We start from the raw sequence: 57671 nt of genomic DNA, 5'->3' as shown, positions 1-57671 counted from the left end.
TGAAGAATTTATAATAAAGGGAAATCAAAACTATAAGAGCAGAGATTATAGAGTTGAAGGTGATTATTCTCAAGCAGCATTTTTCTTCAGTGCAGATGCACTTTCAAACAATGTAGTTCTTAATGATTTGAAATTAGATTCACTTCAAGGAGATAAAGAAGTAATTGATATTTTGGAGAGAATGGGATTAAACTTAAAGAATAAAAACAATGGATTAATAGGAGCGGTTAGTGGAGAATTAAAAGCAACAGTTATTGATGGTTCTCAATGTCCAGATATAATTCCAGTAGTATCTCTAGTTGCAGCCTTAAGCACTGGAACAACAGAAATAATAAATGCTGGAAGGCTTAGAATTAAAGAATGTGATAGGTTAGCAGCTGTAACCTCTGAGTTAAATAAATTAGGTGCTAAGATTACAGAAAAAGAAGACGGACTAATTATTGAAGGTGTTAAAGAACTTAAGGGCGGCATTGAAGTTTGGAGTCATAAAGATCATAGAATCGCCATGACTTTAGCTATAGCTTCTACTATGTGCACAGAACCTATAATACTTAAGGATTATGAATGTGTTTCAAAGTCTTATCCACAATTTTGGGATGATTTTAAGAATGTAGGAGGTGTATTTGATGAGTGGAATGTGGGGGAATAAATTAAAGGTTTCTATTTTTGGTGAATCTCATGGAGTAGGAATAGGTATTACAATAGATGGACTTCCATCTGGTTTTGAAATCAATATGGAAGAGGTTATGAAAGAAATGGCAAGAAGGGCTCCTGGTAAGAGCAATTTATCAACTGCAAGAAAAGAAGATGATGCACCAGAAATATTAAGTGGATTTTTTGAAGGTAAAACTACAGGAACACCACTTTGTGCAGTAATTAGAAATGCAGATATGCATTCTAAAGATTATGGAAAACTTAAGGATTTAGTTAGACCAGGCCATGCAGATTATCCAGGATTCATTAAGTATAATGGATTTAATGATTATAGGGGCGGTGGGCACTTCTCGGGAAGAATAACAGCACCATTAGTATTTGCAGGAGCTGTTTGTAAGCAAGTTTTAGAAGCAAAAGGAATTAATATAGGGGCTCATGTTAAGAGCATTGGAAATATTGAAGATAAGAGTTTTTATGATGTTGAACTAAGTAAAGAATTGTTAGAAGATTTAAGAAGCAAAGAATTACCTCTTTTAATTCCAGAAAAAGAAGAAGAAATGAGAAATGCAATTCTTAAAGCAAAAAAAGAACAAGATTCTATGGGTGGAACTATCGAATGTACTGTTCTTGGAATAAATGCTGGAATTGGAAATCCGTTTTTTGATTCAGTTGAATCTACTTTAGCGCATTTAATGTTTTCTGTTCCAGCAGTTAAAGGGATAGAATTTGGAAAAGGCTTTGAAATGACTGAGCTTAGAGGCTCTGAATGTAATGATGAATATTATTATGATGGAGATAAAGTTAAGACTTATACAAATAATAACGGTGGAATTACAGGCGGAATTACTAATGGAATGCCAATATTATTTAAAGTTGCAATGAAGCCAACACCATCAATAATAAAGAAACAAAGAACAATAGATATTGCAGAAAAGAAAGAAGCAGACATTGTAATTGAAGGAAGACATGATCCATGTATAGTACAAAGAGCTGTTCCAGTAATTGAAGCAGTAACTGCTATTGGAATACTTGACTTAATCAGTTAACAGTTAAAAAGTAACAGTTAACAATGTAGGAACAAGTTCCTACGGAACTTGAAAATTATATGCCTATAAAAAGGGTGGGAAACACAATTAGGAACGTAGCAAGCACAACCAAGAGCTTAATAAGAAAAACTGTACATTGCTAACTGTTAACTGAATTAAAGGGGGAGTATAAAATGGCTGGTATAGATGACTATAGAAGTAGAATTGATGAAATAGATAAAGAGATAACTAAACTTTTTGAAGAAAGAATGGATACGGTTATTAATATTGCAAATTATAAAAAAGATAGAAACTTACCTATTTTTAATAGAGATAGAGAAGATGAAGTTATTGAGAAAAATGTTGGATATCTAAAAAATGATGATTATTCAGAGGAAACAAGAAAGTTTTTTATATCTTTAATGGAAGTATCAAGAGAGCTTCAAAGTAGAAAAATGTTAGAAGCAGAAGAGGTTATAGAAAATAAAGCAGATTTATCAGAAATTAAAAATATAAAACAAGGTAAGATTGGGTACTATGGTGTTCCAGGATCATTTAGTGAAGAAGCAATGCTAAAGTATTTTGGACAACTAGAAGCTCCCAAGCCATATGGCGAATTTGAAGAAGTATTTTTAGCAGTAAAAAATGATGAAATTAAATATGGAGTTGTTCCTATAGAAAATTCTTCAACAGGTGCTATCGCCCAGGTTTATGATCTTATATATAAGTATGGTTTCTACATTGTTGGAGAAGAGTGTATTAAAATAAACCAAAACTTAATTGGTATTAAAGGTACGACTTTAGATTCAATTAAAGAAGTATATTCTCATCCTCAACCTATTGAACAAAGTAGTGAATTTTTGAAAAAGTATAGTGATTGGAAGGTTATACCTTTCCATAGTACATCTGTAAGTGCAAAACTGATTAGCGATTTAAAAGATACATCAAAGGTTGCTATTGCAAGTAATAGAGCTGCTGCTATATATGGATTAGATATTATTGAAGCAAATATAAATAATCAAAGCGATAATTCTACAAGATTTATAATAATATCAAAAAGTCTTGAAACAGACCCAAGCTGTAATAAAGTAAGTGTTGTATTTTCACTTGAACATAAGGCAGGTACTTTGTATAAATTATTAAGGCATTTTGCAGAAAATAATATAAATATGATGAAGATTGAATCAAGACCAATGGAAAAGGGTGCTTGGAAGTATTTTTTATATATTGATTTTGAAGGGAATATTGAAATAGAAAAGGTAGCAACAGCTTTAAAATTAATTGAACAAAGCAGTGCTTACTTTAAACTTATTGGTGGATACAGAAAATATACTATTTAAATGAATGATTAATGAGGAATGATGAAAAATGAAGGAGGAAATTCCTTAATTATTCATAATTCATTATTAATCAACTACAAGGGGGGATTAACTTGGACTTTTACGGATTGATAGGAGAAAAGTTGCCACATAGTCTTTCACCGAAGATTCATAATACACTTTTTAAAGCTTTAGATATTGAAGGGGCATATAAGCTTTTTGAAGTAGAGAAAGAAGATTTAGGAAAGGCTGTAGATTCATTAAAGATTCTTAAAATAAAGGGAGTTAATGTAACTATTCCTTATAAGCAAGATGTAATGAAATATTTAGATTTTATATCAGAGGAAGCAAAAAAAATAGGCGCAGTAAACACTATTTATTTAAATAATGGAAAGTTATATGGCTATAATACAGATTATTTTGGTTTTGGAACCATTATAAAAAATAATGATATTAAAGTTAAAGATAGTATAGCAATGGTACTTGGAAATGGTGGAGCTGCTAAGGCTGTAATTAATTATCTTTTAGATGAAGAAATAAAAAAGATTTATTTAGTTTCAAGAAAAGGTAAGGATAGTTCAGGTTATGATAATAATAGAATTGAATGTAAATCCTATGGTGAAATAACACATATAAAAGGGGATATTTTAATAAATTCAACGCCTCTTGGAATGTATCCACATATGGATGAAACTGCAGTTCATGAAGATATAATATCTAACTTCGATGCACTAATAGACTTAATTTATAATCCGAAGGAAACACAATTTTTAAAAATAGGAAAAACTTTAAATAAAAAAGTATGTGGTGGAATTGAAATGTTAGTTGGTCAAGCTATAAAAGCTGAGGAAATATGGCAAGGGGCTACCCTTGATAATAATGTGACACAAGAATTATATTCAATGTTTCAAGATGAATTCAAGTAGGTGGAGTATATGAAAAATAAAATAGTACTTATTGGTATGCCAGGATGCGGCAAAAGTACGATTGGTAAATTGATAAGTAAAGAATTAAATCTTAAATTTATTGATATGGATAATTATATTGAAAAGATGACAGCTAAGACAATCCCACAGCTTTTTGAACATGGAGAGGATTATTTTAGAGACTTTGAAACTCTAGCCTGCACAGAATTGTCAGAAAGGAGTAATGTATTAATTTCTTCTGGTGGAGGAGTAATAAAAAGAAAAGAGAATATTGGAATATTAAAAAAAGAATCCTATATTATTTTTATAGATAGACCACTTGAAGAACTTTTAAATGATGTAGATATTTCAAAAAGACCGTTGCTTAAAGAAGGAAGAGAAAAACTAATTAAGTTATATGAAGAACGTTATGAATTATATAAATCATCTGCAGATGATATAGTTAAAAATGATAAAGGACTTAGAAATACAATAGATATAATGGAAAAACTAATTAAATTTAATTTAATAATAGATTAGGCACAATCAAAAAAATAACAAGTCCATCTGCCAGCCTATTTTCCATTATCCTTCGTCAGCAAAATGCCATAATAGGCTCGCTATGATGGCACTTTACTTCCTTGCCTGATGAAAAATATCCATGGCAGTTTTGGACTTGTTATTTATTTTCATGTGACTTAAGTAAAAACTAGATTTACGCAAATACTTAAAAATGAATATTTGTTTTAATAATTTTAAATATTATATAAAATTTAGAAAGGAGGAGTAAACGTGAAGATTATGGTTATTAATGGACCCAACTTAAATATGGTTGGGGTTAGGGAAAAAGGTATTTATGGAACAAAATCTTTTGAAGATATATGTGAATATATCAAAGAAGAAGGCAAAAGGCGAGGTCATGAAATAACATTATTTCAAAGCAACTGTGAAGGTGAAATTATTGATGAGCTTCAAAAAGCATATTTTGAAAATTATGATGGAATAATAATAAATCCAGGAGCTTATACTCATTATAGTTATGCAATTCATGATGCAATAAAAGGGACTAATATAGATACAGTTGAAGTCCATTTATCAAATATACATGTAAGAGAGGAATTTAGAAAAATATCTGTTACTGCACCAGCTTGTATAGGACAAATGTGTGGTTTTGGAGAAAATGGATATTTATTAGCTATTAAGGCATTAGAATTGAAAAAAATGCCTAAATAGTTTATTATATAAATCAATGGATAATTGTCAATTGTACATTGTCAACTGTCAACTGAAAGGTAGTATAGAAGTATAGTAGAAGAAAAAAACTAAAATTAAAAGTAGAAGTACAGGAGGAGATTAAAAATGATAATTATTATGAACCCAAAAGCAAGCGATGAAGAAGTAGGAAAGGTAAAAGCATTAGTTGAATCAAAAGGCTTAGAAACTAATCTTTCTAAGGGAGACACATACTACATAATAGGAGCAGTAGGAGATACTTCTATATTAGATCCTAAGAAAATACAAGTGCTTAAAGGTGTAGATAGAGTTATGAAAGTTCAAGAACCTTTTAAGAAAGCTAATAGAATATTTAAGCCAGAAGATACTGTTGTTAATGTTGAAGGATCAATAGTTGGTGGCGGAAGACTTGGAATAATGGCTGGTCCATGTTCTGTTGAAAGCGAAGAACAAATTATTGAAATTGCAAAGAGAGTAAAGAAAGCTGGAGCTAACTTCTTAAGAGGAGGAGCATTTAAGCCAAGAACTTCGCCATATAGTTTCCAAGGTCTAGAACTTGAAGGATTAAAACTTTTAAAGATAGCAAAAAAAGAAACAGGACTTCCAATAGTAACTGAACTTATGTCTACAGATTACTTAGATGAGTTTGTTGAAAATGTTGATATGATTCAAATTGGTGCTAGAAATATGCAAAACTTTGATTTATTAAAGCAAATTGGTAAGACTAAGACACCTATTCTTTTAAAGAGAGGTTTATCTGCAACTATAGAAGAATGGCTTATGTCAGCTGAATACATTATGGCTGGTGGAAATGAAAATGTAATTCTTTGCGAGCGAGGAATAAGAACATTTGAAACTATTACAAGAAACACATTAGATTTACAAGCGATTCCAGTAATTAAGAGATTATCACATTTACCAATAATTGTTGATCCAAGTCATGCAGGAGGATACGCATACCTTGTAGAACCAATGGCTAAAGCAGCTATAATGGCTGGTGCTGATGGACTTATGATAGAAGTTCATAATGATCCTGAAAATGCATTAAGTGATGGACAACAATCACTTACTCCAGATCAATTTGATGTATTAATGAGTAAAGTTAAAGCTGTAGCTGCTATAGAAGATAAAGAAATTTAGGACTTGAAGGAGCTATAGATATGAAAATAGTAGTTGTAGGTCTTGGAGTAATTGGAGGCTCATTTACCATGGCGTTGAAAGAAGCAGGGTATGATGAGGTATATGGAATAGATATTAATGAGGAATCGCTCAAAAAGGCTAAGAACCTTGGATTAATAAAAGAGGGCTTTACAAATGGGCAAGAGATTGTTAAAAATGCAGATTTTATAATTATATCTTTATATCCTAGATTAGTTAAACAATTTATTATTGATAATAAAGATAACTTCAAAGATGGTGCAGTAATAACAGATGCAACTGGTATTAAAAAACTGTTTATTGAAGACATAGTAAAAATATTACCTGAAAATATTGACTTCGTTTTTGGACATCCAATGGCAGGAAGAGAAAAGAAGGGGATAGATTTTGCAAGCAGTACAGTTTTTAAAGGTGCAAATTATATTTTAACTCCAGTAGCTAGAAATAAAGAAGAAAATTTAAACATGATAGAAGAGTTAGTTTATAAAATTGGATTTAAAAGAGTTAAAAGAATAACTCCTGAATATCATGATGAAATGATTGGATTTACAAGCCAACTTCCACATTCATTAGCTGTGGCATTAGTTAACAGTGATGTAGAAGGAAGAGAAACTGGAAGCTTTATTGGAGACAGCTATAGAGATTTAACAAGAATAGCTAATATAAATGAAGATCTTTGGAGTGAACTTTTCCTGGGAAATAAGACGAATTTGCTCAAAAGTATAGAAAATTTCGAAACAGAGCTAGATAAAATAAAAGATGCAATAGAGAATGATGATAAAGAAGCACTTAAAGAAATATTTATAAAGTCAACTAAGAGACGCGAAAAATTATAAGATTCCAAGAAAATCCCCTGAAATAATAAGATTATTTCAGGGGATTTTTTTAAAAATAAAATATGATATTTAAATTTTATTAATATCATTAAAAAAAATAAATATTCAACTATAAAATAGTAAGAACTTAATTTATACATTGAATTAATAATTTATAATTCAATGTATAAAAAAATAGAATAAGATTATTATTCTACATGAAAAGATATGATTAATACAAAATAAAAGACATGGCATATATTGAGTACTTTTAAATAGCATAGTATAATTAACTTATGAATAATAACAAGAATACAACTTATAATAAAAAGTTATAAGTATAAAAGGAGGCAAAAAATGAGTTTACAATTTAAATTCCCAGAAAATTTTTGGTGGGGATCAGCAACATCAGGTCCACAAAGTGAAGGTAGATTTAACAAAAAACATGATAGTGTATTTGATCATTGGTTTGATATAGAGCCAGAAGCATTTTTTGATGGAGTTGGCCCTGATGTAGCATCAAATTTTTATAATAGTCATAAGGAAGATTTAGCATTAGTAAAGGAAACAGGATTAAATAGTTTCAGGACATCAATTCAATGGACTAGATTAATAAAAGATTTTGAAACTGGTGAAGTAGATGAAGATGGAGTAAGATTTTATAATGCAGTAATTGATGAATGTATTGAAAATAACATGATTCCAGTTATGAATTTACATCACTTTGATTTACCGGTTGAATTATATAACAAGTATGGTGGATGGGAATCTAAACATGTAGTAGATTTATTTGTACTATTTGCTAAGAAGTGTTTCGAATTATTTGGAGATAGAGTTAAGCACTGGACTACATTTAATGAACCTATGGTAGTTGTTGAAGGAGAGTATTTATATCAATTCCATTATCCTAAATTGGTTGATGGTAAGAAGGCTGTTCAAGTAATGTTCAACTTAAATCTAGCATCAGCAAAAGTAATCAAAGCTTATAGAGAAATGGGCTGTAATAAGGATGGTGGAAAAATAGGAATAGTACTTAATTTAACACCTGCATATCCAAGATCAAATAGTGAAGAAGATATGAAAGCCTCTGAAATAGCTGATAGTTATTTCAATACTTCGTTCTTAGATCCAGCAATTAAAGGACATTTCCCTGAAATACTTCTTGAAATATTAGAAAAAGACAATGTTATGTGGGAATCAACTGAAGAAGAATTAGAAATCATTAAAAATAATACAATAGATTTCTTAGGAGTAAATTACTATCAACCAAGAAGAGTGAAGGCAAAGGAATCTGAAATTGATAAGTCAAAGGGATGGATGCCAGATGAATACTTTGATAATTATGAAATGCCAGGAAGAAGAATGAATCCTTATAGAGGGTGGGAAATATATCCACAATGTATATATGACATTGGAATTAACATAAGAGATAATTACAACAACATCCCTTGGTATATTTCTGAAAATGGTATGGGTGTTGAAGGCGAAGAAAAATATATAAATGCTGAAGGTGTAATAGAAGATGATTATAGAATTGATTTTTATAAAGAACATTTAAAATATCTTCATAAGGGAATAAGTGAAGGTTCTAACTGTTTTGGATACCATACATGGACTCCTATTGATTGTTGGTCATGGTCTAATGCGTATAAAAACAGATATGGATTTATTGCTGTAGATTTAGCAACTCAAAAGAAAACTATTAAGAAATCAGGAAAATGGATTAAAGAAGTTGCACAAAATAATGGATTTTAGGCACAATCAAAAAAATAACAAATCTCTTTGCCTGATGAAAAATATTCATGGCAACTTTGGACTTGTTATTTATTTTCATGTGCCTTAATTAGTATAAAAAGCTGTTTCAAAAAATGAAAATTTTGAGACAGCTACTTGAATTGTGTAAATGTTTTAGTATAAACTAAATTATATGAGTTTTATTAATTATTAACAATTAAAATCTTTCTGCATGAATGGCTTAACATATTTGTATTGAGAAACTTAATTTAATTATATGCTTAAAACTTAACTAAAAGAATATTGTTAAAAAACAGGAGGATTGTAAATGCGAAATTTTATGGTTTTTGATATTGGTGGAAGTTCTACTAAATGGTCTATAATTGATGAAGCAGGAGAATTTAATGAAAGTGGTAAATTTGGTTGTCCAAGTACAGCAGAAGAATTTTTCGGTGAATTAATTAAAATAACAAGTGAAATGAAAGTAAAACATGATGTTAAAGGAATTGCCATAAGTGCACCAGGTGCAGTAGATAGTGAAACAGGAGTAATTGGAGGATTAAGTGCTATTCCATATATACATGGACCGAATTTTAAAGAAGTTTTAAAGAAAACTACCAATTTAGATGTAGAGATTGAAAATGATGCTAATTGTGCAGCACTTGGAGAATGTTGGCTTGGGGCTGGTAAAGAAAACAAAGATTTAGCATTTGTTGTATGTGGAACAGGAATAGGTGGAGCTATAGTTAAAGACAAAAAGATTCATGGTGGAATTCACAAGCATGGTGGAGAATTTGGTTATTGTTCAGTAATCTGTGAATTAGATGGAGAACCTAAGTTTACTAGTTGGAGTAAATCAGGATCGACTACAGCGTTAGCAAAAAAAGTAGCAAAATTAAAAGGCTTAGAAGAAGATAGGATTGATGGTGTTGAAGTCTTTGAATTATGTAATAAAGGTGATGAAATTGCAATTCAAGAAGTAAATAAGTATTATTTTACTATGGCAGTAGGTATATATAATATTCAATATACATTTGATCCAGAAGTTATCATATTAGGTGGTGCAATAAGTGAAAGAGAAGATTATGTTGAAGAAATAAATAAGAGATTAGATATAATGATGAATAGTGGACTGGAAGGAACGATAAAGCCAGTTTTAAAAACATGTAAATATGGAAATGATGCAAATAAATTAGGGGCATTATGTAACTATCTTCAAAGAGAAAAAATAATTTAGTTATAATATATCTTCTTTATAGTTCGAAAAATAGCTGGTATTTATTGCCGGTTATTTTTTTATGGTTAATAAATAGTACATTTAAGTAGGGGTTGCTTCAAATTTGCTTAAGTGTTTAGAATAGTATTATGTCTATAACCTCATCTGTTTCTTTACTTATTTGTCTTTGTGATTTTCCCTCTCTAATATATTTTAATATAACATCTTGCTTTTAATTCAAATCTATCCCCGTCCGCACTTCCTTTTATAAATAATAATATTACCCAAACATTATTTGTATAAAAGGTTTGGGTAATAATAATGGGCAGGTTTTTTATTACTACATTCATTACATTGACCACAGGGATGTTTAGCTTAAATCTGAAATTACTTTCAATTATATTTGGGTATTAGGTAACAATATTCAATAATAAATGAAAGTAGTTTCTAAATTGTATAACAATATTGAATATAAAAACCTTTATCTATATAATAGGGACATAACATATATGAAAGGGCGTGATAACTTGAATGATATAAAAAACAAACTAATAGTATCCTGTCAAGCTTTACAGGATGAGCCATTACATTCTTCATTTATAATGGGAAGGATGGCACTAGCAGCTAAAGAAGGTGGCGCTTCGGGAATTAGGGCTAATACAAAAGAAGACATACTAGAGATTAAACTAAATGTTGATTTACCTATTATTGGCATAGTAAAAAAGGATTATGTTGACAGTGAAGTATATATTACTACAACTATGGCTGAAGTTGAAGAGTTAGTAGAGGCAAATGTTGATATTATAGCGCTTGATGCTACAAGTTCTACAAGACCTAATAATGTGAATTTAGATGAATTTTTTTTAAAAATTAAGCAAAAGTATCCTAATGTATTGTTGATGGCTGATTGCTCAAATTATGAAGAAGCAGTACATGCTGATGAATTGGGTTTCGATTTTATTGGAACCACACTAGTAGGATATACAAAACAAAGTAAAGGTATACAAGTAGAGGAAAATGATTTTCAATTAATAAGAAAAATATTAGCTAATGTTACAAAACCTGTAATAGCTGAGGGAAACATAGACACGCCTGAAAAAGCACGTCGTGTTTTGGAATTAGGATGTTATAGTGTTGTAGTAGGTTCAATTATTACTAGGCCACAATTAATTACAAAAAAATTTACGAATGAAATAAATAAGATAGGGGTGTAGCTATATGATGGATAAAATAGAAAGAATATTTCTACCAATTGCAAATAAATTATCAGCAAATAAGTATTTGTCAGCTATTAGGGATGGGTTTATTGCTATTCTTTCAATTATGATTGCAGGTTCGTTTTTCACACTAATAAATAATGTTATAATTGGTCCAAATGGTATAACTAATAAATTATTTGGAAATCCTTTAACAGGGTTACTACAATTGGGTAATGCTATAGTTCCAGCAACTATGTCAATTATGGCTATTTTGCTTACTTTTACTACAGCAAAATCACTTTGTGAACACTATAAAGAAGATACATCAATTATACCAGCCATTGCAGTAGTGGTATTATTCATTTTAATGCCAATAAAATTTGATGATAGCCTAAAGATTGAATATATTAATACATTCTATACTGGTGCATCAGCTATGTTTATGGCATTTATGGCAGCAATCGTAACAGTTGAAATTATAAGAGCACTATCAAAAATTGATGCAATAACTATTAAAATGCCAGAGAGTGTTCCACCTGCAATAGCAAGGTCATTTAATAAGTTAATACCAATTATAATTACTTTAGTTATTTTTGGATCAATCAGAATGATAACAAACAGCTTTGAATTGCCAATGAATGATTTGATTATTAAATTAATTCAGACACCATTTACAAACATTGTTACATCAAAAGTTGGTTTATTAATAGTATACTTATTATATATGATAATATGGGGACTAGGTATTCATTCGGCATTTATTTTTGGACCACTTCTAGAACCTATTTATCTAACTTCTCTTACACAAAATATGGATGCCTTAAAAGCAGGGCATGCTATGCAAGCTATTATTACTAAACCTTTTATTGATTCTGTTGCATTTATGGGTGGAGCAGGAAATATGATAGCTTTAGTTATAGCAATATTTATTGTATCACGTAGAGAAGAATTTCGTGCTATAGCTAAGATTGGTTTTGCCCCTGCATTGTTTAATATATCTGAACCACTTATGTTTGGGTTACCAGTAGTTATGAATCCGATTTTAATTATTCCTATGGTTTTATCTACCTTTGCGGGCTTAATTATTGGGTACGTAGCTACGGTTATTGGCTTTATGCAACATACATATATTCTAATCCCATGGACAACTCCACCAATTTTAGGTGCATTCTTTTCAACCGGTGGAGATTTTAAAGCAGCTTTTGTATCACTTATAATAATCGGGGTTTCTGTAATGATTTATATTCCATTTGTTGTAGTTACAAATAAGCAAAAGGTAGAAATAAATGAATAAAGTATTATGTTTTGATTTAGATGGAACCTTGATTAATGATAAAAATGAAATTATAGGTGGAGAAGGAACAATACATGCTCTTAAAAAGTTGCAAAATATAGGATATAAATTAGTAGTTAGTACAGGTAGATTAGAACACGATATTTATTATATTAATAACAGATATGATTTAAAGCTTAATTATGCTATTTCTCAAAATGGAGCAGTGATTAATAAAAATAAGGAATTAAATGCTAAACTTTTGGATAAGGATGAAGCACTAAATATTTATGAATATTTAAAAACTACAGATTTAAGAGTAGAATTAAATACTGTAAGTAATAGATATTGGCATACAGATCGTGATCCGGATTTCCCAAAAGAATATTATGATTCATCAAATATAGTACATGATTTCAGAAATGTTATTGAATATCAGCCCGCTGTTTTATTTTTAGTAATAGGTGAAAGTGATAAAATAAAAGTTGTACAAGAACACATTAATTCAAATTATAATAAAGTAAAAGCTATAAGGACTTCAGATTCTTCGCTAGAGATTCTCTCCGAAGGAATTTCTAAAGGGAATACAGTAGTTGAGCTGTTTCCAAATTCAGAAATCATCTCTATTGGAGATTCAGAAAATGATTTTTCTATGTTTGAGTTATCAAAGAAATCTTATTACGTAGGAAAAGGTTCTTGTAACAAAGCCACTTATAATTTTAGTTCAATCTACGAAGCATTAAAACAAATTATCAAGGGGGAAGAAAATGGACAGTAATGAACAAATTGCCTTTAATATAATAGCCAATAGTGGATCAGCAAAATCTCTATATATGGAGGTTTTAAACAAATGTGAAGTAGAAGAATTTGATTCTATTGATGATATGTTTAAAGAAGCCGAAGAGTATTTGATAGTAGCACATAAAACTCATACCGAGTTAATCCAAAAGGAAGCTAGGGGAGAGGAAACAAAATTTTCATTGCTTTTAATGCATGCAGAAGACCAATTAATGCAGACTGAAACAATGAAAGTAATTGCTCAAAAATTTTATAAATTATATAAGAAGGGGTTATAATTATGAAAAAAATTTTATTAGTTTGTAACGCAGGAATGTCAACATCTGTTTTAGTTGTGAAAATGGAAAAGGTAGCCAAGCAAAAGGATCTTGATTGTAAAATTTGGGCTGTTTCAAGTTCGGAGGCTAACAATCTTAGCGAGGATGTAGATGTGGTACTAATAGGACCACAATTGAAGTTTGCTATTAATGAAATTAAAAAGATATTTCCAAGTCAACCAGTGGCTGTAATTAATATGAGAACATATGGAATGATGGATGGAGAGGGTGCTTTAAACCAAGCACTTGAATTATTAAAATGATGAAAGTTTTATTTATTCCTTTAGATGAAAGACCATGCAATTTTAATTTCCCGCAGTCTATAATTAAAACACGCAAGGATGTTGAATTAGTAACTCCTCCAAAGGAGCTACTAGGAGATAAAAAAAATCCAAGGGATGTAAAAAAATTATGGAGCTTTGTTTTTGAAAATGTAGGGAATTGTGATTATGCTATCATTTCTATTGATATGTTAGTTTATGGTGGTTTAATACCTTCAAGAATTCATAAATTAGATATGGAAGAAGCCAAAATCTATATTGAAAATATTAGAAAAATTAAGGGTTTTAATCCAATCATTAAAATTTATGGGTTCAATTGTATAATGCGTTCTCCTCAGTATAATTCTTCAGAAGAAGAACCAGAGTATTATGAGACCTATGGGCATAATTTATTTAGAAGAGCTTATTTAATGGATAAAAAGGAAAGATATAAAATTTCTAAGGAAGAAGAAATGGAACTTGAAAGTATAAAAATCCCTGAGAAAGTATTAAATGATTATGAAAATAGGAGAAAGTTTAATTTAAATGTTAACATTGAAGTTGTTAAACTAGTTACAGAAGGAGTAATTGAATTTTTGACAATTCCTCAGGATGACTCTAGTGAGTATGGTTATACAGCTATTGCTCAGAAAAAAGTTATTAAATTTGTTGAAGAGAACAAGTTAGAGTTTAAAGTGAATATATATCCAGGAGCGGATGAAGTAGGATGCTCTTTATTAGCTAGAGCATTAAACGACCATTTAAAGAGAACTATTAAAATTTATCCATTTTATGCATCAACTTTAGGCGCTAGTATCATTCCTTTATATGAAGATAGACCAATGAATGAAAGTTTAAAATATCATATTCGTGTTTGCGGAGCAGAAATTGTATATAATGAAAAGGATGCAGATATTATTTTAGCAATTAACTGTCCAGGGAAAAAAATGCAAGAATCTTTTGATCAATTGAAAAATCTAGATTTAACATATAGTTCTCATAGAAATTTACAAGATTTTGTTTATAACATACAAAAATACATACAGCAAGGCAAAAAAGTAATTGTTTGTGATTCAGCATTTTCTAATGGAGGGGATTTAAAACTAATAGATTTTATGGATCGCCTTGGTTTACTAGATAAAATTATAGCTTATGCTGGATGGAACACAAATTGTAATACTTTAGGTACTGTTTTAGCTTCTGGTATTTATGCTTTCGATCAAGAAAGCTCAGAGATATGTACAAACAAGGTATATAGAATTGTTGAAGATGTGCTATATCAATCTACAGTTAGACAAAAGGTATCTAATGAGTATTTACCTAAATTTGAGCTAAATATATATGATTTTAAAGATAAACAAAACCAGGTAGAAGAAGAAATTAAGAAATTATTAGTTGAAGAGTATGAAAAGCTTAATATCTCTAAAATATATGGATTAGATTTAAAAAGAGTAATATTGCCATGGAGAAGAATGTTTGAGGTTGATTTAGAGCTGACAATATTGAAAAAATAATTGTAAATAAGAATCTATTTGTTATGATAGTAACAAATAGATTTATTTTCTATCATAGAAAGGTGAGGTTATGATAAATCAAGATTTTAGTATAGTTTCAATTTTAGAGTCAGTATACAGTAATTTTACTGATTCGGAAAAAAAAATTGCAGATTACTTTATTCATAATAAAGAAAGGAAAGATTTTTCTGCAAAAAAAATAGTTGATAAGCTTTATGTATCTCAAGCATCATTAACCCGTTTTTCAAAGAAATGTGGTTTTAATGGATACAGGGAATTTATATTTCAATATCAAAAGTCAGTTGGAGATAGTTATATCAAAGTAGATAACTTAACTGAAAAAGTTTTTAGTACTTATGATGAATTGTTAAAAAAAGGGCATTCACTAATAGATGATGGACAGATTAATAGAATATGCAATTTGATAGTTAACAGCAAAAAAGTATATGTATATGGTATAGGGAGCTCTGGCGTAGTTGCACGAGAATTTAAAATTAGATTTATGAGATTAGCACTAAATGTTGAATATATTGTAGATGAACACATTATGAAAATGAATGGAGTATTGCTAGATGAAGAGTGTTTGGTTATAGGAATTACGCTTAGTGCCAAACTAGGTATTATAAGAAAGTCTTTAGAAGTAGCTAAAAGCAAAGGAGCTAAAACAGTAATTATAACATCAAATAATGATGATAAATTGCATGAATTTTGTGATGAAGTATTACTAGTTGCAGTTAGAGAAAATCTTGAAGTGGGAAATATTATTTCACCTCAATTTCCAATATTATTAGTAGTTGATGTGTTGTACGCTCACTTTTTAAGTCTTGATTACAATACTAAAACAACTGTCTTAGAAGGTACAGTTTCTATGGTTAAACGAGAGGAAGAAGAAAACGAGAGAAGATATGAAATACAATCCAATATTTCATTGCCTGATGAAATATAATCATGGCATTTTGGATTTGTTAATTTCTTTCATGTGCCGTATTAGTAAAAAATATATTGGATATAAGATAATGTGACTAAAGAAATGTATAGAGAGGATTTGAAATATATGAAATATGTGATAGGTGTAGATGGTGGAGGCACTAAAACAGAAGCAATAGCCTATACAGAAGATGGAAAACAAATATCCAGTGGGTATTCAGGATGTGGAAACATAGTAGTCAATGAGGAAAAAGGACTAAAGAATATAGAAATATCTATACTTCAATGCCTGGAAAATTTAAATGTGAATAATTGTATTCATATATATGCGGGGCTAGCTGGAGCGGAGGTAGGCAACAATAAGGAAATAATAGAAAATTACTTAAAAAGTAGATTCCCTACATCAATTACTGTACTTAACGATGCAGATTTAGCCTTTAACGCTGTTTTAAAAGGAGAAGATGGGATATTAACAATCTCAGGCACGGGTTCCATAAGTTTTGGAGTTTTAAGCAATAAACATGCTCGTGCTGGAGGCTGGGGAAATATATTAGGTGATGAAGGAAGTGGCTATAACATAGCACTACAAGCATTAAAAAAAATTGTGAGTGAAAAAGATGACGGGTTAGAAAGTTCGGCTTTAAGTAAAGAAATATTGAAGACTATAAATGCAGCAACTATCTTTGATATGGTTAAATTCGTATATAATTCAAATAAAGCAGATATAGCGGCTATAGTTCCAATTATTGTAAAAGCAGCTCAAAACAATGATGAGTATGCAATAAATATATTAAAAGAAGCTAGTAAAGATTTAGTAAAGATTACTGTAAAGGTTTATAAACTGCTTGGATTTTCATTTAAAGTTAAAATAGCTATAAAAGGAAGCATTCTTACTAAAATTCCTATGATGAAGGAATTTTATATAAGATATCTATCAGATGAAATAAGCGATTTCGAAATAATAGATGAATATGGTTCACCTACGAAGGGTGGTTATTACTTAGCATGTAAAAATCAGAATTTTAAGAGTGTAAGTGCCTAATCTTATATATGTTGCATTAATGATTTAGCAGTAAAATAAATAGCAATTGAAGAATTTTATGCTGAAGTCTAATTACAACATATATATTTTGAAAGGAGTGTAATAATGTCTAATACATTTAAAGTAGCTTCTGTATTTACAGACAACATGGTTCTGCAAAGAGAAGGTAAAATAAATATATGGGGACAGGCAGAGGACAATGATAAAATAGAAATAGAATTCTGTAGTCAACATGAAGAAGCTATAGCTAAGAATGGAACTTGGAAAATAACTTTAGATTTATTAAACGCTGGTGGACCTTTCGATATGTGTATAAAAAATAAAAGTAATGAAATTACTTTAAAAGATATATTAATAGGTGATGTATTTGTAGCAGCAGGTCAATCTAATATGGAATTTAAATTAAAGGATTCAACTATTGAAAAAGAAGAAATCTTGAATTCAAATTATCCAAATATAAGACTTTATACTGTGCCTCAAATTGAATATGAAGATGAAAACAAAAGAATTCCAGATTTAGAAGAAGGAAAATGGCAAGTTTGCAGTTCTGAAACAGTAGAAGAATTTTCAGCAGTTGCATATTATTTTGCGAAAAAATTGCGTGAAAATTTGAATGTACCGATAGGAATAATAAGTTGCAATAAAGGTGGAACTTCAGCATCATGTTGGATGGATAAAGAATATTTATTAAGAGATGAAGATATTAAGAAAGCATATGTTGATGAATACTTAAATGCTGTTAATGGACTTTCAGAGGAAGAAGAAGATAAAAGAACAAATGAATATCTTAAAATATTAGATAAATATAATAAAAAATTGGAGGAACATAAGAAGAAGAATCCAGGTATATCATTAAGCCAGTTGAAAAGTTATGCTGGACATACTCCATGGCCACCACCATTTGGAAGAAAATCATATTTACGTCCTTGTGGTTTGTATAAAACTATGCTTAAGAAAATAGTTCCATATAGCGTGAAAGCAATTCTTTGGTATCAAGGAGAAGAAGATACTAAGTATAGTGAACTTTATAAACGCTTATTTAGTTCATTAATAGAGAATTGGAGAAGAGAATGGCAAAATAATGACCTTCCATTTATCTTCGTACAGCTACCTAATTATGAAGATGATAAAATAATAAATAGTTGGGCAGTTGTACGAGAAGCACAATTATCTGTTATGAAGGAAACGAATAATTGTGATATGATTGTAGCTATTGATTGTGGAGAACAACGTAATATTCATCCTGTAAATAAGAAACCTGTTGGAGAACGATTAGCATTACTCGTAAGAAATGTAATATATAATCAAAATGTAAATGGGTATTCACCTATCTTTAAAAGCATGGAATTAAAAGAAAATAAAATTATAATATCATTTGATTTTGCACAGAAACAAGAGCTTATTATAAAAGATGGTGAGGAATTAAATGGTTTTGAAGTTAGCGGTAGTGATAATAAGTTTATTAAAGTTAATGGAGAAATTATAAATAATTTAGTAGTAATTGATTGTAAAAATATTAATGAGCCTAAGAGTATTAGATATGCATGGGCTAATTATGTTGAAGTTAATCTTTATAATAAAAATGAATTACCTGCAAGTCCATTTATAGTAAATATATAATTATGAAAGGAACCTAAACTACACTACAATTCGTGTTGGTTTAGGTTTCATATTGTAGCAAAATTAAAATAAATAAACTTAGCCATAATACAAGATATGAAAAATCAAAAATTTAAGATTACTTAGTGTAAACTTCTTTACCTAAAATAAATACTTTTTTAATATTAATATCATCATCAAATAAAATTAAATCGGCATCATAACCTTCTTTGATTTGTCCTTTATGAGCATCGACTTTACAATGTTTAGCACCATTATATGAAGCCATTTTTACAATTTCATGTAATGGCAAATTAGAATTTTTATATACATTTCTAACAGCTTTATCAAGAGTAAGAACAGAACCTGCTAAGGCTCCATTTTTAAGACGAGCTGCACCATCAATTACTGTAACATTTTGACCGCCTAATGAATACTCACCATCGATCATTGAACAAGCCATCATAGCATCGGTTATTAATAAAACATTATCAGTGCTCTTTTGTTTATAAGCAATTCTCAATGATGGGTAGGAAATGTGAATACCATCTGAAATAGTTTCAGTTGTTATATCACTATCAAATATTGCGCCTACAACTCCTGGATTTCTATGATTAAAAGGAGTCATTACATTATAAAGATGAGTTGAGTGGGAGATGCCACATTCAATAGCTTCTATTGCTTCTTCATAAGTTGCTTTAGTATGACCTATTGAACAAACAACACCTTTTTCTGTAAGATATTTAATAAGTTCTTTAGCTCCAGGAATTTCAGGGGCTAGCGTTATTGAAACAACAGCATCATCGCAATTTTTTACCATTTCATTGTAAGCAGATATAGTCGGAGATAAAATATAATCTGGATTTTGAGCACCTATTGCATCTGGATTTATAAAAGGACCTTCTAAATGAGCACCTAAAACATGAGCACCTTCAGTTCCAGTTTCTTTAAGCTTTTTAATTATTTCCATAGATTTATGTATAGCTTCAATTGAAACTGTCATGGTAGTTGGGGTAAAGGAAGTTGTCCCATGTTTAACTATTGTTTTAGCAATAGTATTTATTGCATCTATTGTCCCATCCATTGTATCAAAGCCACCAGCACCATGAATATGAACATCGACAAAACCAGGGGAAACATATAAACCATCTGCATCTAAGACATCTTCATTATTATATGTGAGAGGATTGATTTCTTTGATTTGTCCATTCTCAATAAGGAGTGAACCTTGTTCTATTCTATTTAAATAAATAATATTACAGTTTTTTATTAACATTTTAAAACCTCCAATTTAGTTCAGTTAAGAGTTAAGGAATAAACTCCTTTGGAGTTTGAATTTTATTTTTTAGAAATTAGATAATTTTATTAATTATATGTCTGTTATTTTTATCAAGTCTCCTATTGTCCTATCTACTATTATAGTCACATCTTTATGCATTTGTAACATAGTAGCAGGATTTTTACTAGTTATATTTCCAGATAAAACTTCTTTTATAACTTCAGCCTTATTCTCACCATGTGCTAGCAATAATATCTTCTTTGATTTCATTATTTGACCTAAGCCCATTGTTATAGCAGTTTTAGGAACTTCATCAATGGAATTAAAGAATCTTGAATTTGCATTAATTGTACTTTGGGTTAGATCCGTTAAATGAGTACCAGATATTAAAAAATCACTTGGTTCATTAAAGGCAATATGACCATTAGTACCTATCCCTAAAATTTGTATATCTATTCCACCGAGTTCGTCTATTTTTTTATCGTAGTTATTTGTTTCTTCTTGAATATCTTTTGCTAAACCATTAGGGATGAAAGTATTTTCCTTCTTAATATTAACATGATTAAATAAATTTTCATTCATAAAATATCTATAGCTTTGAGTGTTTCTTTCACTTAAGCCTATATATTCATCTAAATTTACTGTTGTAACCTTAGAAAAATCTATTTCATTTTCTTTATTCATTTTAATAAGTTCTTTATAAGTGCCAAGTGGAGTACCTCCGGTAGCTAATCCTAAAATTGCATTGGGATTTTTATTAATAACATCTTTTATATTTATAGCTGCTAATTTACTTATTTCTTCATAATTTTCAACAATAATTAATTTCATGTTTATTACCTTCTTTCTTTTGTGAATTTACCGATTAACTTTGTTATAATACATTTAGACCATAGACAGTTAATAATTTTTTTTACTATTAGGCAGATGGACTTGTTATTTTTTTGATTGTGCCTTAATTGCATATTACTATATATAATTTTTAAATTATATACTTTAGAGAGCTTTAGAAACCTGTTGTCATGGAATGGAACATGTTATCATAGAAGTATATGAAAATCTAAAAGTAAGAGGAGATAAAAACATGCTTGATGTAACAAAACTATTTGGAGATATAAAATTTACTTCTCTTGAAGAAAGCATAATTACATATATATTAAATAATATTGATAGTTGTATGGACGAAGGAATAAGAGGGATTGCTAAAAAAGCATACACATCACCATCAACTATAATGAGATTATCCAAAAGATTAGGATATAACGGATTTGTTGAATTAGTTTATTCGTTAAAGATTAAAGCATCAACCCAAGATAATAGCGAAATTATTAATGCTATAGAAAATAAGGATATTTTTAGCACTAACTATGATAATGCTATTGATGATTTTGTAGATTGTATTAATAAAGGGAACATACTAGTTTCAGCAGAAGGGTTTTCAGAACTTGTTTCAAAATATATTTATATGAAATTATTAGTTCTGGGAAAGAAAAGTGTACTTTCTACATTTATAGATTTTGATATTCTCTTCGATAATCACGTAGAAACAATAGACTCAGTTATGCTTATATCTAAGTCTGGTGAGGGTAATCATTGTGTGAAAACATGCATGCTGGCTAAAGAAAGAAATTTGAAAATAATTTCATTTACTGGTAATCCGCAAAGTACTTTAGCTAAAAATTCTGATATTACCTTCTTAATACCAGATTGTGAGAAATTAGATAATGATAATTTCCATCCTAACCCTTTCTTTGGATATTGCATTGAAGCCTTTGAAATTATTATTCATAAATATTTTGTTAAATATAATATTAAGCATAAGGTATTCTAAAAAAACTTAGAATAGTTTATTATAGTTAAAATAAAAAAGACAAAACCAATAGTATAATAGATGAATTAAGTAAAGTTGGTAAGTAAAATTACAACTTTAGGTATATAATAAAGTATAAAAATGATATAATATAACATGCAAATAGGTTATATTGTAAGGAGTGAACATACATACAATGGCGAAATACGACGAAATTGCTGAAGATATTAGAAGTAGAATATTAAGCGGTAATTATAATCCAAATGAACAATTACCTTTAGAAAAGCAAATGTGTGAATCTTATGGAGTTAGTAGGATTACAATAAAGAAGGCTGTTGATGAACTTGTTATTCAAGGATTAGTAATAAAGAGAAGAGGATCGGGAACTTTTGTAAAAGCAGTTGATGGTGGTGCTGTTAAAGAATTAAGCTTGGCTAAACAATTTGCTGGATTTACAGAGACACATAAAGGTAAGATGATAAGTTCTAAAATTGTAAGATTTGAAGTGGTTCATCCAACTGAAGAAATTGCAACTAAATTGAAGATTACAATTGAGGATTTTGTTTATTATATAATAAGAACCAGATACGCAGATGATGAACCATATGTAATTGAATATACATATATGCCTATAAGTCTTATACCAGGAATAAAAAATGATATCCTACTGAGTTCAGTATATGGTTATATTGAAAAAAAATTGAAATTGAAAATAAAAAGTGCACATAGAACAATTCGTGCAATTTTGCCTAATGAATTAGAACAAGAATGGCTGAAAATAGAGAATGATTTTCCAATATTAGAAGTTGAACAAGTAGGGTTTTTAGATAATGGGCAACCTTTTGAATATTCAAATGCTCATCATAGAAGTGATAAGATTGAATTTAGAACAGTAAGTATTAAGTAAATATTTATATTCATCAAGTTGGTACTTCAGAAATAAAAATCCTGTCATTTGTATATTACAAATGGCAGGATTTTTCTGGAATATGCATATATAAAATAAATTATGTAAACTTTGTTATAATATAATATAGAAAGTTTATTAAAAAAATTAAGGGGATGATTCCAAATGATAAAACTGATTGCATCAGATATGGATGGGACTTTATTAAATGAAAAACATAAAATAGATAAAGAAACTGTAGTTGCTATAAAGAAAGCAGAAGAGGTAGGAATTGTATTTGCTATTTCTACCGGGAGAGAATACGACACGGTTGAACCACTTCTTAAAGAAAATAATATAAAATGTCAATGTGTGCTTATGAATGGTGCAGAGTACAGAGATGAAGAAGGAAATATATTAGAAGAAATAAATATAGAACAAGAAATTGCAACTAAAATAATACATATATTGCAGAAAGAAAAAGTATCTGCAAGAATATTTACTAATAAAGGAATATACACTACTGATACTAAGGAAGAAGCCTTAAAAGAAATGGTGTATAGAACTTTATCATTTAATCCAAGTTTTACACAAGAAGAAGCATTAGAATTTGCGAAGGTACAACCGTATTTTGTTAATCTTAATTATATTTCTAATTTAGATGAATTTTTAAAGAGTGATATGGAAATTAGAAAGTTTGTTGCTTTTCATAGTAATATAGAACTCATAAATAAAATGAAAAAAATTATAGGAGAGTTAGCCAATATTGCGGTATCCTCTTCTTTTAGAGATAATATGGAAATTACACATATAACTGCACAAAAGGGGATAATACTTACAAAGGTAGCTGAAAAGATGGGATTTAAAAGAGCTGAAGTATTGGTACTCGGAGATAGCTTTAACGATTATTCTATGTTTACAGAGTTTACAGAATCAGTTGCAATGGGAAATGCTATTCCAGAAATAAAAGAAATAGCAAAGTATATTACTGACACTAACGATAACTTAGGAGTTGCAAAAGCAATTTACAAAGTCTTAGAAGAACAAAAATAAAAATAAGGGATGTGAAAGAAAATAACAAGTCAAATATACTAGTATACTGACTTGTTATTGATTTGATTGTGCCTTAATCTGTGATTGATTGATTTAATGTATACTTTGACATTTCTGTTTTTATAAGTTGGGTTTGAGAAACCAATTCTTCAGTAGATGCTGCTAATTCTTGTGCTGTGGCTGAATTTGTTTGAACTACCTGAGAAATTTGATCAACTCCAGCAGTCATTTGAGTTATAGCTTCAGTTTGATTTTCAGATGCTATAGCTATTTCTTTTACCAAATTTGCTGTATCGTCTACATTTTTTACTATAATACTTAATGAAGATGCAGTTTCTTTAGTTAAATTTTCTCCGTTAGTTACAGCGGATAAGGAATTTCCTATAATTACTGTAATATTTTTTACTGCGTCACCAGATTGTTCTGCAAGATTTCTAACTTCATCAGCAACCACTGCAAAACCTTTGCCAGCGTCACCAGCTCTAGCAGCTTCTATAGCTGCATTTAAAGCTAAAAGATTTGTTTGAGAAGCTATGTCTTCTATTGTACTTATAATTGCAGAAATTTGTTTTGAAGAGATGGTTATTTCATTCATAGAATCCATTAATTTTTGCATTTTAGTATTACCATCCTCAACAATTTGCTTAGTAGTGTTAGAAAATTCGTTAGCCTTCTCAGCATTTTCAGTGTTTTTCTTAACTTGAGATAGTATTTCAGTAAAACTAGCCAAAAGTTCTTCAACAGAGCCAGCTTGATCAGCAGATCCATCAGAAAGCATTTGTGTAGTTGAAGATAATTGTTCGGAACCATTAGAAATTGAAGATATTGATTGATTCATATTAAAGAATATAGTATTTAATGAATCAATAATATTTTCAAGTGAATTTTGTATAGGAGTAAAATCACCTATATATTTTATTGATGCATTTAAGTTTATATCTAAGCGACCACTTGCTAAAGTCTCTAAAGTGTTAGTTATGTCATTAACATAACTAACTAACATATCTATAGAATTAGTCAAATCATTTGACATTTCACCCATTTCATCCTTTGAATCATATTTAGAATCTATCTTAAGATTTCCTGAAGATAAGTTTTTAGCTATATCTTTAATATGATTAATTCCTTCAAGCAATACATCTTCTAATACTTTACTTAATAAGAGTGATATTACTATCAAAATAATTATGATAATAACAATAAATATAACAGATATATATTTATATATATTTGAACTATTTACAAAAGATTTGGCACTTTCCTGAGATAATTGAAAAAGTTTAACTATACTGTCTTGAGTAGTTTTAATTTGTGAAGAATAAGTATCTTGACTTACTCTTAATACAGAAGGATTAACATCTGATTTTAGTAAATCACTTAATTTACCTCTTTTTTCTTCGGAATTTTTTAAGTTTGATAAAAATTCATCTAATAATTCTGGATTTTTGTTAAACATTCCTTTTAGGGTTTCTACATTATTTGCAAGATCTTTGGATTCAGTATCAGCTTGTTCTAAATATACATTTCTGATTGATAAATCTGTTTCAGCAATAGATCTATACATATCCATTTTTGTTGTTTGTAGATTAACTCTAATATCAGAGATTACCTCTGAAACTTTATATGGTCCATCATATAATGAATTTGTTCTTGATGACATGAAGAATACAACACAAATTGTAACTATCATAAGAAAAAGTGTTAATCCAAGTATAGATGCAAATGTTCTTTTTAATTTGGTATGTATAGAATAATTCTTCATGATTTCTTTTAATTTATTGTACATATTTAATTCCCCTTTAATAATTTAATAAATTTCATAAATCTCAATTAGTACTATATAAATTTTCTGTGAAATTAAATAAAACGTTTTCTTGCCAAATAAGGCACATGAAAATAAATAACAAGTCCAAAATTGCTATGAATATTTTTCATCAGGCAATGAGACGAATTGTCCTCATAGCAGGCCTATTAGGTCAATTTGCCGACGTGAGCAGTGAACCCAAATCTATGATTTGGTGTGAATCGCTTACTCAAGAAGAGCGTAGCGAATCGAGCTTCATTTATGATGGAAAATAGGCTGGCAAATGGACTTGTTATTTTTTTGATTGTGCCTAAGAATAATGTTAAGTTTAATATACTCCACATAGAAGTAAATATAGATACTCACAACTGAAATTTTACTTATGCTTGGTATTATATTCAACATTTACTACACTTAGGAGCATATACAAACAGAGAAATTGGATACATATTTTCTTAGTCCGCTGGAATAAATATGTATTCAATTTCGGCGGATGTAGGCATAAGTATGAGTTCCACTGTAGTTATCTATAGTATAGAGAATTTATAAATTGTTTTATGTTTATATTCTTCTCCGGCCTTAAGAATTGGTGATTCAAAATTACTACAATTTATAGAATTAGGGAAGTATTGAGTTTCAAGACAAAACGCATTTCTCATGTTATAAATGGCTTTATTTTTACCAATATCAGATCCATCAAGAAAGTTTCCACTATAAAACTGAATACCAGGAGTAGTAGTATAAACATCCATTACTATGCCTGTATTTTCATCAATTGCTTGAGCTGCCTTCAAAGTATCTGAACCATTAGTATTTAATACCCAATTATGATCATATCCTTTTCCGAAATTAATTTGATCATAGTCACTATTTATATTTTTGCCAATAGGAGTTAAAGATCTAAAGTCCATAGGAGTTTCGAAAACTTTTTTAATTTCTCCAGTAGGAATTGAATATTTATCATTTACAGTGAACTTATCAGCATTAATCATTAACTTCTGCTTAAGAATATCACCAGAAGAGTGACCTGATAAATTAAAGTAAGCATGATTTGTAAGATTTACAATTGTATCTTTATCAGTAGTTGCAAAATAATTTATTTCTAATCCATTATCTTCAGTAAGGACATAATTAACTGTAACCTTAAGATTTCCAGGATATCCTTCTTCACCATCAGTGCTAAAATAAGAAAGTTCTAATGTATTAGGTTCATTTTCAATTATTCTTGAATCCCATACTACTTTATCAAAGCCTTTTGTTCCACCGTGAAGATGATTATCTCCATCATTTTGTGCTAATTTATATTCATTGCCGTTAAGGGTGAATTTACCGTATTGTATTCTATTTCCAAAGCGTCCTATTAAAGCTCCGAAAAATTTATCGCCTTTTAAATAACTTTCTAAATTATCATATCCAAGAATTACATCATGAAATTCACAATTTTTATCAGGAACCATTGCTGAAACAATTGCACCGCCATAAGTACATATTTTTGTTTCCATTCCATTAGAATTTTTCAAAGTATAAATATAAACATCTTCTCCACTTTGCGTTGTTCCAAAAAGTTTTTTTTCTATTGCCATTATGAACACCTCCGAATTTTATAAAATAATCATTTATTTTTCAGTATACATTTACATAAAGTTCATACTATTATAGATGTATGGACAAGTATATTATAATACAAGATAATTGTACATACAATTATTTTATATTAAATTTATAAAATATATTGAAATAATATAAATATATATCTAATATAGATGTTAGGCACAATCAAAAAAATAACAAGTCCATTTGCCAGCCTATTTTCCATCATTCTGTGTCGGCAAATTGCCATAATAGGCCCGCTATGAGGGCAATTCGTCTCCTTGACTGATGAAAAATATTTATGGCAACTTTGGACTTGTTATTTATTTTCATGTGCCTTATTAGGTAAAGTTAAAAAATATAAACAATAAGAACATTTACAATATATTTAGGATTAAATAAAAATGGAGGGTATTATGTGGAAACTAGTTGTTGCTGATGATGAACCTAAAATCAGAAGGGGACTTGAAAAAATATTAAATTGGAATGAGTTTAATATTGAGATAGTAGGAGAAGCAGAAGATGGTGAAATTGCACTAGAGGTAATTAAAGAAAAAAACCCTGATATTATTTTATTAGATATAAACATGCCATTTTTAAATGGGTTAAATCTGTTGCAGAAGTTAAAAGATATTAATAATAAGAGTATTGTAATTATAATAAGTGGATATGATGATTTTTTATATGCACAAAAAGCATTACAACTCAATGTTTTTGATTATATTTTGAAACCAGTAAATAAAAATAGTATGGAAGAAATAATAATGAAAGCAGTCGATAAACTTAATGAAATTGAAAAGGAAACCCATTACTTAGAATGGGTGAATAAACAACTAAATGAAAATGTTGATGCGTTAAAAAAGACTTTTTTTAGTGAATGGTTAAATAATGAGTTGAGTGATGAACAAGTATTAAAAGAAATGGAGTTTTTTAATATTGATTTTGGAAAAAACATAGGTCTTATGGTTATAAAACTTGTGGACAAATTGAATATTGAAATAATGGATAAGAAATGGAATACAGAATTATTGGAATTTGCAATTGCTAATTTATTAAACGATAAGTTCAAGGAAGCAAATATAAAATTTATTTTTGCTGATGATAAAAAGAACATAATATTAGTCAATAAAATAGATGATATGCTTGAGTGGATTGCTCTTGGTAATCAATTAGAAGTAGAAATATCAAAATATTTAAAGTGCAATGTGATAATTGAACAAGCAAATGTATCAAGTGGAATTTTAAAAATAAAAGATATTTACTTAAATATAATAAATAGAATAAATGAAAAAAAGAAATTTAGCCCTATGGCACTACTTATAATTAAATATATAGAAGAAAATTATTATTCAAATGATTTAAATATAAATGATATTTCAGATAAATTGGAAGTGACATCTTCATATTTAAGTAAACTATTAAAGAAAGAAACCGGTTCATCATTTATTGATTATTTAACCAATATAAGAATAAAAAAAGCTATGTATATTATGGAGGATACTACAATCAAAATTTATGATGTTGCAGAACTCGTGGGATATAGTAATCAACATTATTTCTGTAGAGCTTTTAAACGAGTTGTTGGTTTTTCTCCTACGGAATATAAGAGAGGAAAGTAAGATGAAGATTAAAAATAATATAGTATATATAATTGGAATTTTCACAATTTCAACAATAATTGTAGGAATATATTTATATAGTACAAGCTTTAATAAATCTGATGTATTTATAATTGGAATGTCTCAATCTAATCTCTATGAACCATGGAGAATTAATATGAATAAAGAAATAGAAGAACAAGCAAAAAAACACAGTAATATAAAAATAATTTATAAAGATGCAGGTGGAGATGAGGAAAAACAAAAAAAAGATATACAAGATTTGATTAATTTTGGATCGGACTTATTAATAGTATCCATAAATGACTCTAAACAATTAACGCAAACTGTAAAAAAAGCATATGAATCTATACCAGTTATATTATTGGATAGGTCAGTTGAAGGTGATGACTACACATTATATATAGGATCAGACACTAAATCTATAGGATTGCAAGCCGGAGAATTAGTAGTGAAATTAGCGGGGAACAATAATATAAAGGTTATAGAAGTACAAGGAATGCTTAATTCAAGCTCAGATGAAGAAATAACTAATGGATTCAAGAATTCCATTAGTAAGTATAAAAATATTGTTATTGATAGAACTATTGTAGCAAATTGGCAAAAAAATGAGGCGCAAGATAAGATAGAAGCAATATTAAAAGAAAGTAGTGATGTAGATATAATATTTGCACATAGTGATTATATGGCATTGGGTGCATATTATGCTAAATTAGGTACAAAAGCTAACAGTGCTAAGATAATAGGAATTGACGGGCTTGAAGGCCGTGATGGTGGGATAGAACTCGTTAAGAATGGTATGTTTCAAGGAACTTTTACATGCAAAACAGGAGGAAAAGAAGCTGTAGAGTATGCTCTTAAAATACTAAATAAAAAAGAGGATATTCCCAAAAAAGTTATATTAGAAGCCAATAAGATTACTAAAGAAAGTTTAAAGAATTAATAAAATCTATTTTCATGTGCCTTATACAAATTTTAGTAAAATCCATAAAAGTATACAAAAGTGCTGATTAGTACAAATACAATTTAGAAATTAGATTATATAATGAAGTTGTGAAAACGAAATCATAAGTATAGGGGGAATTAATTATGAAATTTAAAAAAATGTTTGCACTAATGGCGAGCACAGTATTATGTGTGGGTATGCTTGCAGGATGTGGAGGATCAACTACAGCAACTTCAAGTGCAGCAGGGTCAACAGCAAGTGGTAGCTCATCAGCTAAAAAGGTAATAGGATTTGCACAAGTTGGTGCAGAAAGTGGTTGGAGAACTGCAGAAACTGATTCTATAAAAACAATTCCAACTTTAGATCCTAATATTGATTTAAAATTCTCTGATGGTCAACAAAAGCAAGAGAATCAAATAAAAGCAATAAGATCATTTATTGCACAAAAGGTAGATATAATTGCTTTAGATCCAGTTGTTGAAACAGGATGGGATACAGTTTTGAAAGAAGCTAAGGATGCGAAAATTCCAGTAGTAATTGTTGATAGAAAAGTAACAGTTTCAGATGAATCACTTTATAAATGCTTCCTAGGTTCAGATATGGTGGAAGAAGGTAAAAAAGCGGCTCAAGTTATAATAGATAAGTTTGGAAAAGATGCACAACTTAATATAGCAGAACTTCAAGGAACTGTTGGATCAACTGCTATGGTTGGAAGACAACAAGGATTTAATGATACAATAAAAGACTGTAAAAACTACAAAATCATAAAATCACAAACTGGTGACTTCACTCGTGCAAAGGGTAAAGAAGTTATGGAAGCTTTCTTAAAATCAGATGGAGATAAAATAAATGTATTATGGGCTCATAATGATGATATGGCAGTTGGAGCTGTTCAAGCCATAGAAGAATACGGTAAAAAGCCAGGACAAGATATATTTATAGTTTCAGTTGATGGTATTAAAGATATGTTTGAATTAATGGCTGCTGGTAAATCAAATGCAATTATTGAATGTAATCCATTGCTAGGACCTCAATTATTAGAAGTTTCTAAAAACATATTAGATGGTAAAGAAGTAGAAAGATCTATAAAGTCTAAAGAAAGCCAATTCTTACAAAAAGATGCTGCTACTGAATTACCTAATAGAAAATATTAAGATTATAGTTTAGAACTATGTTGATATTATGACATAGTCCAATAGATATAAGAGCTGGATTAGATCCAAGCTCTTATATTTGAAAGAAAGAAGTACGTACATGTTAAGAATAAAAGGAGGGCTATAAATGAGTGATTCTAATATAGTTTTAGAAATGAAGGGGATAAGTAAGATATTCCCTGGGGTTAGGGCTCTTTCAAATGTTGATTTTACTCTTGAAAAGGGAGAAATCCATACGCTTATGGGAGAAAATGGAGCTGGAAAATCAACTTTAATAAAGGTGCTTACAGGAGTTTATGAAATAAATGAAGGAACAATTATACTTAAAGGAAAAGAAATAAAAATCTCATGTACACAAGAAGCTCAAAGCTATGGAATAAGTACTGTTTATCAAGAAGTTAATTTATGTGCAAATTTAACAGTTGCTGAAAATATATACATAGGTCGTGAGCCTATGAAAAATGGAAGTATTGATTGGAAAAAGATGAATGAGGGTGCAACGAAATTACTACAAGAGAGACTGAATTTAAAAATAGATGTAAAAAAAGTATTAAATAATTATTCAGTTGCAGTACAACAAATGGTAGCGATTGCACGTGCAGTAGATATTTCAAAGGGAATACTAATACTTGATGAACCAACATCAAGTTTAGATGAGAATGAAGTACAACAATTATTTAAAATTATGAAAAAATTTAAACAAGAAGGAATGTCAATAATATTCGTTACTCACTTTTTAGATCAAGTATATGAAGTCTCAGATAAGATTACAGTTCTTAGAAATGGAGAATTAGTTGGAACATACGATGCTGACAAGCTTTCTAGAATTGAATTAGTTTCTAAAATGATAGGTAAAGATTATGGTGAAATAGAAAAGAGTACAAGAATAAAAAAAGAAAGCAATAACATAAAAAGAGATAATTTAATACAAATCAATAATTTTGGTAGAGTTGGAACAATAAATTCATTTAATATGGAAATCAAAAAAGGAGAAATTCTTGGTTTTGCAGGACTTCTTGGATCAGGTAGAAGTGAATGTGCAAGAGCAATATTTGGAATAGATAAATCCACTAGTGGAAGTATAACTATAAATGGAAAGAAGTATTCATATATATATCCTCAAAAAGCAATTGAAGAGGGACTTGGCTTTTGTCCAGAAGATAGAAAAATTGAGGGAATAGTTGGAGATTTAACTATAAGAGAGAATATAATATTAGCCTTACAAGCAAACAGGGGAATATTTAAATATTTACCAATGAAAAAACAACAAGAAGTCGCACAAAAATATATAGATTTACTTAAAATTAAAACTCCTAGTATGGAGCAAAAAATAAGTAATTTAAGTGGTGGAAATCAACAGAAAGTAATTTTAGCTAGATGGCTTGCAACCGAGCCTAAACTTTTAATTTTGGATGAACCAACAAGGGGAATAGACATTGGAGCAAAGGGTGAAATAATGGAACTTATACTAGCATTAGCTAAGAGCGGCATGACTATTTTATTTATTTCCTCAGAACTTTCAGAAGTTGTTAAGTGCTGTGATAGAGTAATAGTACTTAGAGATAGAAATATTATAGGTGAATTATCTGGAGATGAAATAGAAGAATCAAACATAATGAAGACTATAGCAGGAGGTGCAAATTAATATGGAGAAGAAAAAAGAAAAAAATATTTTTCGAAAGTTTTATGGTGCAAAAATATTTTGGCCAGCCGGAAGCTTGATAGTCTTACTTTTAGTTAACTTTATTATGACACCAAGTTTTTTAAGTATAACTATGAAAGATGGACATTTATTTGGTAATACAATAGATATATTAAATCGTGCAGCACCCCTTATTCTTATATCTATAGGAATGACACTTGTTATTGCAACTCAAGGAATTGATATTTCAGTAGGTTCTATAATAGCAATAAGTGCAGCATTATCCGCAACAGTCATAGTTGATGGTGGTTCTGTACCACTAGCTATATTAGTAGGAATTGTTAGTGGGATATTATGTGGAGCTTGGAACGGATTTTTAGTTTCGTATATAGGAGTTCAACCCATGGTTGGAACGTTAATTTTGTATATAGTAGGTAGGGGAATTGCTCAACTTATAACTGGAGGTCAAGTATTAACTTTTACTAATGAATCTTATATATTTATAGGGACTGGATATCTATTACTTCCAGTAGCAATATTTATTGCACTTATAGTTGCACTTATTATGTATACATTAATAAGAAGAACGGCACTTGGATTGTTTATAGAATCTATAGGTGTTAACAGTAATTCATGTAAATTTGCAGGAATTCAATCTAAAAAAGTTGTATTTTCGCTTTATGTTATATGCGGAATGCTTGCAGGTATAGCAGGTATAATTCTATGTGCCAATATAAAGAGTGCAGATGCTAATAACGTAGGATTATGGTTAGAACTTGATGCAATACTTGCAACTGTTATAGGAGGAACTTCTATGTCAGGAGGAAGATTTTATCTTGGAGGTACTGTAATAGGAGCTCTATTTATTCAAACATTGACAACAACAATTTATAGTTTAGGAGTTGCACCAGAAATCACATTAGTGGTTAAGGCTATAGTTGTTATAGTTGTATGTATAATTCAATCTCCTGAATTTAGAAAAATGCTCAATATGAAAAAGAAAGAGAAGGTTAGTTTAAAAGAAAAAGAGGTGATTAGATTATGAATAAATCCATAGAAAAAAACGGATTATTAAAAATAAATAAAGATTATATTGGAATTTATACTACAATCGGATTGTTTATTGGATTATTCTTAATAGGCTCAGTTATGTACAAAGGATTTTTTTCAATACAAGTATTCACAAATTTATTCATTGACAATGCATATTTGATAGTAGTTGCAATTGGTGAAGCTGTAGTAATAATAACTGGTGGAATAGATCTTTCAGTAGGAGCTATGATAGCTTTTGTGAGTATGATTACTGCAAGTTTATTACAAAAGGGAGTAAATCCATTTTTAGTAATGATAATAGTGCTTATTGTGGGAATAATTTTTGGAACAGTTCAAGGATTCTTAATTCAAAAGTTTAAATTGCATCCATGGATAGTAACCCTTGCAGGTATGTTCTTTGCAAGAGGGGCAAGCTATGTAATAAGCATAGATACAATAATTATTGATAATCCTGTATTTACTAAAATTTCATCAATTAGAATACCGATAGCACCAGGAGCATTTATATCAATTAATGTAGTAGTAAGCTTATTAGTTGTAGCTGTAGCAGCTTATATGTTGAAGTTCACAAAGTTTGGTAGAACAATATATGCTATTGGAGGTAACGAAAATTCAGCTAAATTAATGGGATTGCCAACTGATAGAACAAAAATACTCGTATATACATTCTCAGGATTTTGTTCAGCCTTAGGTGGATTATTGTTTACAATATACACACTTTCAGGATATGGTCTTCACTGTAATGGAATGGAAATGGATGCAATAGCAGCCTGCGTAATAGGTGGAATACTATTAACAGGAGGTTATGGATACATTATAGGACCATTATTTGGTGTCCTTACAACAGGAATTATACAAAGTCTTATAATGTTTGATGGAACACTAAATTCTTGGTGGACTAAGATAGCAGTTGGAATGTTATTATTCTTGTTTATAGCATTACAAAGAATAATTGTTATTAGAGATGAAAAACAAAAAGTACCTATACCAGTAAGTTGATAAAGATATATAGGGAACATGGAATAAAATATAAAAGTATTATAAGCAGTTAATTTTATTTCATGTACAGAAAAATAAAGTGTAGAGTTTACAAATGTAAAAACTCTACACTTTATTTTGTATAAGGAATATAATACATATATACATTGATTGGAGTGGATGATTTGAACAATATAAAATCATATTTTATGAATAAAAGTATGAGCTATAAGCTTATATTATATTTTTTTATTGTAATTTTAGCAGTAACAATTACAACAACAACTTTAGGAAACTTACTATACAAGAATTCTATAAATCATTCACAAAATGAAAACACTAATCAAATAATAAAGCAAATAAATAATAGTATGGAGTCTTATGTAAATAATACAGAAAATATAATTAATTACATGTCTACTGATCCTAGAATATTAAAGTTTTTTGATGATAACAAGTTGGATACCGATAATGTAGAAGATGATGCTTATAAGCCAATATATAATTTCATTAAGTTCAATCCGGAAATAGCTGGAATAATGATAGTAAATACTAATGGTGGATACATAAGTGATGTTATGAATAAGGTATCAAGAGATTCGTTAATATATGAAGATTGGTATGAAAAATCATATAATGAACCGGAAAAGATACATTTATTTACCAAACCAATGGGAAGAAATATTGATAATATATTTCGTTATTCTGCTGATGAAGTTTTTTCAGTATCTAAGGCAGTTGTAGATTATAATACCAAAGAAATCAAGGGTGTAATCCTTATTGATATAAAATTGGATGTCATTAAAAGTTTTATTGAAAATTCAAAGCCAGGAACAGCTGGTTTTATATATATTATAGATAGTGATAAAAATATAGTATATACTCCTGTTAATAATATAGTTTATAGAATTAATAATGATTGGATAGAAAATATTAATGATGAAATAATAATAAAAAGTATAAATGGAGAGAATTATCAATTAACTAAGGTTTCATCAAAATATACAGGTTGGGAAACCATAGGCGTATTTCCTGAAAGTGAAGGACTACGCGTAATAGAATATATAAGATATTATTCTCTGGTTATTAGTATTGTAGCACTAATAATTGCAGTAGGGCTAGTAGCACTCTTTACAAGATCTATAGTAAAGCCAATTCAAAAATTAAAACAATTGATGAAAAAAGCTCAAGAAGGAGATTTGACAGTATCTTTTAATGTTAAGTATATTGATGAAATAGGTGAACTAGGAAGTTCGTTTAATACTATGGTAAAGGAAATTGATAATCTTATAAATTTAGTGCAAATAGAAGAAAAGAATAAAAGAATTGCTGAGATGAATGTCCTTCAAGCTCAAATTAAGCCACATTTTATGTATAACACATTAGATACAATAAGATGGATGGCAGAAGAACATAATGAACAGGATATAGTGGAAATAATAGAGTCATTTACTAATTTGCTTAGGATAAGTTTGAGTAAAGGAAAAGAAATAATAAGCGTAAAAGAAGAATTAAATCATGTACAAAGTTATTTGACTATACAGAAAATAAGATATGAAGATAAGCTAGATTATGAAATTGATTTTGATGAAAACATATTTAATTATAAATTAATAAAATTAATATTGCAGCCATTAGTCGAAAATGCAATTTATCATGGGATTAAAGAAAAAAGAGGAAATGGAAAGATTTTAATAACAGGTAAGATTAAAGAGAATATGCTGTGTTTCACTGTAAGCGATAATGGAAAAGGAATAGAAGAAGATCTATTAAATAAAATAAATAGAATGCTTACAAATAGTAGCGAAAAAGAAGCAGAAATAGGATATGGAATTTTTAATGTAAATGAGAGAATACGACTTATATATGGGGATGAATATGGACTAACATATAAAAGTATTTATGGGGAAGGAACTAGTGTAGAGCTAAGGCATCCAATGATTAAATAGATTTTTGGATTAAAGCTTTAGGGCTTAGATAATAAAATCAACTGCCATAGTCATGGCAACTTTGGACTTGTTATTTATTTTCATGTGCCTTATATAAAAAAAGATAAAGTCTGGGAAACAGACTTTATCTTTTTTAAAATTGTGAGAAATAGTAAATAATAGTATTTTGAAAGAGTATCTATTTTTAATCAGGGGTATGATTAATTAAATAATGAGTTTATTATATTAATAACACTAAGATTTACTATTTTATATATGAATTAGATTATGAGAGCAAATAATAATGAATTATTTCCAAGCAACGCTAGCAAATTTTAATTCATTTTTGAAAGTTGAAAGTTTAGTATCATTATTAATTAATACACATTCGATACCAACCATATCAGCCCAGTCTACTAATTGTTCTTCATCAACTATGAATGAGAAACTAGTATGGTGAGCACCACCAGCAATAATCCATGCTTTAGCACCTTCTTTTAATGATGGTTGTGGTTTCCAAAGAACGCTTGCTACTGGTAAATTAGGCATATCTTCAGTTACTTCAACACAATCAACACTGTTAACAATTAGACGGAATCTGTTACCCATATCTATTAATGAAGCAGCAACTGCAGGACCTGAAGCTCCTTTAAATACTAAACGAGCAGGATCTTCTTTATCTCCAATTCCAAGTGGATGTACTTCAATAACTGGTTTAGTTGCAGCAAGTGTTGGACAAATTTCAAGCATATGTGCACCAAGAATTAGTCCGTTTTCAGAATCAAGATTATAAGTATAATCTTCCATTAAACCTGTGCCTTTTCCTTCAGCCATGATTTTCATAGCTCTAAGAAGTGCAGCAGTTTTCCAATCTCCTTCAGCACCAAATCCATAACCCTCAGCCATTAAATGTTGAGCAGCAAGTCCTGGAAGTTGTTTCAATCCATGAAGTGCTTGGAAGTTAGTTGTGAAAGCAGTATATCCTTTTGAATCTAAGAAAGTTCTTATACCAATTTCAATTTTAGCTTGCTCACGAATTGAATCTATAGAAGCCTTAGGATCTATATCATATAATGATTTATATTCAGCCATAAGTCCATCAATTTGACCTTCAGTAACTTTAGTCATTGATTCAACCAAATCACCAACACCATAATAATCTATAGTCCAACCAAATTTGATTTCAGCTTCAATTCTATCACCATCAGTAACTGCAACATCTCTCATGTTATCTCCAAAACGAGCAACTTTAATGCTACGTCCTTCAGTAACAGCAACAGCAGGAGCCATCCACTTAGCTATATCAGCTGCAACAGAAGCATCTGTCCAGTGACCAACTACTATTTTACGAGCTATATCAAGTCTAGCTCCAATATATCCAAATTCTCTATCTCCATGAGCTGCTTGGTTTAAGTTCATGAAGTCCATATCAATTGTTCCCCATGGAATTTCTTTATTAAATTGAGTATGAAGGTGAAGTAATGGCTTTCTAAGTTCAATTAAACCATGAATCCACATTTTAGCTGGTGAGAATGTATGCATCCAAGTGATTATACCTGCACAATTTTCAGCAGTATTAGCATCATTACATACTTTTCTGATTGAATCAGAATTAGTAGCAACTGTTTTAAATACAATTTTATAAGGTAAATTCTTTGAATTTAACCCTTCAACAATTTTTTTAGTGTTATCAGATACTTGATCTATTACTTCAGGACCATAAAGAGGTTGACTTCCTGTAACAAACCAAAATTCATAATTTTTTAACTTTATCATTTAACATTCCTCCTACATAATAAAATATTTATCGGATTTAAATATACTTTTTCATATACACAAACAAGTTTAGATGTATGTACAAGCATATTATAATACAATAATGTTGTACATACAAGGGGGAAATAAAAAGTTTATTAATAATTTTTTATAAAACAAAAGAAAAATAGAGTACATATTAAGATGGACTTATTATTGATGATTTATTTAAAGACTGTGTTGTATAATCTATTAGTAAAAACATACGATACAGTGAGATATTTCAATTTAATTAAATAAATAATTCGTAAAAACTATTGATATAATAATAAAATGGATATATAATCAAATCATCAAGTGCGTACAACTTCTGAAATTTAATATATTAAGAAAAGTAGTGCATACTCTATTTGAATGGAAGTAGTTGATAAATAATGAAAGAATCTGAAACAAAACACGAGATTATTGAAAAATATTATATAAAGCTCATAGAAGGAAACAAGGCTTTGCCAGGAGAACAATTACCTTCTGAACATGAAATAGCCACTCAATTTAATGTAAGCCGGCATACTGTAAGGCAATCCCTTAGTTATTTAGTACAAGAAGGATGGATATTTAAAGAAAGAGGAAAAGGCAGTTTTTACTCTAATAAGAAAACAAATGAAATTAAGAAAAATGTCGCTGTACTTACAACATATATATCAGATTATATCTTTCCTAAAATTATATCGGGTATAGAAGAAGAGCTGAGAAAAAAAGGATATAATTTATTGTTATTTAATAGTAATAATGATATTGAAAATGAAAGAATTTGTTTTGAAAATATTATCAATCAAGATATAGCTGGATTAATAATAGAACCAGCACAAAGCACTATAAATAATTTGCATCATGAGTGCATAAAAAAATTAGAAAAGAACAATATTAAATATATTGCAATAAATACTAATTGTGATGAAGAAAATGCAGCTTTCATTATAGTGGATGATGAACAAGGTGGATATAAACTAACAAATTATTTGTTAGAACTTGGGCATAAGAATATTGCTGCAATATTTAAAGCCGATGATTTACAAGGTGAAAAACGTAGAAAAGGTTATATAAAAGCTCTTAATGAATATAATCTAACTTTTAATAAAAATATAGTAGGCGAATTTATAACTGATAATCAAGAAATGTATATAGACCAATTTACTAAAAAGATATTAAATCTTGAAGATAGACCAACAGCAATTGTTTGCTATAATGACAAAGTTGCTTTAAGAGTAATAGATAATTGTAGAAAAGAAGGTATAGTAATACCGAAAGATTTATCAATTGTAAGTTTTGATGATTCTAGCTTGGCAGTTTCATCAGATGTTAAACTTACAACAATAAAGCATCCCAAAGAAGAAATGGGAATAAACGCAGCAAAATGTATTATTGATATGATTGAAGGAAGAATAGATAAGCCTCAATATACATATAATGCTGAGCTTATTGTTAGAGAATCTTGTTCTAGAGTTTAATTTTTATCTTTGCTTTACATTTTTTAATCACTAAGGCAAAGATAAATTTTAACATATATGTATTATTAAATAAAGTGTTAATATTATATTATGTACTCTTGTACGTACATACATACAACAAGGAGGTAATTTATGTTAGAGAAATTAAAAGAGAAAGTTTACGAAGCAAATATGGAACTTCAAAGAAAAGGAATGGTAATTTATACTTGGGGAAATGTTAGTGAAATTGATAGAGAAAGTGGATTAGTAGTAATAAAACCAAGTGGTGTTGATTACGATACTATGAAAGCAGAAGATATGGTAGTTGTTGACTTGGATGGAAATGTTGTAGAAGGAAAATATAAACCGTCTACTGATACACCAACTCATTTAGTTATGTATAAGACTTATCCAAGTATTGGTGGAGTTGTTCATACTCACTCAGACTGGGCAACAACTTTTGCTCAAGCAGGAATGTCTATACCAGCATTTGGAACAACTCATGCAGATTATTTCTATGGAGATATTCCTTGTACTCGTGATTTGACTAATGAAGAAATTAGTGGAGAATATGAAAAAGAAACAGGAAACGTAATAGTAGAAACAATTGGAGATAAAAATCCATTAGAAATTCCAGCTATTGTAGTTAAAAATCATGGACCATTTGCTTGGGGAAAAGATGCGAATTCAGCAGTTTATAATGCAGTAGTATTAGATAAAGTAGCTGAAATTGCATATAAAACTATGACTTTAAACAAAGAGGTAGAAGGTGTTAAACAACATCTTTTAGATAAACACTATCTTAGAAAACATGGTGCAAATGCATATTATGGACAATAAGAACTTATAACATAAAGAAATTCCATATTGTAAGAAGAATTTCAAAATCAAGATTGGAACTCCTATTTTGAAATTCTACTTATGTATAGGATAATTTATATAAGCAATAATTAAAGAGGAGATGTTAATAAAATGAGATTTTTTTTAGACACAGCAAACATAGAACATATTAAAGAAGCAAATGAAATGGGAGTAATATGTGGGGTAACTACAAATCCATCTTTAATTGCAAAAGAAGGTAGAGATTTCAATGAAGTTATAAAAGAAATAACAGAAATAGTAGATGGACCAATAAGTGGAGAAGTTATAAGTGAAGATGCACAAGGGATGATTAAAGAAGGAAGAGAAATTGCTAAAATTCATAAGAACATGATTGTAAAAATTCCAATGACAGCAGAAGGACTTAAGGCAACTAAAGTTTTATCTAAAGAAGGAATTAAAACAAATGTAACTTTAATATTCTCAGTAACACAAGCATTACTTGCAGCGAATTCAGGAGCAACATATGTAAGTCCATTTTTAGGAAGAATAGATGATATATCTATGGATGGAATGGAACTAGTTAGAAATATCGCAGATATATTTGCAATTCATGGAATAGAAACAGAAATAATTGCAGCTAGCGTAAGAAATCCAATTCATGTTATTCAAGCAGCACAAGCTGGAGCAGATATTTCAACAATACCTTATAGCTTAGTTCTACAAATGATAAAACATCCACTAACAGATCAAGGATTAGAAAAGTTTAAGGCAGATTGGGCTGCAGCTTTCGGTAAATAAATGTATCATTTGTAAATAATAATAAATAGTTATCCGAGAACTTAAGAACTTAAGAACTTAAGAATTTCAGAATTTTAGAATTTGCTTGTAGAATGCGGATTTAGGCAGATATTATAAAAAATAAATAATGCAAAGTGAGGAAAAAAATGAGTAGAGAATTAGATAAGTTATCTATTAATGCAATAAGAGTACTTTCAGCAGATGCAATTGAAAAATCACAGTCTGGTCATCCAGGACTTCCACTTGGAGCAGCAACTATGGCATTTACTTTATGGGCAAAGATGAACCATAATGGAAAAAATCCAACTTGGGATAATAGAGACAGATTTGTATTATCGGCAGGACATGGATCAATGCTTGAATATTCATTATTACATTTATTTGGATACGGAGTAGAGGTTTCCGACATTAAAAACTTTAGACAAGTAGGAAGTTTAACTCCAGGACATCCTGAGTTTGGTCATACTAAAGGTGTTGAAATTACAACAGGACCACTTGGTCAAGGAATATGTAATGCAGTAGGTATGGCTATGGCAGAAGCACATCTTGCAGAAAAGTTTAATAAAGAAAAATATAGTGTAATTGATCACTATACATATTCAATATGTGGAGACGGCTGCCTTATGGAAGGAATTTCAGGAGAAGCATCATCACTTGCAGGAACTTTAGGACTTGGAAAATTAGTTGTATTGTATGATTCAAATAATATTTCAATTGAAGGAAGTACTGATATAGCATTTAGAGAAGATGTAGCTAAAAGATATGAAGCTTATGGCTGGCAAGTATTAAAAATTGCTGATGGAAATGATATAGATGCAATAGAAAGTGCAATAGAAGCAGCTAAAGCAGAAACTTCAAAACCTTCAATTATAATAGTCAAAAATCAAATTGGTTTTGGATGTCCCGCAAAACAAGGAAAAGCATCAGCTCATGGTGAGCCACTAGGTGCTGCAAATGTAATTGCAATGAAGGAAAACTTAGGTTGGAAGACAGAACCAGCTTTCTATGTACCAGATGAAGTATATACAAATATGAATGAACACATAGAAAAAGGTGTTTCAAAAGAATCAACTTGGAATAAATTATTCAGTGAATATTCTAAAGAGTACCCTGAACTTGCAAAAGAATATGCTGCATGGATGAGTGGAGAAATAGATAAAGAAGCCTTATTAAATAATGAAGAATTCTGGGGCTTTGATAAAGAAATGGCTACAAGAGAATCTTCAGGAATATTGATAAATAGATTAGCAAAATTAATTCCTAATTTAATAGGAGGATCAGCTGATTTAGCTCCTTCAAATAAAACTTATATGGCTGGCAAAGGAGATTTCTCAGATACAGACAGAAGCGGACAAAACCTTCACTTTGGAGTTAGAGAACATGCAATGGCAGCTATAGTTAATGGTATGTATGTTCATGGTGGACTTAAGGTATTCTGTTCAACATTCTTCGTATTCAGTGATTACATGAAGGGTGCTATGAGATTATCAGCTCTTATGAATCTTCCTGTAGCTTATGTTTTAACTCATGATAGCATTGGTGTTGGGGAAGATGGTCCAACTCATCAACCAATAGAACAATTAGCAGCACTTAGAAGTATGCCAAATATGACAGTATTTAGACCAGCTGATTCAAAGGAAACTGCAGCAGCTTGGTATTATGCTGTAACTAATGGAACAACACCAACATCATTAGTTTTAACAAGACAAAAATTGCCATTATATGATGGATGCCCTAAGAGAGCATTAAAGGGTGGATATATCCTTAAAGATTCTAAGAAGGAGATTCCAGATGTACTTCTTATGGCATCAGGTTCAGAAGTTGAATTAATATTTAAAGCAGCTGATGAATTAGCTACTAAAGGAATAGATGCAAGAGTTATAAGTATGCCATCATTCGAATTATTTGAAGCTCAAGATGCAGCTTATAAGGAATCAGTTATACCAAATAAAGTTCGAGCAAGAGTTGCTGTTGAAGCATTAACAAGTTTTGGATGGCATAAATATGTAGGTCTTGATGGAGATGTTATTTCATTAGATACTTTCGGAGCATCAGGAAATGCAGATACATTATTTAAACAATTTGGATTTACTGTAGAAAATGTTGTACAAAAAGCAGTTAAAGTTGCAGCTAAATAACCTAAGCAAAAATAATAATAATATATAAAAGAGAATAACAAAATAATTATATAAATTAGGAAAAGTGTGCACATATAAAAAGAGCAGCTATGCTGCAATACGGAACTTTTTTTGTCAAACAAGATTATATTGTAACTAGTAATAGAATAATTGAAGCAAGTTTTGCATTTAATAAAATTATATATCTGCATGACTTGCTTTCATTTAAAAGTAGATTGATTTAATATTAGGAAAGTAAACGATTCAAACAAAATTAATATATATAATGGAGGTTTTTTTATGAGTCTAGAAATCAATAATATAAAAAATGCCATCATCGATGGTAAAACAGTACTTGGTATTGAATTTGGTTCAACTCGAATTAAAGCAGTTTTGATTGGTGAAGATAGCCAACCTATTGCTTCTGGTAGTCATGATTGGGAGAACAGATATGTTAACAATATATGGACTTACAGCTTAGACGATATTTGGACTGGTGTACAAGACAGTTATAAGAATATGGCTGAAGATGTTAAACAAAAATATGGAGTAACTCTTCAAAATATAGGCGCAATCGGATTTAGTGCCATGATGCATGGTTATATGGTTTTTAATAAAGATGGAGAACTTTTAGTACCATTCCGTACATGGCGTAATACTATTACTGAAAACGCTTCAGAAGAATTAACAAAATTGTTTAAATATCATATTCCTCAAAGATGGAGCATTGCTCATCTTTATCAAGCTATATTAAATGATGAAGAACACGTATCTGATATTAATTTTCAAACAACTTTAGAAGGATATATACATTGGAAACTAACAGGTAAAAAGGTTATTGGTGTTGGTGAAGCATCTGGAATGTTCCCTATTGATATAGATACAAAAAACTATAATGCACATATGATAGAGCAGTTTGATGAATTGGTTGCTTCTAAAAACTTCTCATGGAAACTTGGCGAAATTTTTCCAAAGGTTTTGGTAGCAGGTGAAAATGCTGGTGTTCTTACGGTCGAAGGAGCAAAGCTTTTAGACGTGACAGGACAGTTGAAACCAGGTATTCCACTTTGTCCTCCAGAAGGTGATGCAGGAACAGGTATGGTTGCAACTAACAGTGTTGCAAAACGTACTGGTAATGTTTCAGCTGGAACATCTGTATTTGCAATGATTGTTCTTGAAAAAGACTTATCAAAGGTATATGAAGAAATAGATTTAGTTACAACACCTACTGGTAACCTAGTAGCTATGGTTCACTGTAATAACTGTACTTCAGACCTTAATGCATGGGTTGGAATATTTAAAGAATTCTCAGAAGCAATGGGTATGGAAGTTGATATGAATAAATTATTTGCAACTTTATATAATAAGGCACTTGAAGGAGATTCAGACTGTGGTGGCTTATTAGCTTATAACTATTTTTCAGGTGAGCATATAACTAATTTTGAAGAAGGACGTCCATTGTTTGTGCGTTCACCAGAAAGTAAATTCAACTTAGCTAATTTCATCCGAGTTAATTTATTTACATCATTAGGTGCATTGAAAACTGGCTTGGATATTCTTCTTAAGCAAGAAGGAGTTCAATTAGATGAAATTTTAGGTCATGGTGGATTATTTAAGACTAAAGATGTAGGACAAAAAATCATGGCAGCTGCAATGGATGCTCCAGTTTCTGTTATGGAAACTGCTGGAGAAGGCGGAGCATGGGGGATTGCAATACTTGCATCATATATGCTAAACAAAGTGGAGAATGAGACATTAGAGGATTATCTCACAAAGAAAGTATTTGCAGGAAAAATTGGTACAAAGATAGATCCAGATCCTAAGGATGTTGAAGGATTTAACGAATTTATGAAGCGATATACCAAAGGACTTGCTATTGAAAGAGCAGCAATAGATAACCTTAAATAGATATTTATTATAATACACTTGAATGGCTGTCGCTCCTAATTAAGTTTGAATCAGGAGCGACAGCTTCTTTTCGGATCGTTAACTAGGAGACGGTTGTCTTATGTAAGGAATTTAAGGAGAAACATCATCTAGCGAAGAAATATGAAGCTTATGTATATCAAAGTATTAGTAAATATTTTTTCCACATATTAAAATACAGATATTAGTATACAATTTTATAAATACAAATGAGATTTAGATGTATGTACAGGGTTGATACAATACAAAAATATTATACATATAATATTAAAATGAAAAGAATATTAGCGGATTATAGCTATTTATTAAATAAAAAATGAAAAACTATTGATATAATGATGAAAACGATATATAATAAAAACATCAAGTACGTACAACGTCTTAACAAGTATTATTTCATAAAGTTATAATATATTAAGAACTTATAGCATGTTTTATTAGATGAAAGAGAATGGAGATGATGAAATAGGCTATTACTTACTTGATATAAGCATGCTGGATATGTAAAGAAAGAGGAAACGAAAATTTTTAGTCCGGTAAGAAATTAAAAAAATATTGTTGTACTTACAAGATATATATCGTAGAACATATATAAAGAGTATATATTACATTTTTCATATTCAAATTAAAAGAATAATATCAATTTAATGTGAAATAATAATATCTATTAAGATTGGAGATGATTTAATGAATGAAAAGCACGTTACTTTATGTAACAAATTATTGTACTATTTGATAGCACCAGGTTTATTACTATATTTCGTTATGATTGATATGGGTGTTCTTACTTCTTCTTTTGCAATGCTATTAATATTTGGAATAGCTATCATTTTAGGTGTAAGTATCCCAATGGTATATAAGAAAAGAAATGCGGAGTATAAGTTTAATATTAGTAATAAATATGCAAATATTATGGCTGTATTAGTTATCTTTGAATTATCATACAATTTCTACAAATAGATATAAGAACATTTACATTCAATAAAAACGTAATCAAAAAGAAAAGATTTACTTGAAATTAGAGATATGGAATGTAAAGTAATAGATGTTTTAATTAATCTAGTATATTACCTTTTAGGCTATTTTAATTTATCACAAATGATAACGGTTAAATAGAGTAAAAGAAAATATAAATTTAAAGTCAAATTTATGGAGATTGAAGGGAGAAATAATTATGAAAAAGAAATTAATGGCAATGTTATTATCAATGGCACTTCTAGGATCACTAGCAGGATGTGGGGTATCAACTACTGCTCCAAACGGCGCAGATGATAAGGGTAGTTCTGCTTCAGACTCAAAGCAAACAAAGTCTGATGGAAAAACAATTGGTATTCTAATGCCAACTAAGTCTTCAGAACGTTGGATAAAAGATGGAGATGATATGGTAAAAGGATTAAAAGACCTTGGTTATGCTACAAATCTTCAATATGCAGAAGATGTTGTAGAAACTCAAGTATCACAAGCTGAAAACTTAATTACAAAAGGTGTAAGTGCTTTAGTAATTGCAAATATTGATGGTGAGTCTTTAACTGATGTTTGTCAAAAAGCGAAGGACGCAGGAATTCCTGTTATTGCCTATGACCGTTTGATTAAAAATACTCCAAATGTAGATTATTACATTTCTTTTGACAATACACTTGTAGGTGTTCAAGTTGGTCAATACATTGAAAAATCATTAGATCTAAAAAATGCAAGTAAGTCATTTAATATAGAACTATTTGCAGGTTCTCCAGATGATAACAATGCACATATGTTATATGACGGTGCAATGAGCGTACTTAAACCTTATATAGATTCTAAAAAGTTAACTGTAGTTTCAGGACAAACAACATTTGATGAAGTTTGTACATTAAGATGGGATGGTGCTTTAGCACAAGCAAGAATGGAAAATTTATTGACAGCTAATTACGCATCTGGTAAAAAGGTTGATGCTGTATTTTCATCTTATGATGGCTTAAGCCGTGGTATTGTAGAAGCATTAAGAAGTGTTGGTTATGGATCTAAGGATCTTCCATGGCCAGTAATTACAGGTCAAGATGCAGAAACTGCAACAGTTAAATCTATTGTTGCTGGTGAACAAACACAAACAATATTTAAAGACACAAGATTATTATCAGCTCAAGCTGTTAAGACAGTTGATGCAGTTTTAAATGGAAAAAAAGCAGAAGTTAATGATGAGAAAACTTATAACAATGGCGTAAAAGTTGTACCATCTTATCTATGTACTCCAGTTTCAGTAGACAAAACTAATTATAAGACAGTTTTAGTTGATTCAGGATATATAAAAGAATCAGATCTTTCTAAATAGAATTATATTATAACAATTATAGTGGCAATTTATTGCCACTATAATTGAAATAAGGAGGGACGTAACATATGTTAAAGGGTAATGATATTATTCTTGAAATGATAAATATAACTAAGACATTTCCAGGCGTAAAAGCATTAGATAATGTTAATTTACAAGTACAATCTGGAGAAATTCATTCTCTTTGTGGAGAAAATGGAGCAGGTAAATCTACATTAATGAAAGTTCTAAGTGGAATATATCCTTATGGAACATATGAAGGAGCTATTTTATATAATGGGAAAGCTTGTAAATATAAAAGCGTAAAAGATAGTGAAGCTGATGGGATAGTTATTATACATCAAGAGTTAGCTTTAAGTCCTTACCTTAGCATAGCAGAAAACATTTTTATTGGAAATGAAGTTGCAAAATATGGAGTTATTAACTGGCATGAGGTAAGAATTAGAACTAAAGAATTACTTGAAAAAGTTGGATTGAATGAAGATCCAGATACTATTGTCAATACACTTAGTGTTGGTAAACAACAATTAATTGAAATTGCTAAAGCATTATCAAAGAATGTAAAATTATTAATTCTAGATGAACCGACAGCATCATTAAATGATGATGATAGTGAACATCTATTAGATTTAATGTTAGAGTTGAAAGAACAAGGAATTACATCTATTTTGATTTCACATAAATTAAATGAAGTTTCAAAAGTTTGTGATTCTATAACTATATTGCGTGATGGAGCGACTATTGAAACCTTAGACGCATCTACTGGACAAATATCAGAAGATAGAATTGTTAAAGGCATGGTAGGTCGTGAACTTACAGATCGTTATCCAAAGAGAATTCCTAAAATAGGAGACATATTATTTGAAGTGAAAGATTGGAATGTTTATCATCCAGACTATCCAGATAGAAAAATGGTTGATAATGTAAATATAAATGTAAGAAAAGGCGAAGTTCTTGGAATCGCTGGACTTATGGGTGCAGGAAGAACAGAACTTGCAATGAGTATTTTTGGAAGAACATACGGAGAAAAAATTTCTGGAACTCTTATAAAAGACGGTAAAGAAATTCATATAAAAACAGTTAAAGATGCAATTGATGCAGGTATTGCTTATGTAACTGAAGATAGAAAAGAAGCGGGTTTAAATTTAATTGATGATATACGTCATAATATTACCATTGCTTCGTTAAATAAAATTTCTAATAAAGGCGTTATAAATGAACAAGTTGAAATTTTGGCAGCAGAAGAATTTAGAAAATCCATGAATATAAAAACGCCAAGCATAATGCAAATTACAGGTAACTTAAGCGGCGGTAATCAACAAAAAGTAATACTTTCAAGATGGATTTATGCAGAACCAGACATATTAATCCTTGATGAACCTACTAGAGGAATTGACGTTGGAGCAAAATATGAAATATACACAATTATAAATGATTTAGTAGCTCAAGGAAAAGCTGTTATTGTAATTTCGTCTGAATTGCCAGAAGTTCTTGGAATAAGCGATAGAATTTATGTTATGAATGAAGGAAAAATGATAGGAGAACTAGATGGAAAAGATGCTACTCAAGAAATTATTATGAGTAAAATAGTTGCAGCAAAAAATGAGGAGGCAGTATAATGAGTGAAGCAAAAATTGTAAAAAATAATGATAAAGAAGAAAATAAAAAAATTGAAAAAAGTTCATTAAGTAAATTTATGACGGAAAATGGTATGTTTATTGCACTGCTTGCAGTAGTAATTATATTTCAAATCTTAACTAAAGGAATTATGTTAAAACCACTTAATATAACAAATTTAATTCAACAAAATGGATATGTACTTATTCTTGCAGTAGGTATGCTACTGGTAGTTATTGTAGGTACTGTTGATCTTGCAGTTGGTTCTGTTTGTGCCTTTATTGGAGCAGTAGCAGGGGTTGTGATGGTTAATAGGGGAATAAACCCTGTACTATCTGTTATTATATCACTTCTAATAGGTGTAGTTGTTGGAGGTGTTCAAGGATATTGGATTGCCTATAAGTTAATTCCTGGCTTTGTAGTAACTTTAGCTGGTCAATTAATCTTTAGAGGATTTACAATGATAATATTAAATGGTAAGACAATTGCACCATTTCCAACATCATTTGCTAACCTAGGATCTGGATTTTTACCACCACTATTTTATCTAAAAATGGGTGAAGGTTATTTAGTTGGATCATCACTAATTATTGGTATTATACTGGCAGTGATTATGGTATTTAAAAATGTACAAGGTAGAAATAAACTTCAAAAATACAATTTTACAGCTGAAAATAATACATCGTTTATTGCTAAAAATGTTGCTATAATTATAGTAATTCTTGCTGCAACATTTGTATTAGGATCTTATAAAGGAATACCTAATATATTAGTAATTGCAGGAATAATAATAGCAATTTATTCATTTATTACAACTAAAACAGTATTTGGTAGACAAGTATATGCAGTTGGTGGTAATAAAAAAGCAGCGGCTCTATCAGGTGTCAAAGTTGATAAAACTACATTCTTAGTATTTGTAAATATGGGACTATTAGCAGCAGTTGCAGGGCTTGCTTATGCAGCTCGTGTTAACTCAGCACAACCCAAAGCAGGTGTCAACTTTGAACTAGATGCTTTAGCAGCTTGTTACATCGGTGGTGCATCTACAGCTGGTGGTACTGGAAGAATTATGGGAGCAGTTGTTGGAGGACTGGTACTCGGAGTTCTTAACAATGGTATGTCTTTAATGGGAGTTGATAATAACTGGCAACAAGCCATTAAAGGTTTCGTATTACTATTCGCAGTAGTATTTGATTTATATTCAAAGCAAAAGAAGTAATTTATAATTATCACTTTACATACACATATATAATAATAAACAAATAATATAGTAATGAAAGCAAGTTTTGCAATAAATAATTTTTTAAAATTGCAAAACTTGCTTTCTATTTTTGTCATTTATTGAAGAACTTTATCTAAAATATTAATTTAGGGAACACAATATACGAAAAATAGCTATTAATAATAAAAAAATTAATATATAATTTAGTTTAACTCGTCTTAAGACGAAATAGACGACATATTGACTTGTTATTTTTTTGAATGTGCTAATGAAGATTAAATAATATATGTTTAATAATTAGAAAATAATAAGAGATAAGATATTGAAAGTATAGCTAAATGAAAAATGGAGGAATACAATGGATGCTAAAATAGTAATGGATTCATGCGTTGATTTTAACAATGAAGTATTTGATAACGAAAAGATAATGGAAAGAATACCATTTAAAATTATCATTGATAATGAAGAAATTATAGATTTAGATTTAGAACAAAGTGAATTAATTACAAAGATGAAGAATAGTAAGAATAAAATAGGAACATCATGTCCTTCACCACATGAATTTTTGGAATCGTTTAAGAAATGTAAAAATAATTTTGTTGTTACAATTTCTGAAAAATTGAGTGGATCATATAATAGTGCTATGGTAGCAAAAGAAATGTTAAAAGAAGAATTTCCAGAAAGCTCTGTTCATGTTTTTGATTGTAAGACAGCAACTGCAGGAGCTAGTTTAGTAGTTTTAAAATTAAAGGAACTTATAGAAGAAAAAATGCATACTAATCAAATAATTGAAGAAGTTAATATATACATAAAAGAAATGAAGACACTCCTATTTGCAGAAAGATTGGACAACCTAGCTAAAAATGGTCGAATAAGTAGCAAGAAGGCTTTTATAGGTAATCTATTGCAAGTTGTTCCTATAATGTGTGATAACGGAGATGGAGAATTAATTTTAAAAGAGCAAGTAAGAGGCAGAAAAAAGGCTTTAAATAGGTTACTTGACATAGTTGGAGAAGAAGGCACAGATTTAAAAAATAAAGTACTTGGAATAACACATGTAAATTGCAGAGAGAAAGCAGAAAGTCTTAAAGTAGAAATTAAAAATAGATATGATTTTAAGGATGTAATAATATTTGAAGCGGGTGGATTAAGCACAATATATGCAGATGATGGCGGGATTGTATTTTGCTATTAACGACTTGTTATTTTATTTCACATCCATAAAGTTAATAAAGCCATAATAGGTAGTGAATTCTACTTATTATGGCTTTAATTTTAAAGCTTTGCTATAAGATATATTTGTGATAAAATGATAATATAATCTGACTTTGAAGGTAAAACTAAGAAGAAAGATTAATAAAAAAGAAATCGTTCTGAATTTTATGAGGGTTAGTCCCAAATGATAAGGCGGTATTATAAGATAGCTTTAAATAAACTATCTCTGCGCCTTTTTTGCGCAGAGATTATTTTTTTGGAAGGAAATAATTAATATGGATACAAGAATTGCGGTAATTGGTATTATAGTAGAAGACACCAATGTTACAGAAAGATTAAATACTATTTTGCATGAATATGGACAATATATTATCGGCAGAATGGGAATACCTTATAGAGAAAAGGATATCAGTATTATAAGCGTAGTGATAGATGCTACTAATGATGTTATAAGCTCATTATCTGGAAAACTAGGTATGATTGAAGGAATAAGTGTTAAAGCAGTTTATTCAAAAACTGGAAAATAGAGCTATACATTAAGTTCATTCCTATTCAAAAAAATATAAGCTAATAAAAATACATTCAATAAAAAAATTTATCTTATGAGCACCTTTAGAGACACCCAAAGAGGTAACAGAAAAAATTTAATTAAAGAAGGAAGAGATAAATATATGTATAATGTAAAATCAAATCGAGCAACAGAATTTATTGATGACAAGGAAATTTTAGAAAGTCTTGAATATGCTAAGGCAAATAAAAACAATAGAGAGCTAATTAATGAGATTTTAGAAAAAGCTAAGGATTGCAAGGGACTTACCCATAGAGAAGCAGCAGTTTTACTTGAATGTGAATTAGAAGATGAAAATGAAAAAATGTATAAACTTGCGCACGAAATTAAACAAAGATTTTATGGTAACAGAATAGTAATGTTTGCTCCGTTATATCTTTCTAATTATTGTGTAAATGGTTGTACTTATTGCCCATATCATCATAAAAATAAGCATATAACAAGAAAGAAACTTACTCAAGAAGAAATTAAAAGGGAAGTAATAGCACTTCAAGATCTTGGTCATAAAAGACTTGCATTGGAAACTGGGGAGGATCCAGTAAATTCTCCACTTGAATATGTACTTGAAAGTATAAAGACAATCTATAGTATAAAACATAAGAACGGTGCTATAAGACGTGTTAATGTAAATATTGCAGCAACAACTGTTGAAAATTATACAAAATTAAAAGATGCAGGAATCGGAACCTATATCTTATTCCAAGAAACATATAACAAAGATATATACGAAGAGCTTCATCCAACAGGACCAAAGCATGACTATGCTTATCATACAGAAGCAATGGACAGAGCTATGGAAGGTGGAATTGAAGACGTAGGAATTGGAGTGTTATTTGGATTAAATATGTACCGTTATGATTTTGTTGGATTACTTATGCATGCAGAGCATTTAGAAACAGCTAAGGGAGTTGGACCACACACAATTAGTGTACCAAGAATAAGATCTGCTGATGATATAGACCCAGAGAGTTTTTCAAATGGAATCTCAGATGATATATTTGCTAAAATAGTTGCAGTACTTAGAATTTCAGTACCGTATACTGGTATTCTTATATCAACTAGAGAATCTCAAGAATCAAGAGAAAAAGTGCTTAAGCTTGGAGCTTCTCAAATAAGTGGAGCATCATCTACAAGTGTTGGAGGATATGCTGAAAAGGAAAAGGAAGAAGATAATTCAGCTCAATTTGATGTAAGTGATGATAGAACTTTAGATGAAATAATAAATTGGTTGCTTGAACTTGGATATATTCCAAGCTTCTGTACTGCGTGCTATAGAGAAGGAAGAACAGGAGATAGATTTATGAGTCTTGTGAAGTCTGGACAAATAGCAAATTGTTGTCAACCAAATGCACTTATGACTTTAAAAGAGTATTTAGAGGATTATGCTTCAGAAGATACAAAAAGAAAAGGTGAAGAAGTGATTAAAAATGAGATTCCAAGGATTTCAAATGAAAAAGTCAGAAAAATTGCTGAAGAAAATTTAAGTAAATTAAATGAAGGAAAACGTGATTTTAGATTCTAGTAGGGAAATCTAATTAACATTAGATTTTTAAGTTATAGATTTGTGCCCAAATAACTAAATAATTTGTATTTTGACATAATTTCAATTTAAACAAATAAATAGAGGATAATGTGTTGTATAGATTTTTCAGAAATCAAAATAACACATTATCCTCTATTTTTAATAGCAACTAAATAGTTTATTAAAAGAATTATAGTGGAATAACTTTATACCATTTCACTTTTTCCTTCAAGTTTCTCATACATTTTATCTTGCTGTTTAGTAGTAAATTGAAAATATATTTCTGTATTAGAAACAGACTTATGACCTAGCCACCATTGAAGCTCTTTAATATCCATATCGCATTCAGCCAAATGAACAGCCGTAGTATGTTTTAGTGCATGGAAATGATGTTTTGATTTATCTTCAATATCAGCCATAGTACAATATTTTTTTGTAAGATAATCCAAGGTTTGACGTGATATTGGATTATTTTTTTGACTTGTAAAAATAATTTGAGACTCAGATTTTATATTACTTTCATTTATATAGTTATCCAAAGCAACTTTTGTTTTTTCGTCGAGTCTTAAAGTGTTATTATTACTTCCTTTTAAACGCCTACAGTATATTTCGCCTTTTGACATATTATAATTTTGTAATTTTAGTAATGATACTTCTGAAACTCTAAGACCACATCTATAAGCTAACCTAAATATAGCTAGATCACGTGTTGAGTGTAAACTACCAGAACTCGCTATTGAATTAAATAATGATAAGGCCTCTTTTTGTGTCAAATATTTGATTTTAGTTTCAGTAGATGCTCTCATGTATATTCTCCTTTGCGAAATAATAATACATTATAAATATTTTGTCTAATTTTATTATAGTACATATTGAAGCATATGTAAATATTGTATAAAAAAACTGAATTTTAATACATATTTTAGAATAATGTCATCCTTAAAATAGATAAATATATAAATTTTTCATATTTTGGGTTGAATAAATAAGTTATTAATCAATTTAATCAGACAAAATATTTATTATGTTCCAATAAATATTATAATTAGTTATTAGAAAAGTCAAAAGGAAAATATTGTCACCAAAAATATGATAAATAGTATTATATTTGGATGGATAAGTAGATAATGGGATAATAATTTTTTTAATATATAGGGAATGTGGTATTAATTTAATAAGGAATTTATTATGAATAAAGTTAAAAGGATATATTCTACTAAACAATATAAATTAAAATTAATAAACTTTGATAAAAGCAAATTCATTGAAAGTATATACAGGAAACAAAAAATAAAAATTGAAAAACAGGGAAGATTAATAGCTAAGTATGATATTCTTACTAAGCTTCCTAATAGCGTCTATTTTTTTGAAAAACTTAATAATACATTAGAAAAAATTAAGATTAATAATAAAAAGGGTGCAGTTATTTATATAGATATTGATGACTATAAGGTTATAAATAATAATTTGGGGTATTGTTTAGGAGACTCGATTTTAAAATTATTTTCTGAATTAATAAATAGATGTATTGGAGAATGTTCAGAATTAACAAGATTAAATGGTGATGAATTTGCAATTCTGGTTCATGAATTTGATAACATAAGACAAATAGAAGAAATATGTAATGAGATTTATAAAAACTTGAAGAAACCTTTAAAAATAATGGATGATAAAGTGCATATTAGTGTAAGTATGGGAATATCAATTTTCCCAGATAATAGTATAAATGCTGATGAACTATTAAGATTTTGTAATTTTGCAATGCATAAATCCAAACATGAAGGAAAAAGTACTTATACAGTTTTTAACAATGAAGCACTAGATACATATTATAGAGAAGCACTAATTAAGAGTGAACTAAAAAGTGTTATTAATAGGCAGGAATTAGATATTTTTTATCAACCACAGATTAATTCATTAAACAATAACATTGTAGGGATGGAAGCACTTTTAAGATGGAATAATGCTAAACTTGGACGTGTTTCCCCAGCTGAGTTTATACCTATTGCTGAAAATACTGGCGATATAATAAAAATTGGTGATTGGGTTATTGATAAAGTATTAAGACAAGCTTTTATATGGAGGAATAAAGGCTATAAATTTGACACTATATCTGTTAACATATCACCAATTCAAATGAGGAAAATAGATTTTAAAGAGAATTTATTAAATTTGTGTGCTAAATATAATGTTCCTCCTAATTTTTTAGAGATAGAAATAACAGAGTGTACTTTAATAGATATTTGCAAAGAAAAAATAGAAGTATTAAATGAACTTATGGAGAGCGGTATTAATATTGCAATAGATGATTTTGGAACAGGATATTCTTCTTTAAGTTACTTAATTAATATTCCCATTAATACATTGAAGATAGATAAAACTTTTATAGATAACATTAAGAACTATAAAAGCAAAGCACTAATTAAAAGTATTGTTGAGTTATCAAAAGATTTAAAATATAAGATAATTACTGAAGGTGTGGAAACAAAAGATCAGATAAATTTACTTGCAGATTTGGGATGCAATATAATTCAAGGTTTCTATTTTAGTAAGCCACTTCCAATGTATGAAATGGAACTATTATTAGAAAATAATAGCAAAATAGAACAATAGAATTAATATATGATCTTAACTAAAGGAGGAAATATTAAAATGAATTTATTAAAGAAAGTAAAAGTAAAATTAATTTCAGCATTTTTGCTTGTAGCTATATTAATTGCTGTAGTGGGTGCAGTTGGAACAATATCATTAAAAAATGTAAATACGAAGTCAGAAGAAATGTACAGTGTAAATCTGCAAAGTGTTAATAAGGTTTTATCAGTAAAAGCAAATATGTCAAAAATTGAAGGTAAGCTTTTAACAATGATGTATGAAAAAGATAAATCTAGAGTAGAAGAAGCCGGTAAAAACATTATTTCGATGGTAGAAGAGGATAATAAATATATAGCAGATTATGAAAAGCTCATTAGTACATCCGAAGAAGAAAAGGTTTGGGCTGAGTTTAAAAATAATGTAACAAAGTATAGAAATACTAGAAATGGTGTAATAGATGCTGTTAATTCTGATAATTTTAATGAGGCACAAAAACAATATGTATCAATGGAACCTATAGAAAAGGAGATGTTAGATAGCCTTGATAAAGTTATAGGGATAAATTTAAATGCTGCACAAGTAGCAGATGAAAATATTGATTTAACATACATATCTGCAAATTGGAGTATATTTATATTAACTATTGTAGGATTTATAATTGCAATTATACTTGGATTATTTATGTCAAGAAATATAAATGTACCATTGAAAAAGATAAAAGATTTTGCAGAAAAATTAGCCTTATATGATTTCTCAACTCCAATTAGAATTACAAGAAAAGATGAATTCGGGCAAACAGGTGCTGCCTTAAATATAGCGCAAAAAAATGTAAATAGTTTAGTTAAAGCAATTATAGAAAATTCTCAAGACATAAGTGCATCTAGTGAGGAACTTTCTGCAACTGCTGAAGAACTAGCTTCTAAAGCTGTAAGCATAGATGAAGCAGTAAATAATATTGCAAGTGGAATGCAAGACTCTAGTGCAGCATCAGA

The 57671-nt window shown here is 29.4% G+C and carries 49 protein-coding genes (2 of these 49 running past the window's edge); 43 read left to right on the top strand and 6 right to left on the bottom strand.

Annotation, left to right across the window (positions count from 1 at the left end; all coding sequences use genetic code 11):
• The 19 genes from aroA to psyc5s11_RS24355 form a co-directional block, all read left to right on the top strand.
• Positions 1-649 carry the end of a 3-phosphoshikimate 1-carboxyvinyltransferase gene (gene aroA / locus psyc5s11_RS24445; protein ID WP_224035065.1) on the top strand. It extends 659 nt beyond the left edge of the window, so only the last 649 of its 1308 coding nucleotides appear in the window; its start codon lies beyond the left edge, outside the window; it ends in the stop codon at positions 647-649.
• Positions 627-1700, top strand: a complete 1074-nt coding sequence (gene aroC / locus psyc5s11_RS24440; RefSeq protein WP_224035064.1) for a chorismate synthase — start codon at positions 627-629, stop codon at positions 1698-1700. Before aroA ends, aroC begins: the two co-directional genes overlap by 23 nt.
• A gap of 173 nt (positions 1701-1873) precedes the next feature.
• Positions 1874-3019, top strand: a complete 1146-nt coding sequence (gene pheA, locus psyc5s11_RS24435) for a prephenate dehydratase (RefSeq protein ID WP_224035063.1) — start codon at positions 1874-1876, stop codon at positions 3017-3019.
• 92 nt (positions 3020-3111) lie between these two features.
• Positions 3112-3924 carry a shikimate dehydrogenase gene (gene aroE / locus psyc5s11_RS24430; protein WP_224035062.1) on the top strand — a complete coding sequence of 271 codons (813 nt, stop codon included), beginning with the start codon at positions 3112-3114 and terminating at the stop codon, positions 3922-3924.
• 9 nt (positions 3925-3933) lie between these two features.
• The gene (locus psyc5s11_RS24425) at positions 3934-4443 is read left to right on the top strand and encodes a shikimate kinase (RefSeq protein WP_224035061.1); all 510 of its coding nucleotides are present in this window, start codon (positions 3934-3936) and stop codon (positions 4441-4443) included.
• Positions 4444-4695: 252 nt separating this feature from the next.
• Positions 4696-5136: a type II 3-dehydroquinate dehydratase gene (gene aroQ / locus psyc5s11_RS24420; RefSeq protein ID WP_224035060.1), complete on the top strand. Its 441-nt coding sequence runs from the start codon at positions 4696-4698 to the stop codon at positions 5134-5136.
• A gap of 126 nt (positions 5137-5262) precedes the next feature.
• Positions 5263-6276, top strand: a complete 1014-nt coding sequence (gene aroF / locus psyc5s11_RS24415) for a 3-deoxy-7-phosphoheptulonate synthase (RefSeq protein ID WP_224035059.1) — start codon at positions 5263-5265, stop codon at positions 6274-6276.
• Positions 6277-6296: 20 nt separating this feature from the next.
• Positions 6297-7130 carry a prephenate dehydrogenase gene (locus psyc5s11_RS24410; protein ID WP_224035058.1) on the top strand — a complete coding sequence of 278 codons (834 nt, stop codon included), beginning with the start codon at positions 6297-6299 and terminating at the stop codon, positions 7128-7130.
• Between the two features lie 336 nt (positions 7131-7466).
• Positions 7467-8864 (top strand): glycoside hydrolase family 1 protein, encoded by a 1398-nt coding sequence (locus psyc5s11_RS24405; protein ID WP_224035057.1) that lies wholly within the window; start codon positions 7467-7469, stop codon positions 8862-8864.
• A 307-nt stretch (positions 8865-9171) separates the two neighbouring features.
• A complete protein-coding gene (locus tag psyc5s11_RS24400; protein WP_224035056.1) occupies positions 9172-10080 on the top strand; it encodes an ROK family protein in 909 nt (302 codons plus the stop codon).
• A gap of 488 nt (positions 10081-10568) precedes the next feature.
• Positions 10569-11273: an N-acetylmannosamine-6-phosphate 2-epimerase gene (locus psyc5s11_RS24395; protein ID WP_224035055.1), complete on the top strand. Its 705-nt coding sequence runs from the start codon at positions 10569-10571 to the stop codon at positions 11271-11273.
• 4 nt (positions 11274-11277) lie between these two features.
• On the top strand, positions 11278-12552 hold the full coding sequence (locus psyc5s11_RS24390; RefSeq protein WP_224035054.1) for a PTS sugar transporter subunit IIC: 1275 nt from the start codon (positions 11278-11280) through the stop codon (positions 12550-12552).
• Positions 12545-13309: an HAD-IIB family hydrolase gene (locus psyc5s11_RS24385; protein WP_224035053.1), complete on the top strand. Its 765-nt coding sequence runs from the start codon at positions 12545-12547 to the stop codon at positions 13307-13309. Before psyc5s11_RS24390 ends, psyc5s11_RS24385 begins: the two co-directional genes overlap by 8 nt.
• On the top strand, positions 13299-13607 hold the full coding sequence (locus psyc5s11_RS24380) for a PTS lactose/cellobiose transporter subunit IIA (RefSeq protein WP_224035052.1): 309 nt from the start codon (positions 13299-13301) through the stop codon (positions 13605-13607). The genes psyc5s11_RS24385 and psyc5s11_RS24380 overlap by 11 nt, the downstream gene beginning before the upstream one ends.
• 2 nt (positions 13608-13609) lie before the next feature.
• Positions 13610-13909, top strand: coding sequence for a PTS sugar transporter subunit IIB (locus psyc5s11_RS24375; RefSeq protein WP_224035051.1), 300 nt, complete (start codon positions 13610-13612; stop codon positions 13907-13909).
• Positions 13906-15420 (top strand): DUF4127 family protein, encoded by a 1515-nt coding sequence (locus tag psyc5s11_RS24370; RefSeq protein WP_224035050.1) that lies wholly within the window; start codon positions 13906-13908, stop codon positions 15418-15420. Before psyc5s11_RS24375 ends, psyc5s11_RS24370 begins: the two co-directional genes overlap by 4 nt.
• Before the next feature lie 70 nt (positions 15421-15490).
• Positions 15491-16366 carry a MurR/RpiR family transcriptional regulator gene (locus psyc5s11_RS24365; RefSeq protein ID WP_224035049.1) on the top strand — a complete coding sequence of 292 codons (876 nt, stop codon included), beginning with the start codon at positions 15491-15493 and terminating at the stop codon, positions 16364-16366.
• A gap of 108 nt (positions 16367-16474) precedes the next feature.
• On the top strand, positions 16475-17389 hold the full coding sequence (locus tag psyc5s11_RS24360; RefSeq protein WP_224035048.1) for an N-acetylglucosamine kinase: 915 nt from the start codon (positions 16475-16477) through the stop codon (positions 17387-17389).
• 105 nt (positions 17390-17494) lie between these two features.
• Positions 17495-19009 (top strand): sialate O-acetylesterase, encoded by a 1515-nt coding sequence (locus tag psyc5s11_RS24355; protein ID WP_224035047.1) that lies wholly within the window; start codon positions 17495-17497, stop codon positions 19007-19009.
• A gap of 118 nt (positions 19010-19127) precedes the next feature.
• On the opposite strand, the gene nagA is transcribed toward psyc5s11_RS24355, so the two are convergent.
• Both nagA and nagB read right to left on the bottom strand, forming a co-directional pair.
• Positions 19128-20264 (bottom strand): N-acetylglucosamine-6-phosphate deacetylase, encoded by a 1137-nt coding sequence (nagA, locus tag psyc5s11_RS24350; protein WP_224035046.1) that lies wholly within the window; start codon positions 20262-20264, stop codon positions 19128-19130.
• A 93-nt stretch (positions 20265-20357) separates the two neighbouring features.
• Positions 20358-21098 (bottom strand): glucosamine-6-phosphate deaminase, encoded by a 741-nt coding sequence (gene nagB / locus psyc5s11_RS24345; protein ID WP_224035045.1) that lies wholly within the window; start codon positions 21096-21098, stop codon positions 20358-20360.
• A 196-nt stretch (positions 21099-21294) separates the two neighbouring features.
• Between nagB and psyc5s11_RS24340 the strand changes: the two genes are divergently transcribed.
• The 3 genes from psyc5s11_RS24340 (at position 21295) to psyc5s11_RS24330 (ending at position 24016) form a co-directional block, all read left to right on the top strand.
• The gene (locus tag psyc5s11_RS24340; protein WP_224035044.1) at positions 21295-22098 is read left to right on the top strand and encodes a MurR/RpiR family transcriptional regulator; all 804 of its coding nucleotides are present in this window, start codon (positions 21295-21297) and stop codon (positions 22096-22098) included.
• Between the two features lie 175 nt (positions 22099-22273).
• The gene (locus tag psyc5s11_RS24335; protein WP_224035043.1) at positions 22274-22984 is read left to right on the top strand and encodes a GntR family transcriptional regulator; all 711 of its coding nucleotides are present in this window, start codon (positions 22274-22276) and stop codon (positions 22982-22984) included.
• A gap of 165 nt (positions 22985-23149) precedes the next feature.
• A complete protein-coding gene (locus tag psyc5s11_RS24330) occupies positions 23150-24016 on the top strand; it encodes a Cof-type HAD-IIB family hydrolase (RefSeq protein WP_224035042.1) in 867 nt (288 codons plus the stop codon).
• A 73-nt stretch (positions 24017-24089) separates the two neighbouring features.
• Here psyc5s11_RS24330 and psyc5s11_RS24325 read toward each other — a convergent pair whose 3' ends face one another.
• Positions 24090-25802: a methyl-accepting chemotaxis protein gene (locus psyc5s11_RS24325; protein WP_224035041.1), complete on the bottom strand. Its 1713-nt coding sequence runs from the start codon at positions 25800-25802 to the stop codon at positions 24090-24092.
• Positions 25803-26347: 545 nt separating this feature from the next.
• Entirely contained in the window at positions 26348-27403 is a 1056-nt protein-coding gene (locus tag psyc5s11_RS24320; protein ID WP_224035040.1) for an aldose epimerase family protein, read from the bottom strand.
• A 423-nt stretch (positions 27404-27826) separates the two neighbouring features.
• Between psyc5s11_RS24320 and psyc5s11_RS24315 the strand changes: the two genes are divergently transcribed.
• The 7 genes from psyc5s11_RS24315 to psyc5s11_RS24285 all read left to right on the top strand — a co-directional run bounded on the left by psyc5s11_RS24315 (position 27827) and on the right by psyc5s11_RS24285 (position 36751).
• Positions 27827-29029, top strand: coding sequence for a response regulator transcription factor (locus tag psyc5s11_RS24315; RefSeq protein WP_224035039.1), 1203 nt, complete (start codon positions 27827-27829; stop codon positions 29027-29029).
• Position 29030: 1 nt separating this feature from the next.
• Positions 29031-29972, top strand: coding sequence for a substrate-binding domain-containing protein (locus tag psyc5s11_RS24310; protein WP_224035038.1), 942 nt, complete (start codon positions 29031-29033; stop codon positions 29970-29972).
• A gap of 146 nt (positions 29973-30118) precedes the next feature.
• Positions 30119-31129: an ABC transporter substrate-binding protein gene (locus tag psyc5s11_RS24305; RefSeq protein ID WP_224035037.1), complete on the top strand. Its 1011-nt coding sequence runs from the start codon at positions 30119-30121 to the stop codon at positions 31127-31129.
• 127 nt (positions 31130-31256) lie between these two features.
• Positions 31257-32774, top strand: coding sequence for a sugar ABC transporter ATP-binding protein (locus tag psyc5s11_RS24300; RefSeq protein WP_224035036.1), 1518 nt, complete (start codon positions 31257-31259; stop codon positions 32772-32774).
• Position 32775: 1 nt separating this feature from the next.
• Positions 32776-33816: an ABC transporter permease gene (locus psyc5s11_RS24295; protein ID WP_224035035.1), complete on the top strand. Its 1041-nt coding sequence runs from the start codon at positions 32776-32778 to the stop codon at positions 33814-33816.
• Positions 33813-34823, top strand: a complete 1011-nt coding sequence (gene yjfF, locus psyc5s11_RS24290) for a galactofuranose ABC transporter, permease protein YjfF (protein ID WP_224035034.1) — start codon at positions 33813-33815, stop codon at positions 34821-34823. The genes psyc5s11_RS24295 and yjfF overlap by 4 nt, the downstream gene beginning before the upstream one ends.
• Positions 34824-34987: 164 nt before the next feature.
• Positions 34988-36751 carry a cache domain-containing sensor histidine kinase gene (locus psyc5s11_RS24285; protein ID WP_375541973.1) on the top strand — a complete coding sequence of 588 codons (1764 nt, stop codon included), beginning with the start codon at positions 34988-34990 and terminating at the stop codon, positions 36749-36751.
• 288 nt (positions 36752-37039) lie between these two features.
• Here the strand turns inward: psyc5s11_RS24285 and araA are convergent, their stop codons facing one another.
• Entirely contained in the window at positions 37040-38506 is a 1467-nt protein-coding gene (araA, locus tag psyc5s11_RS24280; protein WP_224035032.1) for an L-arabinose isomerase, read from the bottom strand.
• 413 nt (positions 38507-38919) lie between these two features.
• On the opposite strand from araA, the gene psyc5s11_RS24275 reads away from it, so the two are divergent.
• The 12 genes from psyc5s11_RS24275 (at position 38920) to hydG (ending at position 54087) form a co-directional block, all read left to right on the top strand.
• Complete coding sequence (locus psyc5s11_RS24275; RefSeq protein ID WP_224035031.1) at positions 38920-39993, top strand: GntR family transcriptional regulator; 1074 nt, start codon at positions 38920-38922, stop codon at positions 39991-39993.
• Positions 39994-40125: 132 nt separating this feature from the next.
• A complete protein-coding gene (locus psyc5s11_RS24270) occupies positions 40126-40812 on the top strand; it encodes an L-ribulose-5-phosphate 4-epimerase (protein ID WP_224035030.1) in 687 nt (228 codons plus the stop codon).
• Between the two features lie 132 nt (positions 40813-40944).
• Positions 40945-41592, top strand: a complete 648-nt coding sequence (gene fsa, locus psyc5s11_RS24265) for a fructose-6-phosphate aldolase (RefSeq protein ID WP_224035029.1) — start codon at positions 40945-40947, stop codon at positions 41590-41592.
• A gap of 146 nt (positions 41593-41738) precedes the next feature.
• The gene (tkt, locus tag psyc5s11_RS24260; RefSeq protein ID WP_224035028.1) at positions 41739-43730 is read left to right on the top strand and encodes a transketolase; all 1992 of its coding nucleotides are present in this window, start codon (positions 41739-41741) and stop codon (positions 43728-43730) included.
• A gap of 279 nt (positions 43731-44009) precedes the next feature.
• Positions 44010-45617, top strand: coding sequence for a xylulokinase (locus psyc5s11_RS24255; RefSeq protein WP_224035027.1), 1608 nt, complete (start codon positions 44010-44012; stop codon positions 45615-45617).
• Between the two features lie 705 nt (positions 45618-46322).
• Positions 46323-46595 carry a hypothetical protein gene (locus tag psyc5s11_RS24250; RefSeq protein ID WP_224035026.1) on the top strand — a complete coding sequence of 91 codons (273 nt, stop codon included), beginning with the start codon at positions 46323-46325 and terminating at the stop codon, positions 46593-46595.
• A 214-nt stretch (positions 46596-46809) separates the two neighbouring features.
• Entirely contained in the window at positions 46810-47943 is a 1134-nt protein-coding gene (gene chvE, locus psyc5s11_RS24245; RefSeq protein ID WP_224035025.1) for a multiple monosaccharide ABC transporter substrate-binding protein, read from the top strand.
• A gap of 68 nt (positions 47944-48011) precedes the next feature.
• Complete coding sequence (gene mmsA, locus psyc5s11_RS24240; protein WP_224035024.1) at positions 48012-49562, top strand: multiple monosaccharide ABC transporter ATP-binding protein; 1551 nt, start codon at positions 48012-48014, stop codon at positions 49560-49562.
• On the top strand, positions 49562-50779 hold the full coding sequence (gene mmsB / locus psyc5s11_RS24235; RefSeq protein ID WP_224035023.1) for a multiple monosaccharide ABC transporter permease: 1218 nt from the start codon (positions 49562-49564) through the stop codon (positions 50777-50779). The genes mmsA and mmsB overlap by 1 nt, the downstream gene beginning before the upstream one ends.
• A gap of 361 nt (positions 50780-51140) precedes the next feature.
• Complete coding sequence (locus psyc5s11_RS24230; protein WP_224035022.1) at positions 51141-51977, top strand: DegV family protein; 837 nt, start codon at positions 51141-51143, stop codon at positions 51975-51977.
• A 295-nt stretch (positions 51978-52272) separates the two neighbouring features.
• Positions 52273-52524: a TM1266 family iron-only hydrogenase system putative regulator gene (locus psyc5s11_RS24225; RefSeq protein ID WP_224035021.1), complete on the top strand. Its 252-nt coding sequence runs from the start codon at positions 52273-52275 to the stop codon at positions 52522-52524.
• Positions 52525-52668: 144 nt separating this feature from the next.
• Entirely contained in the window at positions 52669-54087 is a 1419-nt protein-coding gene (hydG, locus tag psyc5s11_RS24220; RefSeq protein WP_224038260.1) for a [FeFe] hydrogenase H-cluster radical SAM maturase HydG, read from the top strand.
• A gap of 206 nt (positions 54088-54293) precedes the next feature.
• Here the strand turns inward: hydG and psyc5s11_RS24215 are convergent, their stop codons facing one another.
• Positions 54294-54893 carry a tyrosine-type recombinase/integrase gene (locus psyc5s11_RS24215; RefSeq protein WP_224035020.1) on the bottom strand — a complete coding sequence of 200 codons (600 nt, stop codon included), beginning with the start codon at positions 54891-54893 and terminating at the stop codon, positions 54294-54296.
• A gap of 382 nt (positions 54894-55275) precedes the next feature.
• Between psyc5s11_RS24215 and psyc5s11_RS24210 the strand changes: the two genes are divergently transcribed.
• Together psyc5s11_RS24210 and psyc5s11_RS24205 are read left to right on the top strand one after the other, a co-directional pair.
• Positions 55276-56700 (top strand): putative bifunctional diguanylate cyclase/phosphodiesterase, encoded by a 1425-nt coding sequence (locus psyc5s11_RS24210; protein ID WP_224035019.1) that lies wholly within the window; start codon positions 55276-55278, stop codon positions 56698-56700.
• A 39-nt stretch (positions 56701-56739) separates the two neighbouring features.
• Positions 56740-57671 carry the 5' portion of a methyl-accepting chemotaxis protein gene (locus psyc5s11_RS24205; RefSeq protein WP_224035018.1) on the top strand. It continues 775 nt past the right edge of the window, so the window shows 932 of its 1707 coding nt (coding positions 1-932); the start codon lies at positions 56740-56742; the stop codon falls past the right edge of the window.

The sequence above is a fragment of the Clostridium gelidum genome (assembly GCF_019977655.1).
In the GTDB taxonomy this organism is placed as follows: Bacteria; Bacillota; Clostridia; order Clostridiales; family Clostridiaceae; genus Clostridium; species Clostridium gelidum.
The sequence above is the reverse complement of the archived record's forward strand: the minus strand, read 5'-3'. Positions and strand labels throughout refer to the sequence as shown.

Coding starts and splice junctions, on each gene's coding strand:
- aroC (WP_224035064.1), top strand. CDS start 627: ATGAGTGGAATGTGGGGGAATAAATTAAAGGTTTCTATTTTTGGTGAA.
- pheA (WP_224035063.1), top strand. CDS start 1,874: ATGGCTGGTATAGATGACTATAGAAGTAGAATTGATGAAATAGATAAA.
- psyc5s11_RS24425 (WP_224035061.1), top strand. CDS start 3,934: ATGAAAAATAAAATAGTACTTATTGGTATGCCAGGATGCGGCAAAAGT.
- aroF (WP_224035059.1), top strand. CDS start 5,263: ATGATAATTATTATGAACCCAAAAGCAAGCGATGAAGAAGTAGGAAAG.
- psyc5s11_RS24410 (WP_224035058.1), top strand. CDS start 6,297: ATGAAAATAGTAGTTGTAGGTCTTGGAGTAATTGGAGGCTCATTTACC.
- psyc5s11_RS24405 (WP_224035057.1), top strand. CDS start 7,467: ATGAGTTTACAATTTAAATTCCCAGAAAATTTTTGGTGGGGATCAGCA.
- psyc5s11_RS24400 (WP_224035056.1), top strand. CDS start 9,172: ATGCGAAATTTTATGGTTTTTGATATTGGTGGAAGTTCTACTAAATGG.
- psyc5s11_RS24395 (WP_224035055.1), top strand. CDS start 10,569: ATGAAAGGGCGTGATAACTTGAATGATATAAAAAACAAACTAATAGTA.
- psyc5s11_RS24390 (WP_224035054.1), top strand. CDS start 11,278: ATGATGGATAAAATAGAAAGAATATTTCTACCAATTGCAAATAAATTA.
- psyc5s11_RS24385 (WP_224035053.1), top strand. CDS start 12,545: ATGAATAAAGTATTATGTTTTGATTTAGATGGAACCTTGATTAATGAT.
- psyc5s11_RS24380 (WP_224035052.1), top strand. CDS start 13,299: ATGGACAGTAATGAACAAATTGCCTTTAATATAATAGCCAATAGTGGA.
- psyc5s11_RS24375 (WP_224035051.1), top strand. CDS start 13,610: ATGAAAAAAATTTTATTAGTTTGTAACGCAGGAATGTCAACATCTGTT.
- psyc5s11_RS24370 (WP_224035050.1), top strand. CDS start 13,906: ATGATGAAAGTTTTATTTATTCCTTTAGATGAAAGACCATGCAATTTT.
- psyc5s11_RS24365 (WP_224035049.1), top strand. CDS start 15,491: ATGATAAATCAAGATTTTAGTATAGTTTCAATTTTAGAGTCAGTATAC.
- psyc5s11_RS24360 (WP_224035048.1), top strand. CDS start 16,475: ATGAAATATGTGATAGGTGTAGATGGTGGAGGCACTAAAACAGAAGCA.
- psyc5s11_RS24355 (WP_224035047.1), top strand. CDS start 17,495: ATGTCTAATACATTTAAAGTAGCTTCTGTATTTACAGACAACATGGTT.
- nagA (WP_224035046.1), bottom strand. CDS start 20,264: ATGTTAATAAAAAACTGTAATATTATTTATTTAAATAGAATAGAACAA.
- nagB (WP_224035045.1), bottom strand. CDS start 21,098: ATGAAATTAATTATTGTTGAAAATTATGAAGAAATAAGTAAATTAGCA.
- psyc5s11_RS24340 (WP_224035044.1), top strand. CDS start 21,295: ATGGAACATGTTATCATAGAAGTATATGAAAATCTAAAAGTAAGAGGA.
- psyc5s11_RS24335 (WP_224035043.1), top strand. CDS start 22,274: ATGGCGAAATACGACGAAATTGCTGAAGATATTAGAAGTAGAATATTA.
- psyc5s11_RS24330 (WP_224035042.1), top strand. CDS start 23,150: ATGATAAAACTGATTGCATCAGATATGGATGGGACTTTATTAAATGAA.
- psyc5s11_RS24325 (WP_224035041.1), bottom strand. CDS start 25,802: ATGTACAATAAATTAAAAGAAATCATGAAGAATTATTCTATACATACC.
- psyc5s11_RS24320 (WP_224035040.1), bottom strand. CDS start 27,403: ATGGCAATAGAAAAAAAACTTTTTGGAACAACGCAAAGTGGAGAAGAT.
- psyc5s11_RS24315 (WP_224035039.1), top strand. CDS start 27,827: ATGTGGAAACTAGTTGTTGCTGATGATGAACCTAAAATCAGAAGGGGA.
- psyc5s11_RS24310 (WP_224035038.1), top strand. CDS start 29,031: ATGAAGATTAAAAATAATATAGTATATATAATTGGAATTTTCACAATT.
- psyc5s11_RS24305 (WP_224035037.1), top strand. CDS start 30,119: ATGAAATTTAAAAAAATGTTTGCACTAATGGCGAGCACAGTATTATGT.
- psyc5s11_RS24300 (WP_224035036.1), top strand. CDS start 31,257: ATGAGTGATTCTAATATAGTTTTAGAAATGAAGGGGATAAGTAAGATA.
- psyc5s11_RS24295 (WP_224035035.1), top strand. CDS start 32,776: ATGGAGAAGAAAAAAGAAAAAAATATTTTTCGAAAGTTTTATGGTGCA.
- yjfF (WP_224035034.1), top strand. CDS start 33,813: ATGAATAAATCCATAGAAAAAAACGGATTATTAAAAATAAATAAAGAT.
- araA (WP_224035032.1), bottom strand. CDS start 38,506: ATGATAAAGTTAAAAAATTATGAATTTTGGTTTGTTACAGGAAGTCAA.
- psyc5s11_RS24275 (WP_224035031.1), top strand. CDS start 38,920: ATGAAAGAATCTGAAACAAAACACGAGATTATTGAAAAATATTATATA.
- psyc5s11_RS24270 (WP_224035030.1), top strand. CDS start 40,126: ATGTTAGAGAAATTAAAAGAGAAAGTTTACGAAGCAAATATGGAACTT.
- fsa (WP_224035029.1), top strand. CDS start 40,945: ATGAGATTTTTTTTAGACACAGCAAACATAGAACATATTAAAGAAGCA.
- tkt (WP_224035028.1), top strand. CDS start 41,739: ATGAGTAGAGAATTAGATAAGTTATCTATTAATGCAATAAGAGTACTT.
- psyc5s11_RS24255 (WP_224035027.1), top strand. CDS start 44,010: ATGAGTCTAGAAATCAATAATATAAAAAATGCCATCATCGATGGTAAA.
- psyc5s11_RS24250 (WP_224035026.1), top strand. CDS start 46,323: ATGAATGAAAAGCACGTTACTTTATGTAACAAATTATTGTACTATTTG.
- chvE (WP_224035025.1), top strand. CDS start 46,810: ATGAAAAAGAAATTAATGGCAATGTTATTATCAATGGCACTTCTAGGA.
- mmsA (WP_224035024.1), top strand. CDS start 48,012: ATGTTAAAGGGTAATGATATTATTCTTGAAATGATAAATATAACTAAG.
- mmsB (WP_224035023.1), top strand. CDS start 49,562: ATGAGTGAAGCAAAAATTGTAAAAAATAATGATAAAGAAGAAAATAAA.
- psyc5s11_RS24230 (WP_224035022.1), top strand. CDS start 51,141: ATGGATGCTAAAATAGTAATGGATTCATGCGTTGATTTTAACAATGAA.
- psyc5s11_RS24225 (WP_224035021.1), top strand. CDS start 52,273: ATGGATACAAGAATTGCGGTAATTGGTATTATAGTAGAAGACACCAAT.
- hydG (WP_224038260.1), top strand. CDS start 52,669: ATGTATAATGTAAAATCAAATCGAGCAACAGAATTTATTGATGACAAG.
- psyc5s11_RS24215 (WP_224035020.1), bottom strand. CDS start 54,893: ATGAGAGCATCTACTGAAACTAAAATCAAATATTTGACACAAAAAGAG.
- psyc5s11_RS24210 (WP_224035019.1), top strand. CDS start 55,276: ATGAATAAAGTTAAAAGGATATATTCTACTAAACAATATAAATTAAAA.